Source organism: Micromonospora sp. U21, assembly GCF_018070045.1.
Classification (GTDB): Bacteria; Actinomycetota; Actinomycetes; order Mycobacteriales; family Micromonosporaceae; genus Micromonospora.
This window is the reverse complement of record NZ_JAGPYK010000030.1, coordinates 1-56,572: the sequence shown is the minus strand read 5'-3', so window position 1 is coordinate 56,572 and position 56,572 is coordinate 1. Positions and strand designations below refer to the sequence as shown.

The window sequence follows — 56,572 nt, the reverse complement described above, 5'->3', positions numbered from 1 at the left end:
TGGCGGCCCAGGTCGCCGGAGTCCGACGGGTAGAGCCTCGGGGCTACCCGACCGTCAGTCGAGGCCGCCGTACGAATGCAGGCCGGTGAAGAAGATGTTCACGCCGAACAGGTTCATCAGCATGGTGAGGAAGCCGAGCACCGCGAGCCAGGTGGCCACGTTGCGCTTGACGCTGGGCGTGGCCCGGGCGTGCAGGTAGCCCGCGTACACCACCCAGGAGATGAACGCCCAGGTCTCCTTCGGGTCCCAGCCCCACGGCCGCCCCCAGGCCGCCTCGGCCCAGATCGCGCCGGCGATCACCGCGAAGGTGAAGATCGGGAAGGCGAAGGCGTGCAACGCGAAGGTCAGCCGCTCGAGACCGGCCGCGCCGGGCAGCCGCTTGGCCAGGGTGTACGGGAAACTCCGCTTGCCCTGCTCGTACCCGGCGCGCATCAGGTAGCCGACCGCCGGCACCACGCCGAGCAGGAAGATGCCGGACGCGAAGACGATGGTCGAGACGTGGATGACGAACCAGTACGAGTTCAGCGCCGGCACCAGCGGCACGATCGGCACGTACAGCACCAGCTCGGCGGTGGCGACCAGCAGCACCATCACCAGGGTGAGGAACAGCCCGAGCTTGCGCAGCGACGGCCGCCTCCAGAGCACCACCAGCCAGGCCGCGACCCCGACGAACGTCACCGTGAGCACGAACTCGTACATGTTGCCCCAGGGCATCCGGTCGGCCGCGATGCCGTGCGTGACCAGCGCCCCGAGGTGCAGCGCGGCCGCGAGCGCGGTGGCCCCCACCGCGACCAGGCCGGCGATCCGGGCACGCCGCGCCGAACGGCCGGGCACGGCCGACGGTGAGACCGGTGCGGGCGACGCGGGTACGCCGCCGCCCCCGACGCCGGCGCCCACCAGCTCGCGGGTGGGAACCGCGGCAGCGACCCGGGCGCGAGTGTTGCCCAGCGCGTACTCCACGGCATGGCTGATCATCGCGACCAGGTACGCCAGGATCGCGAAGGTCACCAGATTGTCGGAGAGTGCGGACATCACTCGGTCCCTTCTCGCACGCCGGTCCGGTCGCTTCCGTCGCGATCCGTGCCGGCCCGCTCGGTCGCCCGTTCGTCACCGCTGATCGCGGCGACGAGTTGGGCGAACTCGTCGGCGAACCCTGGATAGTCGGTGCGCGGCAACCCACCGGCCTCCATCAAGCTACTACCGGCCGTCGGAGATCCATCCGCGGGGTCAGCCGGCATCACCCGGAAGAACACCCGGCGGCGGCGCCCGAACAGCGACCCCATCAGCCCGACCAGCAGGAAACCGCAGCTGATCAGCAGCATCGTCGAGCCGGGGTCGTGCCGGACGGAAAGGGTCACGTACCGCTCGGTGCCCAGGAACTCGACCTTGGTGCCGTCGTCGAGCGTCCAGCTCTCGCCCTTGCGGAGCAGCTTGGTGCCGACCTCCTTGACCTTGCCGGCCCGCACCTGCCGCTGGTCGAGCTGGTAGACCGAGCCGGGGATGCCCGCGTCCAGCCCGAGGTTGCCCCGGTAGGCGACCAGGTTCAACGCCGGGTTGCGCTCGGTCGGGTACTCGGAGCGGGCGAACGGGGCCTGCTGCGGCGCCGTGGGCAGGTAGATGCCGGTGAAGGCCATCTGCTCATCCGGTGCGCGCCGCCCGGTACGCGGGTCGACGTTCGCATCCGGGAAGGCCGCCAGCCCCTCGCTGGTCAGGCCGCTGTCCCCGGTGGTCAGGAACGGCTCGTCGCTGACCTGGCTGCGGCCGAACCGGTCGGTGTAGCGGATCACCGGGGCGTACCCGTGGCCGAGCAGGTAGACGCTCGCGCCGCCCAGCCGAAGGGGCGAGTTCACCGAGAAGTTTCCGCTGCGGGTGGGCTCGTCGGGGCCGTCGACGGTCACCCTGGCATTGAAGAACTCCGGCTGGCCGGACGCCAGGAACCGGGCCTCGAAATCGTCCAGCCGGAGGCAGAAGCGGGGCAGATCCTCGCTGTCCACGCGGGGGCCGAGCTTCGCCTCGGCGTACTGCTGCCGGGTGTTGCAGAAGGCGTTGTCCGCACCCGCCACCAGCAGCCGGTTGCCGCTCCAGCCGTACCACGAGCCGAGCGCGACGCCGATCAGCACGGCGATCAGCGAGGTGTGGAACAGCAGGTTGCCGGTCTCCTTGAGGTAGCCCTTCTCGGCGGACACCTCGTCGCCGCGGACCTCCACCCGCCAGCGCCGGCGGCGCAGCACCTCGGCGATCGCCGCCGCGCCACCCGCCGGGGCGGGCAGCACCGCGTGCTGCGGCAACCGCTGGAGCCGCTTCGGCGCGGCCGGCGGCCGGGACCGCAGGGCCCGGACGTGATCGCGCAGGCGGGGCGTGATGCAGCCGATCAGCGAGGTGAACAGCAGCAGGTAGATCGCGGAGAACCAGACCGAACCGAAGACCTCGAACGCGCCGATCCGGTCCAGCCGAGGGGCCAGGTCCGGGTGATCGGTGAAGTACTCGTTGACCTTCTCCGGGCTGATCCCCCGCTGCGGCAGCACCGAGCCGGGAATGGCGGCGACCGCGAGCAGGAAGAGCAGGATCAGCGCGGTACGCATGCTGGTCAGCTGCCGCCACGAGTTGCGCAGCAGGGCCAGCAGCCGGTTGGGTCGACGCCGCGGCGCCGGGGCCGCGGTCTCCGGCCGGTCGTCCACGACCGTCATCAGATGCTCACCTCGCCCACCCCGACGGTGGTCTGCAACCAGATCACGAAGCTCTGCCATCCGCCGGTGACCAGCGCAAGGCCGATCAGGATGAGCAGGGCGCCGCCGACCCTGGTGACCCAGCGGCTGTTGCGCCGGACGGCGCGGAAGACCCCGAGCAGGCGCTGGAAGCCCAGCCCGAAGACGACGAACGGTATCCCCAGCCCGAGGCAGTACGCCACAGCGAGCACCACGGCGCGGTCGCTCTGGCCGCTCGCGGTGGCCATGCCCATCACCGCGCCGAGCGTGGGGCCGGTGCAGGGCACCCAGCTGAGCGCGAAGACGGCGCCGAAGACCGGGGCACCGAGCAGCCCTGCGGAGGGCAGCCGGGAGATCCGGAACTCTCGTTGCAGGGCCGGGATGAGCCCGAGGTAGCCCAGACCGAGCACGATGATCAGCGCGCCGATCACGATCTCGAGCTGCCGCTCGTAGTCGAAGAAGACCCGGCCGATGCTGGCGAACAGGATCGCGGTGGCGACGAAGACGACGGTGAAGCCGGCGATGAAGAGCAGCGTCCCGGCGAGCACCCGGCCCTTGACCGCGCCCACGCGCGCGACCCGCTCCCGTACCGCGACACCGGTGCCGCCGTCGCGCTCACGCTCGGCGGCGGTGTCAAGAGGGGGCCCCTGCTCCACCGCAGGCGTTAACAAGGTGCCCTTCCTTGCACGGCCGTCCAGGTCGGCGCCGGCGAGGCCGGTGACGTACGAGAGGTAGCCGGGGACCAGCGGAAGCACGCACGGGGAGAGGAAGCTGACCAGGCCGGCGAGCGCCGCCGCACCGATGGCGAGCAGCAGCGGGCCGCTCAGGGCCAGCTCCCGGAAGGTCCCGCCCATCAGCGGGAACCGTTGGCCGGCTGCTCGGCGGCGATCCGCTCGACGATCGGTTGCAGGCCCTCCTGCTTGACCGCGGCGCGGATCACCGAGGCGATCCGGCCCTCCCGGTCGAGCACCACGGTCGCCGGGACGGTGTTCGGCGGGATGTCCAGGGCGAGCGCCAGCTTGCTCGGCGGGTCGAACAGGCTCGGATAGGTGACCCGGCCCTCCTCGAACGCCTTGGCCTTGTCCCGCTGGTCCTGCACGTTGATGCCGAGGAAGGTCACTCCGGAGCCCTTGGTGGCCTGGTAGGTGGCTTCCAGGTCGTCCGCCTCGGCCCGGCACGGCGCGCACCAGGAGCCCCAGAAGTTGACCACGACCACCTGGCCGCGGGCCTGGCTGACGTCGTAGCTGCCGCCGGTGAGCAGCTCACCGGCGAGCGTCGGGGGCGCCGAGCGCTGGTCCGGAGCGCACTCGATGATCCCGTCGGAGGTGGTCGTGCAGGTCTTCTCCCGGCCCTGCGACGTGCAGCCGACCAACGCCACCGCGGCGACGGTGGCGAGCAGGCCGGCGGTCCACCTCCGGGCGTTCATCAGGCCCCCTTGGCCGTCCGGGCGGTCGCGGAGAGAGCGATCAGGTGCGCGGCCGGCTCGCTGTAACCGATGCCGACCACCTTCGCGCCGTCGAAGTGGAACGACGTGAGGCTGGCCAGCCCACACTGCCGCTTGCGCGGGTCGTGCCAGAGCCGCTTGCGCTCGACGTACCGGCGCAGCGTCCAGATCGGGAGCTGGTGCGAGACCAGCACCGCCTCGCGCCCCTCGGCGGCGACCCGGGCGGCCTGCACGGCGGCGAACATCCGCTCCGCGATGACCCGGTACGCCTCGCCCCAGGACGGGGTCATCGGGTCGCGCAGCACCCACCAGTTGCGCGGGTCGCGGAACGACCCGTCGCCCGGCGACACCTTCTTGCCCTCGAACCAGTTGGCGCTCTCGATCAGCCGCTCGTCCACCCCGACCGGCAAGCCGAACTGGGCGGCGATCGGCTCGGCGGTCTGTTGGGCGCGCTCCAGCGGGCTCGCCACCACGTGCACGATCTCCCGCTCGGCCAGCCCCTGCGCGGCGGCCTTGGCCATCTGCACACCCAGCTCGGAGAGGCGGAAACCGGGCAGCCGACCGTAGAGGATCTGGTCGGGGTTGTACACCTCGCCGTGCCGGAGCACGTGGACCACCGTCTTGCTCACGACTGCGCCCCCTTCGTTCGCGACTGCGGGGCTCGCAAAACCGGCTCACTCCTCGCGCTCACGCCACCCCCCGAGACCCGCCGCTGCCGCCGCGTTCGCCGCCGTCGGCAGCGCGGCGGCGATCTGCTCCAGAGCGGCATCGTCGATCGCCGCCGACACGAACCACGACTCGAACGCGCTCGGCGGCAGGTAGACGCCGGCGGCGAGCATCGCGTGGAAGAACGCCTTGAACGCCGGCGCCTGCTGGGTGCGGGCGCTGTCGTAGTCGACCACGTCGGCGTCGGTGAAGAAGATGGAGAACATGCTGCCCGCGTACGACAGTCGGTGCGGGACCCCGGCGGCGGCCAGCGCGTCGGCGGCGAGCTTGCCCACGACGGCGGCGGTCTCGTCGAGGCGGCGGTACAGCTCGTCGTCGGCCAGCCGCAGGGTGGCCAGGCCGGCGGCGCAGGCCAGCGGGTTACCGGAGAGCGTGCCGGCCTGGTAGACCGGGCCGGCCGGGGCGAGCCGCGCCATGATCTCGGCGCGCCCGCCGAACGCGGCGGCGGGCAGCCCACCGCCCATGACCTTGCCGTACGTCCACAGGTCGGCGTCCGACGGGTCGAGGCCGTGCCAGCCGGCTCGGGAGACCCGGAACCCGGTCATCACCTCGTCCACCACGAGCAACGCACCGTGCGCGTGCGCGATTCGGGCGAGCTGCTGGTTGAAGCCGTCGCGGGGGGCGACCACGCCCATGTTGCCGGCGGCAGCCTCGGTGATCACCGCTGCGATGTGCGGACCCTCGGCGGCGAAGGCCTCCTCGACCGCCCTGATGTCGTTGTACGGCAGCACGATCGTCTCGCTGGCCGCGGCTCCGGTGACACCGGGCGAGTCGGGCAGGCCCAGGGTGGCCACGCCGGACCCGGCCGACGCGAGCAGCGCGTCGACGTGCCCGTGGTAGCAGCCGGCGAACTTGATGATCTTGGAGCGCCCGGTGAAGCCACGGGCCAGCCGGATCGCCGACATGGTCGCCTCGGTGCCGGAGTTGACCAGGCGCACCTGCTCCACCGGGGTCCGATCGACGATCTCGGCGGCCAGCTCCACCTCAGCGGGCGTGGGGGTGCCGAAGCTGGTGCCCCGGGCGGCGGCGGCCTGCACGGCGTCCACCACCTGCGGGTGGGCGTGCCCGAGGATCAGCGGACCCCAGGAGCAGACCAGGTCCACGTAGCGGCGGCCATCGGCGTCGTGCAGCCACGGGCCCTCGCCTCGGACCATGAAGCGGGGGGTGCCGCCGACCGCCTGGAAGGCGCGCACGGGGGAGTTCACCCCGCCCGGCACGATGGCGCGGGCGCGGTGGAACAGGGCCTCGGAGGCCGGAGCCTCGGCCGGGTAGCGGCCGGATTCGGCGGAGAAGGTGTCGGTCACGATGCCGCCATTGTGTCAGCGCCGGACGGTCAGTCAGCAGCCACCCCGGGCTGGGGTTACCGGGCTCACCCGCCCCCGGCACCCACCGGCGGCGCCGACACCGCGCCCGGCGGCGGCTGTCAGCCTCGGCAGGCCGGGTCGTCCGGATCGCGCTAGGCTGACCGGGTGGATCGTGCCGAACTGTCCATCACGCTACACCGGACGGGCGACGAAGCAGTGCTGCGCCTGGCTGGTGAGATCGACATGCTCACCGCCGCGCAGCTCTCCACCGTGGTCAACGAGGTGCTGGCCGACCCGCCCCCGCGGATCGTGCTCGACATGGGTGGCGTCACTTTCTGCGACTCGCAGGGCCTGGGCACCCTGGTCGTGCTCAGCCGCAAGGCCAGCCACGCGCAGAGCCTGCTGATGCTGACCCACGTGGGCGACTTCCTGATCCGCGTTCTGGACATCACCGGCCTCCGCAGCGCCCTGATGATCCGCAACGACCAACCCACCGGCTGACCCCGGCTCCCCTCCGCCCGCCCCCCAGGTCGCGTCGATCTAGGGGAAATCGTGGTGAGTTGATCTCCACGGACAGCGACCTGCCCTAGATCGACGGGGCGATAGATGCTGATCCGCGAGCCGGTTCCCCGGTCCCGCCGGGATCGCTACCGGATGCCGGACAACCCCTGGTACGAGGCGACCATCACCAAGACCGGGCTCTACTTCGTGCAAGAGGAGATCGACTCGCTCGGCGAGCGATGGCGGACCCGTCGGGCCGCCACCGGCCACGTCCGGCCCGGCGAGGTCTGAGCACCCCCGTCAGGAGGTGTTGCCCCAGCGGGCCTGCTCGAGCAGCCGCACCGCCCGGTCCAGGCCCTCCGGCTCGTCGGAACGGAGCAGGGTGGTCGCCTCGTCGACCGCGTCGGTGAGCCGCCGCCACTGCGTGTCGCGCTCCCGCACCAGGTCCGACTGGGCGGCCAACTGCCGGGTCTTCACCCACAGCTCGACGAAGACCGACACCTTGGCGCGCAGCACCCACGGGTCGAACGGCTTGGTCAGGTAGTCGACCGCGCCCACCTGGTACCCGCGCAGGGCGAGCTGGGCGTCCCGGTCAGCGGCGGTGAGGAAGATGATCGGCACGTGCCGGGTCCGCTCCCGGCGCTTGATGTGGCTGGCCGTCTCGAAGCCGTCCATGTCCGGCATCTGCGCGTCCAGCAGGATCACCGCGAAGTCGTCCACCAGCAACTGCTTGAGCGCCGCTTCGCCGCTCTCCACCGCCACCGACTGGACCGGCAGCCCCTGGAGGATCGCCTCCAGGGCCATCAGATTCTCCCGCCGGTCGTCCACGAGCAGCGCCTTGGCCATCTGGGTCACGAAATCTCCTCGGTCCGGCTGCCGCTGATCCAGGACGACATCAGCTCGATCAGGTCGTCCAGGTCGACCGGCTTGGTGATGTAGTCGCTGCCCCCGGCCGCGAGCGCCGACTCGCGGTCGCCCGGCATCGCCTTCGCGGTCAGGAAGACGACCGGCAGGTCGGCGAAACGGTGGTTGCGTCGGATCTGGCGGGTGGTCTCGTACCCGTCCTGGTCCGGCATCATGGCGTCCATCAGCACGATGTCCACCTCCGGATGCTCGGCCAGCAGGCGGACACCGTCCGCCCCGTTGTCCGAGTACAACACGGTCATCCCGTGCAGCTCCAACGCGCTGGTCAGGGCGAAGACGTTGCGCACGTCGTCGTCCACTATCAACACGGTCGCGCCGTCCAGCTGGCGGGTGGCCGGCGCCTCCGGCCGCTGAGGCAGCAGCTCCAGCGGCGGCATCAGCAGCGACGACGGCAGGCCGGCGCGCTGCGGGGACGGCGGCTGAGGTGCGACCACCGCATCCGGGGCCAACACGTGCGGTACGAACAGGGTGAAGGTCGACCCCTGCCCCGGCGCGGACGACACGGTGATCGTGCCGCCGATCAACCGAGCCAGATCACGGCTGATCGACAGGCCCAGGCCGGTGCCACCGTAACGGCGGCTGGTGGTGCCGTCCGCCTGTTGGAACGCCTCGAAGATGATCGACAGCTTGTCGTCGGAGATGCCGATCCCGGTGTCGATCACGGTGAACGCGATCACCTGCTGGGCGTTGGTCAACGCCGGCACGTCGAACACCGCGTTCTCCGCCGCCGGGGCGATCCGCAACGTCACCGCGCCGTTGTCGGTGAACTTCACCGCGTTGGAGAGCAGGTTGCGCAGGATCTGCTGCAACCGCTGCGCGTCGGTGACCAGCGCCGGCGGCAGGTCCTTGCTCACCCGCACCTGGAAGTCCAGGCCCTTCTCCTCGGCCTGCGGCGCGAACGCCTGCTCCACGTAGCCGCGGATCTCCGCGAACCGGATCTCGGTCGGCTCGACGTCCATCCGACCCGCCTCGATCTTGGACAGGTCCAGGATGTCGTCGATCAGCCTGAGCAGGTCCGAACCGGCGCTGTGGATCGTCCGGGCGAACTCGATCTGCTTCGGGTTGAGGTTCTGCTCCGAGTTCTCCGCCAGCAGCCGGGCCAGCAGCAGCAAGGAGTTCAGCGGCGTCCGCAGCTCGTGGCTCATGTTGGCCAGGAACTCCGACTTGTACGCCGAGGCCCGGGTGAGCTGCTGCGCCTTCTCCTCCAGGCCGAGCCGGGCCAGCTCGATCTCCCGGTTCTTCGTCTCGATGTTGCCCTTCTGCTCGGAGAGCAGGGTCGCCTTCTCCTCCAGCTCGGCGTTGGTGCGCTGCAACTCCGCGGACTGCTCCTGGAGCTCGTGCGCAAGCCGCTGCGACTGGGCCAGCAACTCCTCCGTACGCCGGTTGGCCTGGATGGTGTTGACCGCAATGCCGATGGTCAGCACCAGCCGCTCCAGGAACGACAGGTGCAGCTCGGAGAAGGCGGCCACGCTGGCGAACTCGATCACCCCGAGCAGCTCCCCCTCGAACAGCACGGGGAGCACCACCAGGTCGGACGGGGGTGTATCGGCCAGGCCGGAACGCAGCGTGAGTCGGCTGTTCGGAGAGGCACTGACCCGGATCGTCCGGCGGGAGAGCGCGGTCTGCCCGACCAGCCCCTCACCCGGCCCGAAGGTGACGTCGTGCCCCCGTGCCACGTACCCGTAGGAGGAGGTCAACCGCAGCCGCATGCTCCCGTCGGTGTCGTCGGCCAGGAAGAAGGCGCCGAGCTGGGCGTCGACCAGCGGGGTCACCTCGGTCATGATCATGCGGCAGACCTCACCGAGATCCCGCTGGCCCTGCAACAGGCCGCCGATCCGGGCCAGGTTCGAGTCCAGCCAGCCCTGCTCGGCGTTCTTCTTGGTCGTCTCCCGAAGGGTGACGATCATCTGGTTGATGTTGTCCTTCAGCTCGGCGACCTCGCCCTGCGCCTTGACCGCGATCCGCTGGGTAAGGTCGCCGCGCGTCACCGACGTGGACACCTGGGCGATGGCCCGCAGCTGGGTGGTCAGCGTCGAGGCGAGCTGGTTGACGTTCTCGGTGAGGTCCCGCCAGGTGCCGGAGACGCCCTTCACCTGCGCCTGACCGCCCAGCTTGCCCTCAATGCCCACCTCACGGGCCACCCGGGTCACCTCGTCGGCGAACGACGACAGCTGGTCCACCATCGTGTTGACGGTTGACTTCAGCTCCAGGATCTCGCCCTGCGCGTCCACCGTGATCTTCTGGCTCAGGTCGCCCTTGGCCACGGCCGTGGTCACCGAGGCGATGTTGCGGACCTGGCTGGTGAGGTTCGACGCCATCGAGTTGACGTTGTCGGTCAGGTCACGCCAGGTGCCGGAGACACCCTTCACCTGTGCCTGGCCACCGAGCTTGCCCTCGGTCCCCACCTCGCGGGCCACCCGGGTCACCTCGTCGGCGAACGACGACAGCTGGTCCACCATCGTGTTCACCGTGGACTTCAACTCCAGGATCTCGCCCCGAGCGTCCACCGTGATCTTCTGCGACAGGTCACCCTTCGCCACGGCGGTGGAGACCTGGGCGATGTTGCGCACCTGGGCCGTCAGGTTCGACGCCATCGAGTTGACGTTGTCGGTCAGGTCACGCCAGGTGCCGGCGACCCCGCGTACCTGTGCCTGGCCACCGAGCTTGCCCTCGGTGCCCACCTCGCGGGCCACCCGGGTCACCTCGTCGGCGAACGACGACAGCTGGTCCACCATCGTGTTCACCGTGGACTTCAACTCCAGGATCTCGCCCCGAGCATCCACCGTGATCTTCTGCGACAGGTCACCCTTGGCCACCGCCGTGGTCACCGACGCGATGTTGCGCACCTGGCTGGTCAGGTTCGACGCCATCGAGTTGACGTTGTCGGTCAGGTCACGCCAGGTGCCGGAGACACCCTTCACCTGCGCCTGACCGCCCAGGTTGCCCTCGGTGCCCACCTCGCGCGCGACCCGGGTCACCTCGTCGGCGAACGACGACAGCTGGTCCACCATCGTGTTGACGGTGTTCTTCAGCTCCAGGATCTCGCCCTGCGCGTCCACCGTGATCTTCTGCGACAGGTCACCCTTGGCGACCGCCGTGGAGACCTGCGAGATGTTGCGGACCTGGCTGGTCAGGTTGCCCGCCAGCTGGTTGACGTTCTCGGTGAGGTCGCGCCAGGTGCCGGAGACCCCGCGTACCTGGGCCTGGCCGCCCAGCTTGCCCTCGATGCCCACCTCACGGGCCACCCGGGTCACCTCGTCGGCGAACGACGACAGCTGGTCCACCATCGTGTTGACGGTGTCCTTCAGCTCCAGGATCTCGCCCTGCGCCGCCACCGTGATCTTCTGCGACAGGTCGCCCCGTGCCACCGCCGTGGACACCTGGGCGATGTTGCGGACCTGCGCGGTCAGGTTCGACGCCATCGAGTTGACGCTGTCGGTGAGGTCCTTCCAGGTGCCGGCCACGTTCGGCACATCGGCCTGACCGCCCAGCTTGCCCTCGGTGCCCACCTCACGGGCCACCCGGGTCACCTGCTCGGCGAAGAGCCGCAGCGTGTCGGTGAGGTAGTTCATCGTGGCGGCCAGCTCGGCGACCTCACCGCGCGCGCTGACCGTGATCTTCTGCGACAGGTCGCCCTTGGCCACCGCCGTCGCCACCTGCGAGATCGACCGCACCTGGCCAGTCAGGTTCGACGCCATGGTGTTGACCGAGTCGGTGAGGTCCTTCCAGGTGCCGGCGACACCCCGGACGTCGGCCTGGCCGCCCAGCTTGCCCTCGGTGCCCACCTCGCGGGCCACCCGGGTCACCTCGTTCGAGAACGACGAGAGCTGGTCGACCATCGTGTTCACGGTGCGCCCGATGCGCAGGTACTCACCACGGAGCGGCCGGCCGTCGATCTCCAGCGCCATGTGCTGGGACAGGTCGCCGTCCGCGACCGCCACGATCACCCGCGCTATCTCGGTGGTCGGTCTGCCCAGGTCGTCGATCAGCGAGTTGATCGCCCGCTGGCCCTCCGCCCAGGAGCCGTCCAGCCCCTCGTCGTCGAGCCGCTCGGTGAGCCGGCCGTCCCGACCCACGATCCGGCTGATCCGCCGCAGGTCCAGGTACTGCCGCTCCTGGAGCGAGACCACCTCGTTGAAGGCGTCCGCCACCTCGCCACCCTTACCGGCGCGGCGGGGTAGCCGGACCTTCAGGTCGCCGCGACGGACCCGCCGCAGCGCCTCGGTCAACTCATCGAGGAGCGCCTCGTGGTCGGATGCGGACGGATCCGCCACCGACTGCTTCGCCGTGGTCATCATTCCTCGCTCAACTCGGGGGCGCCGGCCCGTGCGGACACGCCGGCATCCCATATTGTGCCCGCGCGCGCCCCAGTGCCAGGGTTCGCGACCCGCCAATCGACCCGGGCGGCCCGCAGATCCGCTCGATGCGGCCGATCCTGTAACCCCCGGTCGCACACCTCGCCCGGGTGCTGAAACCCGCCGCACCGACCCGATCGACCCACCCGGTCGAGGAGCGTCACGTTAAGAAGGGGCCCCTGCTCTAACAGCGGCCCTTCCTTTGCGGGAGCTGGCGGCGCGGCTCGCGCGATGGGCGATCGGGTTGGCACCCGGCAGGGGGACGGTGGAGGATACGGGGGTGTCAGCCGAGGCGGGGCCCGCGACGGCCGGGGCCCGGAACGGGGCGGTCCGGCGTGTCCGCCTGCCCGCTGACCGGCGTACGCCGGCGGCCGCTCGCGCGGTGGTCCGCTCGGTCCTGGCCGAGGCGCACCTGGACGAGCTGGCCAACGAGGCGCTGCTGCTCACCACGGAATTGACCACCAACGCAGTCGAGCACGCCCGCACCGAACTGGACATTGAGGTCGTCGCGGACGAGGTCGGGCTGTCGGTGACCGTCTCCGACTTCGCGCCCGGTTCGGGCGACGAGCTGACTGTCGGCACCCGCAACGACGCCACCGAGATCAACGAGGTCTCCGAGCGGGGCCGGGGGCTGTTGCTGGTCGACCACTTCGCCAGCCGCTGGGGCACCACGTACCTGCCCACCGGCAAGGGCGTCTGGTTCCGGCTGGATCGCCCCGGCGCCGACCCGCCGGCCGGGGCCACCGCCGGTGGCGAGTCGATGCCGGCCAGCGCCGGCCCGGGGGCCGCCGCCGACAACTCCGCGCCGAGCGCCAGCGCGATGAGCGAACTCATGCAGACCGCCCCCGACGTGTACGCGGACGATCCGCTGCCCGACTTCGCCGCCAACCTGCTCAGCCGGGTGGCCGAAATGGTGGGCGCGGCCGGCGGCACGATCCGCCTGGACCGGGGCGACGGGCAGGGCCGTCAGGTGCTGGCCCGCTTCGGCCGGCAGCCCCGCGCCGACACGGAGCTGCTCCGGGTGCCTCTGTCGGTGCACCGCCCGTACGCGGGCGAGCTGGAGCTGGACGCCGCACCGTCGACGTACGCCCAGCCGCTGGCGGTGCTCACCGCGGAGCGGCTGTCGCTGCACCTGGAGAACGACCGGCTGCGCCGGGCCGACGTCCGCCGGCAGACGTGGCTGACGTTCCTGGCCGAGGCGAGCGAGTTGTTGGCCCAGTCGCTGGACGTCGAGCTGACCATGGCGCTGATTCCGCAGCTGGTGGTGCCGCGGCTCGGCCAGTGGTGTGCGGTGCACACCACCGACGAGTGGGGTCGGCTGCGGCTGGCGGCGGCCAGCCACGCGGACGAGTCGGTGCTGCCGCAGCTGCACAAGGTGCTGGCGGAGACAGGCCCGGACTCGATCCAGGCCCGGCTGCGCGAGGCGTCCCGCAGCGCGGCGCAGATTCCGCTCGGCGGGCCGATGGAGGGTTTCGCGGTCCCGTTGATCGCACGTGGGCAGCGGCTCGGCACCCTGGCGGTGGGGCGGCACCAGCGGCACCGGCACGACCCGGACGAGGTGTCGGTGCTGGAGGACGTGGCCCGGCGCTCCGCCCTGGCGATCGAGAACGCGCGGATCCACGCCGAGCGCCGCCGGGTCGCGCAGACGCTCCAGCAGTCCCTGCTGCCGCCGGTGCTGCCCGTGGTGGACGGGATCGGCTTCGCCGCCGAGTACGTCCCGACCGGCTACGACGCCGAGGTGGGCGGCGACTTCTACGACGTGGTGCCGCTGCTCGACGGCCGCTGGCTGGTGGTGATCGGGGACGTCTCGGGCAAGGGCGTCCAGGCGGCCGCGGTCACCGGGCTGGTCCGGGATGTGATCCGGGTGCTGGTCGGCGACGGCAAACCGTTGCCGGAGGCGCTGGCCCGGCTCAACGAGACGCTGGTCGAGCGGGGCGGCGGCCGATACTGCACGTTGGCCCTGGCGGCGGTCGGGCCGGGCGACGGGGATCGGCTGGACGTGTCGCTGCACCTGGCCGGGCACGACCGGCCGGTGCTGCTGGCCGCTGGTGGGCGCGCCGGGTTCGTCGGAGCCGGGGGCACGGCGTTGGGCCTGCTCGACACGATCACCTCGCCGACGGCGGAGATCACGCTCGCCCCGGGCGACGCCCTGATCTTCTACACCGACGGGGTCACCGAGCGGCGGCGCGGCCGGGAGCTGTACGGCACCGACCGGCTGCGTGACGCGGCCGCCCCACTGGCCGGTTACTCGGCCGACGTGGTGGCCGCCCGGCTGCGCGCCGCCGCGATCAACTTTTCGGTCGAGCCACCCCGGGACGACATCGCCATCCTGGTGCTGCGCAACGACGCGGTCTGACCGCCCGCCAGCGGCCCACCCGGCGGCGGTGGGCTAGGTAGATTGACGGCCATGTCGAGTGTCGCGCGGGCCGTGCCGTACTCCCGGCCGACGGTCCGGGTGCTGGTCGTCGGGCAGTTGGCGACCGTCGGCGCGTTCCTCGCCGTGCTGCTGCTGTATCTGGGCCGGATGGCGGGCGCCGGGGTCGGCCCGGCCGAGATGCTGACCGGCGCGTACGACCCCAAGGACCTGATCCCCTTCGGGATGCACGGGGCGAACGTCTTCTACTGGCTCTACGCGGTGGTGTCGGTGCTCTACCTGGTGGGCGCGCTGCTCGGGCCACCGCTGGCGCTCGTCGCGGTGGCGGTGGTCGCCCGGGAGCGGGACGCGCTGCCCCGGACGGCCCGGGCACTGCTGCTGGTCGGTGCGGCGGGCACGGTGCTGGTGCTGGTGGCCCGGTTCACCCCGCCGCTGCTCGACATGCACCGGTGGTGGATGGACTGACGACGGTCGACAGCGGGCGCGGCCGCATCACAGGCCGCCGGGAAGGCGACCAGGGGCGAGCCGGTGCTGCGGGTCGAGATGCTCCTTGGCGGCCCGCAGCCGGGCCAGGCCGGCCAGCTCGCCCCAGAGGTCGACGGCCTGCCGCACCGGGGCGGGGGCGGACACCACCACGCAGCGACCCTGCCGGGCCAGCAGCACACCCCGGACAGCGGCCAGGATGGACGCCACCCGGTCGGGGGCCAGCGCGCCGGGCAGCGCCGCGTGCACCACGCCCAGCCCGGCGGAGCCTCGCACCGGCACCGGGGCGCCGGCCGCGTCGCGCAGCGCGTAGACAGCGGCGTGCAGGTCGCTGATCGGCACTTCCAGGAGCAGCGCCGTGTCGCCGGGTGCGAACGGGTAGCGGCGCCACCAGGGCGGCGCGGAGTGCGCGACCGTCGCCTCCCCGTGCAGCAGGCCGACCAGGCGCTCGGCGCGCTCCGTGACATCGGCCCGGCCGCCCTCGAGCAGCACCACCAGGCTGCCCGCCCGGGACGGGGCACCCGACCGGCCGGACATCGACGGGTGGCGCTCCCGGACGGTGGCGGCCGGGTGGCCGGGCGGGTACGGCGAGCGCGGCCGGGGCGCCCCGCCGGGCAGGTCCAGCTCGATGGCCGCCGGCTCCAGCCGGGCGGCGAGGATCGCCCGGACCAGGTCGTGCACCTCCAGGGGCGTCCACACGGGCCGGGAGACCCAGAGCCGGCTGGCCGGCACCGGCTGCACCCGCAGGCTCGCCGAGACCAGCACGCCGAGCGCGCCCTGTGAGCCGCAGAGCAGCCGGGCCAGGTCGAGCCCGGGCGCGCCACCGCCGGCGCTGACCAGCTCGCCGTCGGCACCCAGGTAGCGGACGCCGAGGAGCTGGTCGCACGGGCTGCCGTGGCGGTGTCGCAGCGGGCCTGCCTCACCGGCGGCGAGCACCCCGCCGAGCGTCGCCCCGGGCGACGGGGCGTCCATCGCCAGCCGCTGCCCGGTGCGCTCCAGAGTGGCCTGCACCGCCCGCAGCGGGGTGCCGGCGCCGACCTCGGCGACCGGCTCGTGACCGATGCCGGCCAGCCGGCCGGTGTCGAGCATGATGTCGACCTGCACCGGCGTGGCACCCCAGTCGATCTTCGTGCCGGCGCCCCGTGGCACCACCGCCAGGTCATGCGTGCCGGCCAGCCGCAGCACCTCCGCGGCGGCGTGCGGGCCGCCGGGCACCGCCACCCACCGCGCCGGCCGCCCGGCCACCTCGTCGGCCGGACCACCGAGCCGGGCGAACGGCGGACCGCAGATCGCCGTCAACCGTCGGGTGATCTCGAGGGCTCCGGACCGGCCGAGGGAACTCGCTGCTGCAGCCATGCCGGTCATCGTACATGTGTTCGAATGCCGTGGTGGCGACTATCGGGATGCCGCTGGTCCGGCGTGTGGAGCGGGACGGCCGGTAACGTGGCCGCCGTGACCACCGAGACTGCCCCGCCCACGGCGAAGCGGGTGCCCGCCGAGCGCACCCACCACGGCGACACCGTCATTGACGAGTACGCCTGGCTCGCCGCCAAGGACGACCCGGAGACGATCGCCTACCTGACCGCCGAGAACGCGTACACCGAGGAGCGCACCGCGCACCTGGCCGCGTTGCGCGCGGACCTGTTCGAGGAGATCCGGCAGCGCACCCGTGAGACCGACCTGACCGTGCCGACCCGCAAGGGCGGGCACTGGTACTACACCCGGACGGTGGAGGGGCAGCAGTACGGGGTGCACTGCCGGCGCGCGGTCCGCGACTCCGAGACCGACCCACCGGTCAGTGCGGACGGTGCGCCGCTGGATGGCGAGGAGGTGCTGCTCGACGGCAACCTGCTGGCCGAGGGGCACGACTTCTTCTCGCTGGGCGCCTTCGACGTCAGCCCGGACGGGCGCTGGCTGGCCTACTCCACCGACTTCTCGGGCGACGAGCGGTTTACCCTGCGGGTGAAGGACCTGACCACCGGCGAGCTTCTCGCGGACGAGATTCCGGGCACCTTCTACGGCACGGCCTGGTCGACGGACGCCTCGGTGCTGTTCTACGTGACGGTGGACGACGCCTGGCGACCGAACCGGGTCTGGCGGCACACCGTCGGCTCGGCTGCCGCCGACGACGTGGTGGTCCACCAGGAGGACGACGAGCGGTTCTGGGTGGGCGTGGAGCTGACCCGGTCGGAGAAGTTCATCCTGATCGACATCCACAGCAAGATCACCAGCGAGGTGTTGGTGATCCCGGCCGCCAACCCGACCGGCGCGCCGGCCGTGATCGCACCGCGGCGGCAGGGCATCGAGTACACGGTGGAGCACCACGGCCACCGCTTCCTGATCCTGCACAACGACGGCGCCGAGGACTTCGCGCTGGCGTTCACCTCGGCGGACGTGCCGGGCGACTGGGTGCCGCTCATCGAGCACAGCCCCGGCACCCGACTGGAGGCGGTGGACGCCTTCGCGAACCACCTGGTGGTGTCACTGCGTGCCGACGGGCTCACCGGGCTGCGGGTGCTGCCGGTCGGCAGCGGCGACGAGTACGACATCGACTTCCCCGAGCCGCTGTACAGCGTCGGGCTGGACGCCAACCCGGAGTACCGCACCGGGCAGGTCCGGCTCCGCTACTCCTCGCTGGTCACCCCGGACTCCGTGTACGACTACGACCTGGTCACCCGGCAGATGGTGCTGCGCAGGCAGAAGCCGGTGCTGCCCGGGCCGGACGGGCGGCCGTACGACCCGGCCGAGTACGAGCAGCACCGCGACTGGGCGCTGGCCGACGACGGCACCCGGGTGCCGATCTCGCTGGTCTGCCGGGTCGGCACTCCCCGAGACGGCTCGGCCCCCTGCGAGCTGTACGGCTACGGCTCGTACGAGGCCAGCATGGACCCGTGGTTCTCGGTGGCCCGGCTGTCACTGCTGGACCGGGGTGTGGTCTTCGCGGTGGCGCACACCCGCGGTGGTGGCGAGCTGGGCCGGCGCTGGTACGACCAGGGCAAGCTGCTTGCCAAGAAGAACACCTTCACCGACTTCGTCGCCTGCGCCCGACACCTGGTCAAGGCCGGCTGGACGGCCAGCGACCGGCTGGTCGCCCGGGGCGCCTCGGCCGGTGGCCTGCTGATGGGCGCGGTGGCCAACCTCGCCCCGGACGCGTTCACCGGCATCGTCGCGCAGGTGCCGTTCGTGGACGCGCTCACCTCGATCCTCGACCCGTCGCTGCCGCTGACCGTCACCGAGTGGGAGGAGTGGGGCAACCCGCTGGAGGATCCCGAGGTGTACGCGTACATGAAGTCCTACACCCCGTACGAGAACGTGGCACCGGTGGGCTACCCGGCGATCCTCGCGGTGACCAGCCTCAACGACACCCGGGTGCTCTACTCGGAGCCGGCGAAGTGGATCGCCCGTTTGCGGGCGGTCGCCCCAGGCGGCGACTACCTGCTCAAGACCGAGATGGGCGCGGGGCACGGTGGCCCGAGCGGCCGCTACGACGCCTGGCGCGAGGAGGCGTTCATCAACGCCTGGATCCTGGACCGCCTCGGCCGCGCCTGAGGGTGATCGGGGGGCGGCCATGACCGGCGAGGACGGGGACGGAGTGGGGACCGGCGCGCTGCAGAGTGCGGGCCGGCGCGCGTCCGCCTGGATGATCCTCGCGGTGGTGGCCGCCGCCCTGCTCGTGTGCTGCTGCTCCGCCGCCGTGGGCCTGCTGATCTCCTGGTCCGCCGGCCTCTTCCATACCCCGACCTGACCGCCCGCCGCGCGCTCCGCGGCCGGTCAGGTCGGGGGCCAGCCGTGCCGGCCGGTCAGTGGCGACCGGCGCCGACCAGCGCGGCGGCTTCGCCGGTACGCACCATCCGCTGCCAGCGCAGCCTGTTGCCGATCAGCGCGGTGACCACCGACTGCACCACCACCAGGTACATCAGCTGCCGGTAGACCAACTGCTGGAACGGCAGCGCCCACAGTGGCCCGTACCGTTCCCGATCCAGGTGCAGCGCGTAGCCGGCGGTGGCCGCCTGGAGCAACAGCAGCCCGGCCCAGGCCAGGGCGAGGGTCGACCAGGGCAGGAAGAGCAGGCCGTAGACGGCGAACACGTCGACCGCCGGCGCGGTCAGCGGCAGCACGATCTGGAAGACCATGAGGTACGGCAGCCCACGCCGGCCGAGTTTGCCGCCGGCACCCGACTCGCGCAGCGCGTGCCGGTGCTTCCACATCGCCTGCATCGTGCCGTAGCACCAGCGGTAGCGCTGCCGCCACAACTGGCGCAGCGACGAGGGGGCCTCGGTCCAGGCGATGGCCGACTCCTCGTAGATCACCCGCCACCCGGCCCTGAGCACCTGCATGGTCAGGTCGGTGTCCTCGGCCAGCGTGTCCGCCGGCACTCCGCCTACCCGCAGCAGCACCTCCCGGCGGAACGCACCGATCGCGCCGGGGATGGTCGGCATGCACTCCAGCACGTCGTACATCCGCCGGTCGAGGTTGAAGCCGATCACGTACTCGAGGTGCTGCCACCGGCCGAGCAGCCGGCGCCGGTTGGCGACCTTGGTGTTGCCGCTGATCGCGCCGACCGACGGGTCGGCGAAGCCCTGCACCAGCCGGTGCACGGTGTCCGGCTGGAACACGGTGTCCCCGTCCACCAGCACCAGCAGGTTCGCCCGGGCGGCCCGGACGCCGGTGTTCAGCGCCGCCGGCTTGCCGGCGTTGGCCTGCCGGATCACGCGTACCCCGCGCAGCCGCATCCGCTCGACGATGTCGGCGGTGCCGTCGTCCGATCCGTCGTCCACCACGATCACCTCCAGTGCCGGGTACGCGCTGGCGACCAGGGAACGGACCGTGGCGGCGATGTTCGCCGCCTCGTTGTACGCGGGAACGATCACCGACACCGGGGCGCGTACCTCTGGCCGGCCCTGCCGGTGCCGGCGGACCCGGCGCACGTGGCGTTGGGCGCAGAACACCTGCACCGCCAGACGCGCCACGCCGAGCACCAGGGCGACGGCGAGCAGCAGGTTCATCACTCCGGCCGACCAGCGTGCGCCGGTCTGGGTCCAGCGCAGCACGGTGCCACTCAACCGGGTGCCACCGCCTGCCGGAACCATTGACGGAGACGCATCGATGCCGGTGGAGACGGTGGTGAACCGATAGCCCTGGTCGGTCAGAGCGGGCAGCAGTCGGTCCAGCGCGGCCACCGTCTGCGCCCGATCACCACCGCCGTCGTGCATCAACACCACGGCGCCCCGGCCCCGCGCGGGGGTGGTTGCGCGGACGATCTGGTCGATACCGGGGCGCTGCCAATCCCTGGTGTCCCGGTCGGCGAGCACCGCGACGTGCCCGGTCCCAGCGGCGGCGCGCAGCGCGGCGTACTCGGGCCCGGTCAGCGCCGTCGGCACCGAGGAGAACGGTGGCCGGAGCAGGGTGGCCTCCTGGCCGGTCGCCGCGGCGATCGCCTTGCGGGTCAGCGACAGTTCCAGGTCACGCCGCCACGCCGGCACGGCGGCGAGGTTGGCGTGGGTGAAGGTGTGCGACCCGATCTCGTGGCCCTCGGCGAGGATCCGCCGGACCAGCTCCGGATGCTCGTTGACACGGGCCCCCACCACGAAGAAGGTCGCGTGTGCGCCGTGCCGGCGCAGCACGTCGAGCACCTGCGGGGTCCAGCGCGGGTCCGGTCCGTCGTCGAAGGTCAGCGCGATTGTCCGGTCCGGCAGGGCTCGGCTGACCGGCTCCGTCCGATCCAGCCGCAACACCGGGCCGCCCGAGCCGACCTGGGCCGGTACGCCCGCCGCGGCGGAACCATCGGTGGTGGCACCCGAGCCGCCTGCGATCCCGGTCACCAGGCCGTTGGCGGTTAGCGCCGCGAGCAACAGAAGCAGCCCGAGCAGGAGCAGGAGCCAGTGTGCCCGGGGATCGCGCCGGGCCACGTGTCGTGCCATCGTCACTGGGGCTTACCGGGCGGCCTGCTCGGCCTCGCGGTGTTGCGATGCTGGTCGCCCCGGCCCGGCTGGTCGCTGGCGGATGGGGCCACATTGGCCGCGGTAGGTGGGCCGGAGCGCCGGGCGCCGGCGGTCGGTGTGGGGCTCGGCCGAGGCGCCGACGTGCCGGTCACGGAAGAGGAGGACGGCGACTGGGTCACCCGCGGCTGGTTGATCCCGTCCACGCCGGCCTCCACCGGTCGCGGCGCCCGAGGGTCGTCGGACCAGCCGGGCAGCGGCACCGAGGTGTCCAGGAAGAGCCCGGCGGCGATCAGCCCGAGGCTGGTGAGCAGGCCGAGAGCCATCGCGGTCCCGGCGATGACGGTCAACCGGCGACGCCGGCCGGTCCCATCGACGAACACCGGCGGAGCGCCGCCCGGTTGATTGTGCATCTGCCGAACTCCCACCGTTACCGCGCCGCGAACCGTCCGGTCCGGCGCCGGATACCCGATGGTCCGGGTCTCCGGTGCAGACAGCGGCTCCGCCACCGGTGGCGTTACATCCGCTCAGGCCGTACGCAGCTCCTCAACGGCCGTGCTGACCCGCAGGAAGAGCAGGCCGACGCCGACCGTCACCAGCACCGCCGCCAACGCGCCACCGCCCAGCCAGGCCAACTGCTCCAGCGGTACGTCCGGAACCCGCTCGGCGCCGGCGGTCTCCACGAACCGGACGTACTGCTGCCGGGTCGCCGGATCGTCACAGAGTGCCGCCGTGGCGTCGCAGATCTCGGACGACGACGTGCCCGTCGTCGCCTTCGGGAAGAGACCGCGGCCAAGCAGCGTGCCGACGCCGAGGGCGAGCACGATCGCCGGCACGGCGGGGGCCAGCGCCTGCCAGGCGACGGAGCGGCTCAGGGTGGACCGCGGTACGCCGGTGGCGACCAGGGCGGCGTAGGCCCTGCGGCGGGACACGATCCCCTCCACCAGCGCGACGATCAGCCCTCCGGCGGCGATCAGCACGGCCAGCGCGACCGCCGAGTCGACCAGGTCCATGGTCGACAGGTAGAACGAGTCCGGGCCCGTTTCGCTGCCGTCGCGCAGGCTCTGCTCGCGGTCGAGTGCGTCCTGCGCCACGAAGTAGGCACGCAGCGCGGCCGCGCCGGCACCGAAGATCAGAGCGGCCAGCAGCGCGGCGAACGTACGGCTGCCCGCCCACGGGTCGGACATCAGCCGGCCGGCCGCGAGCAGCGCCGGCGGACGGCGGGCGTGCTGGCGCAGCAGCCGCCCGCAGGTGTACGAGATCCAGCCGGTGCCGATGACCACCCCGATCATCGCCGCGAGGCCACCCGTCAGGAACAGCAGCGGCACCAGCCAGCGCAGCACCTCATCGTTGTCGTCGAAGCGGTACAGCACCGGCCGGACCGCGGCGAAGGAGGCCAGCCCCAGCCCGATCAGCAGCCCCGCCCAGGGGCGTGGCCCGCGCTCCCTCGCGGCCTTGCGGGTCACCCCGAGCGGGCTGGTGGTGACCCTGCGCAGCATCAGGACGGTGGCCAGCGCCGCGACCACCGGCAGGCCGAGCACGACCGCGGCCAGCGCGCCGGGCGACGGCAGCACGTCGGTGGGCAGGGCGAGTCGACCCTGCTCGTCCGGCCGGTGCAGCAGCTCCCGACCGGCCAGGTGGACGCCCAGCCCGACGACGGTGCCGAGCAGGCTCGCCAGGCCGGTCTCCAGCACCGCGAGCCGGGTGACCTGGCCGGGGGTGGCGCCGGCCAGACGGAGCGCGGCGAGCCGCCGGTCCCGGCTCGGCGCGCCGAGCCGGGCGCACTGGCCGGCCAGCGCCAGCACCGGGACGGTCAGCAGCAGCAACGCGAACGCCGTGCCGCCGCGCAGCCCCGGCTCGGCGAACAGCGCGTTGTGATACTGCTCCGACCAGCGGTTGGCGTTGTCATCCGTCGCCGCCGGCGTCGGAATGGCCAGCACGGTGAGCGCAGCCAGCCCGGCCAGGGTCGCCAGCAGGGCGCTGAGCGCGGTGAGGACCACCCGGGCGGTGTCGGTGCGGGTGCCGGCCAGCGCGAGCCGGACCAGCGTCGCCGGCCTCACCGGGAGCCGCCGGCCAGCGGCGCGTCGAGCCCCAGGCCGGTGTGGTCCACCAGGCCGTCGCGCAACACGATCTCCCGATCGGCGTACGCGGCGATCCGCGGCTCGTGGGTGACCAGCACGACGGCGGTGCGCTGCTCGCGGGCGAGCCGGACCAGCTGGGTGAGCACCTGCTCGCCGGTGAGCGTGTCCAGCGAGCCGGTCGGCTCGTCAGCGAAGAGCACCCGGGGCTCGGTGACGAGGGCCCGCGCGGTGGCGCAGCGCTGCTGCTGCCCGCCGGACATCTCGCCGGGTCGAAGGTCGGCCAGCTCGGCCACCCCGAACCGCTCCAACCAGGTGAGCGCCGCCGTCCGTGCCTCTCGCCGCCCCGTGCCGGCGAGGAGCAGGGGCAGGGCGACGTTCTCCGCCGCAGTCAGTTCGGCCACCAGCTGGCCGAACTGGAACAGCACGCCGAACTCGGTGCGCCGCAGCCGGGACCGGGCCGCCTCCGACCACGTGTCGATCCGGTGGCCGCGCCAGGTGACCTCGCCGGCGTCCGGGCGGAGGATCCCGGCCAGACAGTGCAGCAGGGTCGACTTGCCACAGCCGCTCGGGCCGGTGACGGCGACGATCTCGCCCTCGGTCACGTCGAGCGTCACGCCGCGCAGCGCGGGCGTCGGGCCGTACGCCCGAACCACGCCGCGAGCCTGGAGTTGCGTCACGGGTGCACCTCCCGGTGCCAGTCGGCGACCCGGTCCAGCGTGGTGTGCAGCCACCGCAGGTCCGCATCGAGGTGGGCGATCGCGAAGTCGGCCGCCACCACGTCGCTGAGGGTGGCGGCCGGGTCGGCCTTGGCCGCGGTCAGCTCGCGCAGCCGCGCGGTGTGCGCGGCGCGCTGGGCGATCAGGTAGGACCGTGCCCGGTCGGCGTCGGCGACCAGCAGCGCCACCACGACCTTGGCGAAGAGCGTGCTGGCCACGTATGGCATCGGTGGCTCCACCGCGGACAGCCACCGGTCGAGCGTGGCCCGGCCCTCGCCGGTCAGCGCGTATGCCGTGCGGTCGGGGCCGGCCGCCCGATCCTGGCCGGCGGCGGCCACCAGGCCGTCGCGTTGCAGTCGGCCGAGAGTGGCGTAGACCTGCCCGAAGGCCAGCGGCCGAGCCCGGGGCAGCCGCTCGTCGTGCGCACGCTTGAGCTCATAGCCGTGCCGGCTGCCACCGGCGAGCAACCCGAGCAGAACATGCGGCGTGGACACGCCTCAACTATTCACTCAGCGAATACCCGTGTCAACAACCCTCCCCCGCCCCCTACCCACCCGCCCACCGCCGGTGATCATGAAGTTATTGCCACGACACGCCGCGCCGACCAGCAACAACTTCATGATCACCGGGGAAAGGGGGCGGGGCGGGGACAGGCGGCGGGGGCGAGGGCGAGGGGCCGTCAGGGGGTGGGCCAGGTGGGGGCGCGGCCGGTCTGGGCCAGGAGGTGGTCGAGGTTGGGCAGGTCGGGGGTGGTGGGGCTGAGCGCCGGCGCCGGGTCGGCGAAGACGCCCATCTTGCGGGCGGTCGGGCCCAACTGCTCGACCAGGCCGTGCAGCTCGGCCACCGCCTCGGGGGCCGGCTCGTACGCCTGACCGGTGGCGACGGCGAGGTCCCAGCCGTGCACGGTCAGATCCAGCAGCGCCATGCCGCCGATGACGGTCTGCGGCATGCCCATGCCGGGCGAGACACCCTCCAGGGCGGACGGGTCCGACCAGGCGGCGATCAGCCGGCCGGTCTCCGTCTCGAACCGGTCCCGCCAGCCGTCGGCGAGGTGGTCGGGCTTCTCGGACCATTCCACCGGCCGCTTCCCGGCGAGCTGCTGGAAGTTCACCACCACCTCATACAGATGGTTGAGCAGGTCGCGGACCACGTAGTCGCGGCACGGCGTGGGCAGGTCGAGCTGGTCGTCGGCGACGCCGCGCACCACATCGACGGTTCGCGGCGCGGCAGCCGCCAGCAGATCGCTAGTCTGAGTGGCCATAGGGCCAGCGTATGAGGGTGGTCTTGAAAAAATGCGACAGCGACCGCGTGGCGACAGCCGGGGCATCCTGGACCCGGGCCGGTTGCTGCGCGAGGTTCACTTCCGCCGGCACCTGCCGGCGGAGTCGCTACGCCCGTGGGTCGAGCACTACTGGCTGATCGACTGGGCGTTGAGCGCACCGTTCGAGCAGCGGCTCGTGCCGCACCCGGCAGTGAACGTGGTGTTCCGGCGCGACGGCGCCGGGCCGGAGGCCGGCGAGGTGGCCGGGGTGGGCCGCAACCTGTTCCGAATCACCCTCACCGGAACCGGCCGGGTCTGCGGGGTCCAGTTCCGGCCCGGTGGCTTCCATCCGTTCTGGCGTCGGTCGGTCGCCGAGCTGACCGGCCGCCGGCTGCCGCTGCCCGCCGGCCGGCTGGCCCGGCCCGACGGTCCGGTGTGCGCGGGCACAGACGGCGAGCGCCACCGCGCACTGGACGCCCTGCTCACCGCCTGGGCGCCCGAGCCGGACCCAACGGCCGAGGAGGCCGTCCGGCTGGCCGAGGCGATCCGGACGGACCGGACGGTGCTGCGGGTCGACCACTTCGCCGCACGCCACGACCTCCCGGTCCGCCGGCTGCAACGGCTGTTCACGGAGTACGTGGGGGTCGGCCCGAAGTGGGTGATCCGCCGTTACCGCCTCCAGGAGGCCGTCGAGCAGGCCGCCGGCGGCCCGCTGAACTGGGCGGGCCTCGCCGCCGACCTCGGCTACAGCGACCAGGCCCACCTGGTCCGTGACTTCACGGCCGTCGCGGGCGTGTCACCCGCCGCGTACGCCCGATCGGTCCACTGAGTGCTCGGCGGGACCGGACCGACATCGGTTCAGTTGCGACGCAGCACGATCACGGCAACGTCGTCCTGGATCTCCGGTGGGGCCAGCTCCACCAACAGTCGGGTGCAGAACCGCTCCAGGTCGGCGTCCACCGTCCTGGACAGCGCGGCGAGCGCGGCCAGCCCCTCGTCGATGGTGGCGTCCCGACGCTCGATCAGCCCGTCGGTGTAGAACACCAGCGTGGCCCCGGCCGGCAGCACGAACTCCAGGTCGGCCGGACGGGGCGCGCGGACGCCGAGCAGCGGCGCCGAGTGCTGCACGAACTCGACCTTGCCGTCCAGGCTGAGCACGGGCGGCAGGTGACCGGCGCTGGCCAGCCGGACCCGCCCGCTCGGCGGGTGCAGCAGAAGCACGCAGAGAGTGGCCACCTCGTTCGGCAGCAGGGTGCGCATCAGCTCGTTGACCCGGTGCAGGATATCGCCGGGCTGGTGCCCCTCGACCGCGTACGCCCGCACCGCGTGCCGCAGCTCGGCCATGACGGTCGCCGCGTGCAGCGAGTGGCCGGCCACGTCGCCGATCGCCAGCAGCAGGTGCCCGTCGAGCATCACCAGCTCGTAGAAGTCACCGCCCACCTCGGTCTGGGCGCTGGCCGGCTCGTAGCGCACCGCGAGGTCCAGCCCGACCACGTCGGGCAGCCGGCGTGGGAGCAGGCTGCGCTGAAGGGTCACCGCGATCCGGTGCTCCTCGTCGAACGAGCGCTGGGCCTCCACCGCCGCCGCGACGGCCTGGGCGAGCTGCACCAGCACCGGGGTCCGGGCGGTCTGGGTGGCGGTCGGGACCACCACGTACAGCGGAGCCCGGTCCTCGCGCAGCCGGGCGGCGGCCACGGTCACCGAGTCGTCCGCCGGCCAGTCGAGCAGCCCCCAACTCGCCGGCGCCTCCACCCGGACCGTCGAGCCGGTGGGCACCCCGGTGTCGTCGACGACCCAGGGCACCACGGTGGCCTCGGCGCCGGGCCGGGCGCAGATTCCAGCGAGGCAGTCACCGTCGAACGTCTCGGCGATCACCGCCGCCGGGCTCTTGAAGATCTGCGCGGCGCCCGCCGCGGCGGCCTCCAGCAGCCGCGTGAAGGTCGGCGCGGCGTGCACCGCCACCGTCGTGTCGGCCAGCCCGAGCAGCCGCTCGGCGAGCAGTTCGGCGCGCTGCCGGGCCTGGTAGTAGCGCAGCACCGCCCGGGTGGTGGCGATCAGCTCCTCGGGCTCGATCGGCTCGGTCAGGTAGGCGTCGGCACCCCGGGTCAGGCCCTGGGCACGGTCGGCGACGTCCACGGCGTGCGCCGACACGTGGATCACCGGCATCGCCGGGTGCGTCGCCTTGATCCGTTCGCAGACCTCGTAGCCGCTCAGGTCGGGCAGCCGGACGTCGAGCACCACCAGGTCGATCCGGTCCACCTCGACCCGCGCCAGCGCCTCGGCGCCGTTCTCCGCCTCCAGCACGGTGAAGCCGGCGCGGGTCAGCCAGCTGACCAGCAGGTAACGCTTTGTACGACTGTCATCGACCACCAGAACGGTCGCCGGCCCGCCGTCCACCGTCACGCTCCGCCCACGGGCAGGGAGACCGTGAATGTGCTGCCCCGGCCCGGCTCGCTGGTCAACTCCAGCGTCCCGCCGAGCAGTGTCACCAGGCGCCGGGCGTACGGCAGGCCGAGGCCGGTGCCGCCGACCCGGGTCGCACCCGGCACCTGGTAGAACTCCTCGAAGATCCGTTCGTGCAGCTCGGGGGCGATGCCCGGGCCGGTGTCGCTGACCGTGAAGGTCCATCGGTCGTCACGCTGCCTGGCTCGCAGCCGCACCTCGCCCCGTGCGGTGAACTTCAACCCGTTGTGCAGCAGGTTGCGCAGCACCTGGCCGAGCAGCACCTCGTCGGTGCGCAGCACGGCCGGCGCGGGCGGCTCCTCCACCACCAGCTCCACCTCCGGCCGGGTGGCCAACGCGCGCAGCGTCCCGCGCAGCTGGCCGAAGACCGGGCGCAGGTCCACCTCGGCCCAGTCCGGCTCGATCCGGCCGGACTCCGCCTTGGCCAGGTCCAGCAGCTCGTTGACCAGCCCGAGCAGGTCCGCCGCGGAGGAGCGGATCAGATCGACCTGGCGAGCCTGCTCGGCGGTGAGCGGGTCGGAGGCGGAGTCGGAGAGCAGCCGCCCCAACCCGATGATCGCGGTGACCGGGGCCCGCAACTCATGGCTCACGTTGGCCAGGAACCGGCTCTTCGACTCGCTCGCCGCGCGCAGCTGGGCCGACTTCTCGTCCAGCTCGGCGTAGAGGGCGACCACGCCCCGGTTGGTCTCCTCCAGCTCCTCGGTGAGCTGGTTGTAGAGCGCCAGCACGCCACGGTTGGTCTCGGCCAGCTCCTCGTTCAGCACCGCGAGCTCGTCGCGCTGGCTACGCACCTCGTCGAGCGCCGCGATGAGCTGCCCGTTCTGCACGGTCAGCTCGTCCAGGGCGCTGGCCGGCGCGCTACGGCCGAGTTCAGCGCGGAACTCGGCGAGCCGCTCCGGGGTTGGCGTCGGCGCGTTGGCCGGGACTCGTCGGGACATCCTCACGACCGTAACCCCCTCGACGGTCGACACGCTCAGCGTGTCGACCAGCCGGGACACCGCGCCGGACTGCGGCTCGTACCGGCCGTCCGGCAGCGGGGCCACCGGAGCCAGGTCCGCGCGGAGGTGGAACCGACCGTCGGCGCCCGCGTCGACGTGGAAGGAGACGTCCGCTCCCCCGACCGCGCGGAGCAGGTCCCGGGCCACCTCGCTGAGAGCGGTGGCGATCCGGATCTGGTCCTGGTGTTCCAGGCCGACCACCGTGGCCACCTCGCGGCCCCGCTGGCGGATCACGAAGATGTCCTGCTCGACCCGGAGCACCATCTGCAGCAGTGGCAGCGTGGTCGGCTCCCCGGTCATGCCCAGGACCTCGCGACCAGCACGCAGGCGTCGTCGCGCCGCACCCCGGCGTCGCGCAGCAGGGTCGCGGCCATCACCAGCGGAGACCGCTCGGCCAGGCCCGGATAGTCGGTCAACCGCCAGCGGTCGACCACTCCGTCGCTGTGCATCACCAGCCGGGCGCCGGGGCCGAAGGAGTAGTCGTACCCCCGGACCGTCGGTCGCTGGTGCCCGGCGATGCCGGGCAGCGACACCAGGCCCCGGCGCTGGCCGTCGCCCTCGATCACCACGGCGGCGATGTTGCCCAACCCGGCGTAGTGCAGCACCCCGGCCTCCGGCGCCAGCTCGGCGACTGCCAGCGCCGCGCCGCGGGTGTACGACATGGCCCGGTGCAGATGGCTGACGACCGCCTGTGGGGGGCCCGCCGGCGCGTCGCGGAACGCGGTCACCGCCGCCTCGGTGGCGGCGGCGGCCAGCGGACCATGTCCCAGGCCGTCGCTGACCAGCACCTGGTGCCTGCCGTCGGCCACCCGGACGGCGTACCCGTCGCCGCTGACCGTCTCGCCGGTCAGCGGCCGGGTGAGAGCGCCCGCCCAGGAGGGTTGAGCCGGCTCGGCCGGCCAGACCTGCACGGCGAGGACGGTGCCCCGGTCGGGCAGGGAGTACCCGTCGAACCAGCTCGCCTGCCGGACGATGGCGCCCAGACCGATGCCGAGCGTGCCGGCGGTGGAGTGCCCGTCCTGGGACGAGAGGGTCAGGTCGGCCATGCCGGGCCCGGAGTCGATGGCCACCAGCTCCACGCCGGCCTGCCCGGCGCGTCGTACCGGCCGGAGCAGCAGGACACCTTCGTTGGCGTGCTTGACCAGGTTGCTGGTCAGCTCCGCGGCGACGATGGCCAGGTCGGCGATGCGCGGCTGGCCCAGCTGCACCTGCTCGCCGAGGCGCTCGGCGGCGCGCCGGACGGCGCTGGCCGTGCTGCCGGCCTCCACCCGGAACCAGATGCCGCTGTCGGTGACCGGGTCCCCGTTCACCGGGACCACTTGGTGACCGTGATGCGGGTGCCGGTCTCCGCCGACGTCTCGATCTGGAACTCGTCGACGAGTCGCCGGGCGCCGCTGAGACCGAGACCGAGCCCACCGCCGGTGGTGTAGCCGTCGGTGAAGGCCAGGTCGAGGTCGGCGATGCCGGGCCCGGAGTCGACGAAGACGATCTGGACGCCGCGGCGCCGTCCGTTGTCCACGGTCGTCACCTCCACCGTGCCGCCGCCGCCGTACACCAGGGTGTTACGGGCCAGCTCACTCGCCGCGGTGACCACCTTGGTCTGGTCGACCAGGGAGAGCTTGACGGCCACCGCCACGGCGCGGACCAGCTGCCGGACGCGCACCACGTCCTCGTCGCTCCGGATCGCCTGCGCCTGCGGGTGGCCCAGGTCGATGCCCGCGGTCACGGCGTGGCCGTCTCGGCGTCCGGATCGTCGTCGAGCTGGTAGTCGAGCTCGTCGGCGCGGGCCGCCGCGATCAGCTCCATGCCGCGCTCGACGTTCAGCGCGGTACGGATGCCGTTCAGCGACAGCCCGAGTTCGACCAGGGTGATGGCGACGGCGGGGCGCATCCCGACCACCACCGTCTCCGCGTCGAGCACCTTGGAGATCGACGCGATGGTGGAGAGCATCCGCCCGACGAAGGAGTCGACGATGTCCAGCGCGGTGATGTCGATGATGACGCCGTGGCAGCCGGTGGCCACGATCCGCTCGGCGAGGTCCTCCTGGAGCGCGACCGCGGTCTGGTCGGACATGTCGAGCTGGATGGAGACGAGCAGGATGTCACCGATCTTGAGGATCGGCACCCGCTCCATCAGACGTCCCGGCGTGGCTGCCGGCGGGCGGTCTCCACCCCGTTGAGCCGCAGCACGTGGCGCAGCGCGTCGGCGAGGGTCGCCTTGGTGGCGATGTCACCGAACTCGATGCCGAGCGCGACGATGGTCTGCGCGATCTGCGGGCGGATGCCGGAGATGATGCAGTCGGCGCCCATCAGGCGGGCGGCCACCACGGTCTTCAGGATGTGCTGGGCGACCTGGGTGTCGACCGCCGGGACGCCGGTGATGTCGATGATCGCGTACGGGGAGCCGGTGTCGACCAGGGTCTGCAGCAGCCGCTCCATGACCACCTGGGCCCGGGCCGAGTCCAGGGTGCCGACCAGCGGGACGGCGACCACGCCCTCCCAGAGCTTGACCACCGGCGTGGAGAGTTCGAGCAGCTGCTCGGCCTGATCGGCGATCAGGCTCTCCCGGGTGCGGACGAAGCTCTCGAAGGTGAACAGGCCCAGCTCGTCGACCAGATTGGAGAAGGCGACGTAGTCGCGCAGCGCGGTGGCGCCGCCGGCCTCCTCCGCGAGCCCGGCCAGCACCTCCTTGAGCGCGAAGATGCTGATCGCGGTCTCGGTGGCGGAGAAGCCCTGCCGGGCCCGGCCACGGGACAGCTCGGAGAGCGCGGCGCGCAGTTCGGCGGCGTTCTCCGCGGACAGGTCGATGACGCCCTGCTTGCTGGTGGTGACGATGGCGCTGTGCAGATCCTGGACCTGCCGGCGCAGCTCGGCCTGGCTCAACCGGCCACGCAGCGAACCGGCGACGATCTCGGTCCACCGCTGCGTGACCTGCTCGGCGTGCCCCCCGAGCAGCGCGGCGAGTCGACCACTTTCCTCGGCGCTCAACGCCATTGCGAAACCCCCCTCGACCTGGACCGGGCGGACTCTATCACCGGGGGCTGCTGAACTACTTGCCCCATGGCAACGGAATGATGATGGCCACCGGATCACGGCTCCCGATCTGCGTGCGACCCCCATCGTGGGATACCGTTCCCCCGATAACAGGAGGTCTGGCGAATGTCCTTGACGGTGCACACGGAACAGCGCGGCGACGTGGTCGTCGTGTCGGTCGCGGGCGAGCTGGACATGGCCACCGCACCCCAGTTGCAGGACCAGATCACCGACCTGCTCGACAAGGGCCGCAACCGGCTGGTGTTCGATCTGGCGGACGTCTCGTTCTGCGACTCGACCGGCCTGTCGGTCTTCGTCCGCGCCAAGAACAGCTGCGACGAGGCCGGCGGCGTGGTGCGGCTGGCCGCCCCGCAGCGGGGGGTGCTGCGCATCCTCGAGGTGAGCGGCCTGGTCGAGGTGCTGCACACCTACCCGACGGTGGATCAGGCCGTCGCCGGCGAACCGACGCCGGCCTCCTCCTGACCGCTGCCGCTCCTCACTCGTCCTCGACGTAGCGGGGACGGGCGATCGCCATGCCCGCCGCCGTCTGCACGGCGAGCGCTACCAGCAGGAACCCGATCGGTGCGGTCCAGCCGCCGGTGACCTCGTAGAGGATGCCGACCAGCAGCGGGCCGAGGGCGGCGATCACGTACCCGGTGCTCTGCGCGAACGCGGACAGCGCGACGGTCCCCTCGGCGGTCCGCGCGCGCAGGCCGATGGTGGTCAGGATCATCGGGAACGCGCCCTGGCCGATCGCCAGCAGGATCACCCAGAGCAGGGCAGCGCCGTGGGGGGCCAGCGCCAGCCCGAGGTAGGCCAGCGTCGACGCGGTGGTCAGGCCGAGCACCAGGGGGCGCAGCGTCGCCAGGCGGCCGGCGAGGGTGGGCATCAGCAGCGCGATCGGCACGCCGAGCGCGGTCACCCCGGCGAGCAGCAGCCCCGCCGACTCGGGCTGGTAGCCGGCGTCCCGGAACAGCTGGGCCAGCCAGCCCATGATCGCGTACCCGCTCAGCGACTGGGCGCCGAAGTAGACGGCCATCGCCCAGCCCAGGCGGGTCCGCTCCGGCCGGACCCGCGCCGCCGGGGCGACGGCCGCCGTCGGGGTCGCCCGCCGCGCGGCCGCCCGGGTTCGCAGTGCCAGCGGCACCCACGGGAGTACGGCCACCGCGGCCATCGCGGCCCAGATACCGAGCCCGGCCCGCCAGGATCCGAAGGCGTGCGCGATCGGCACCGCGGAGGCCGCGGCCACCGTCGTGCCCGCGGTCAGCGCCATCGTGTACGCGCCGGTGATCAGGCCGGTGCGGTGCGGGAAGTGCTGCTTGACCAGCATCGGCAGCAGGATGTTCGCGACCGCGATGCCGGCCAGCGCCAGCGCGCTGGTGAGCAGGAAGACCCAGGTCGAGTCGGTGGCGACCCGGAGCACCTGACCGGCGACGAGGGCGAGCATGGCGACCACCAGGATCCGGGCCGGCGCCACCCGGCGGACCAGCCACGGGGTGAGCGCGCCGAGGCCGGCGAACGCGATGGTCGGCAGGGTGGTAACCAGACCGGCGGTGGTTCCGGAGAGCCCCAGCCCGTCCCGGACCTCGTCGAGCAGGGCTCCGAGGCTGGTCACCACGGCGCGCAGGTTCAGCGCGACCAGCAGCATCCCGACCAGCACGAGCGCGCCGCCGGTCGCCGGGTGGGTCCGGCGGCCCGCACCGGGGTCGCGCGCCGGGCCGGGCTCGACGAGGGCGGGAGGCGCCGGAGCGGCGGTCGGTGGCGGGGTCATGACCTCTAACCTACAATCATGGGATGAATTTGGGACCGGTGATGTAACCAGTGCCACCGTCGGTCGATTCCCTGTCCGCGCCGCCGGTGCCGCCCCGCGGCCACCGGGTCCGGCAGACCATCGAGCAGCTCCGGGCCCGGATCCTGGGCGGCGAGTGGCCCATCGGCGGGCGCATCCCCACCGAGCCACAGCTGGTCGCCGCGCTGGGCGTCGGGCGCAACACCGTCCGCGAGGCGGTCCGCGCCCTGGTGCACGCCGGCGTGCTGGAGTGCCGGCAGGGCTCCGGCACGTACGTGGTGTCCACCGACGAGCTGGCGCCGGTGGTGGCCCGCCGGCTCGGCGACGACCGGATGACCGAGGTGATCGAGGTGCGGCGCGCCTTCGAGGTGGAGGCCGCCCGGCTCGCCGCGCTGCGGCGTACCCCGGAGGACATGGCGGCGCTCGACGGCGCGCTCGCCGAGCGCGAGGCGGCCTGGCTCGGCGGCCGGGTGGACGCCTTCGTCGAGGCGGACGCGGCGCTGCACACCGCGGTGGTCGCCGCCGCGCACAACGCCATGCTCGCCGAGCTGTACGCCTCGGTCGGCGCCGCCCTGCGCAGCACGGTCGCCCAGGCGATGGGGGACGCGCTCACGCCCGAGCGCTACGTCGACCACGCCCGGCTGGTCGAGGCGATCCGGGCCGGCGATCCGGGCCGGGCAGCGATCGAAGCCGGCGCTTTTCTGGAGCCCGCCGGAGGGGCATAGGTTGTGCCGGACGGAAAACCGGACACCTCGGGAGTACGGATGCTCAAGGGCTTCAAAGACTTCATCATGCGCGGCAACGTCATCGACCTGGCGGTCGGTGTCGTCATCGGCGCCGCGTTCACGGGCGTGGTCACCGCTCTCACGACCTCGTTCCTCAAGCCGATCATCAAGCTGGTCGGCGGCGGGGAGGATCAGTTCGCCGGCCAGTGGAAGATCAGCGAGGGCAACTACATGGACTGGGCGGGGTTCATCAACGCCCTGATCACCTTCCTGCTCACCGCGGCGGTGCTCTACTTCTTCGTGGTGTTCCCGATGAACAAGCTGGCCGAGCGGCGCCAGCGGGGCGAGGAGCCGCCGCCCTCGGCGCCGAGCGAGGAGATCAAGCTGCTCACCGAGATCCGGGACGCGCTGCTCTCCGCCGGCCACACCACCCCTGGCCAGCAGCGCGGGGCGCTGGACGACGTGCTGGGCCGTCGCACGGAGCCGCCGGCGCCGCGCTGACCGACGGATGCACATCGGCCCCTGTGGGATTCCCGCAGGGGCCGCGCCTTCTCGTACGTGTGTTCGATAGAGTCCGCCCATGGAGCAGCGGAAGCACTGGTGGAACGGGAAATGGGGGCGGCTGGCCCGACGGGACGTCTTCCTCCGGGTCGACGCCGACCGGTGGCACGTCGAGCAGCGGGCCGGCGGCGCCGAGGGCATCTCCCGGTTCTACGAGTACGGCAGTGCGGACGAGGCCGAGGAGACGGTCCGGGCGCTGCTCGAGGGGCCGGACACCTGGCGCGAGCTGTCCCCGCGCCCGCCGGGCGGCTGGACCCTCCCACATGGCTGAGCGGCTGGGCGGCGGCGTTTAGCGGCGTACCGCCCCGGGAACCGCGGTGGGATGGATCAGCAGGACGAGCAGCAGGCGACCATCTCGCGGATCACCACCGGGATGCCGGTGATCGACCCCGCCGGCACCGAGGTCGGGACCGTGGACCTCGTCCAGCGGGGCGACCCGAACGCGGTGACCGTCCAGACACCGGCCGCCGACCCGGGCAGCAGCCTGGACGAGCTGATCGAGGCCACCGCGGTCGAGGAGCCCGATGTGCCGGCCGATCTGGCGGCGCGGCTGTTGCACAGCGGCTACCTGAAGGTCTCCACCGAGTTGGTCGACGCCGGCGCGGTGTACGTTCCGGCCGACCGGATCGCGGCCGTCGCGGACGGCCGGGTACGCCTCGCGGTCGGCGTGGCCGACCTGCCCGCCGAGGAGTGATCCCCGCCTTACCCTCTGCCGACCCCCGACGCGCCCCCGCGTTTCGCGGACGGGGCAGGCGGGAGTCGGCCACCCCAGCCGGCGCCTTTGGAGCTGATGTCGCAAACGATTCAGCCAGCGGATGTCGTAAGCGACTCAGCCAGCGGATGTCGTAAGCGACTCAGCCCAGCGGATGTCGTAAGCGACTCAGCCCAGCGTGATGTCGTAAGCGACCCAGCCAGCGTGATGTCGTAAGCGACTCAGCTCGAAAGGAAGGCGGACCCGGGCCGGCCGGAAGCCGGCGGCGGGTCGGGCAGCGCCTCGGGTCCCGGCTCTGCCGGGGCAGTCCTGTCGGCGACCGGGCCGGAGCCGACCGCGTACGGTCCGGCGGCCCGGTCGGCTCCGGCCCGGTCGGCCCGGTCGGCCCGGTCGGCCCGGACGGGTCTGTCCGGTGCGGCGGGTGGGCGGCGGTGGAAGAGCAGCAGCATCAGGCAGCCGGCGACCAGACCCCAGAACGCGCCGCCCACACCGATCAGCGTCACCCCGGAGGCGGTCACCACGAAGGTGACCACGGCGGCCTCCCGGGTCGCCGGATCGGCCACCGCCGAGGCGAGCGCGGTGGCCAGGGCGCCCAGCAGCGCCAGCCCGGCGACCGCCTCGATGAGGATCGGCGGGGCGACCGCGACCAGCGCGGTGGCGACGCCGGCGCCCAGCCCGAGCACGGCCAGGCCGACGCCGGCGGTGACCGAGGCGACCCACCGGCGCTCCGGGTCCGGGTGGGCGTCGGGGCCGGCGGCCAGCGCGGCGGTGATCGCCGCGAGGTTCACCGCGTGCCCGCCGGCCGGGGCGGCCAGCAGGCTGGCCAGACCGGTGGCCCGCAGCGCGGCGCCGAACGGTGGGCGGTAGCCGTAGCCGACCAGCACCGCCATGCCGGGCACGTTCTGCGCGGCCATGGTGACCAGGAACAACGGGAGGGCGAGTCCGACCAGCGCGGACGCGTTCCAGGCCGGCGCGGTCAGGGCGACCGACGGGACCAGCGCGGCCCCGGTCAGGCCGGCTGGCGGCGCGGTCAGCGCGATCGCCGCCACCGCCACCAGCAGCGCGCCGGGCACCGCCCAGCGGCGGGCGTACCGGTGCAGCAGCAGCCAGCCGACCACCACCGGGCCGGTCACCGTGGGCAGCTCGACCAGCGCGCGGACCGGCGCGGTGCACAGCGGCAGCAGCACCCCGGCGAGCATCGCGCCGGCCACCGGCTTGGGGATGGCGGCCACCGCCCGACCGAGTGGCGGGAACAGCCCGGCCGCCACGATCAGCAGGCCGGAGACGAGGAAGGCGCCCACGGCGACCGGCCACCCCCCGGGCGGCGGCCCGGTCGCCACCAGCAGTGCCGCGCCCGGCGTCGACCAGGCGACGCTCATCGGCATCCGGTGCCGCCAGCCGAGCCAGGCGGCGGCCAGCCCGGACGCCACGCAGAGGGCGAGTAGGCCGGAGGCCGCCTGCGCATCCGACGCGCCGGCCGCCCGGAGTCCGGCCAGCACGACAGTGAACGAGCTGGCGAAGCCGACCAGGGCGGTCACCACCCCGGCCAGCACCGGTTGCGCCCGTCCGACCATCCCGCCCTCCCACTGTTCCGTTTACGGAACGACAGCGTGTAGCACGATAGCCGGGTGCCGCACCGACCACCAGCCCACCGTCCGGGCCTCGACGTGGATCCCGCCGTCGTCGGCCGCCGGGTCCGCGCCCTGCGCGAGGAGCGGGGGATCTCGCTGTCCACACTCGCCCGACTCGCCGGCGTCGGAAAGGCCACCCTCTCCGGCCTGGAGCACGGCACCCGCAACCCGACCCTGGAAACGCTCTGGGCGGTCACCGCGCAGCTCGGCGTACCGCTGACCGCCGTGCTGGCCGAGCCGGCCGCCGCGCCCACCGTGCACGGCACCGCGGTCAGCGCCACCCTGCTTGAGGTGTTCACCGACGCCGACGCGACCTACGAGCTGTACCGGATGCGGGTCGCGCCCGGACCGGGCCAGCTCTCCCCCGCCCACCAGCCGGGGGTCACCGAGCACGTCACCGTCTTCGCCGGAGTGCTGCGCGCCGGCCCGGCCGACGCGCCGCTGATCACCCCGGCCGACGGCCACATCAGCTGGGTCTCCGACGTGCCGCACAGCTACACGGCGGTGGGCGACGAAGAGGTCGCCGCCAGTCTGCTGCTGCGCTATCCACGCCGCTGAACCCCGGCCCGGTGGGCCCGAGCGTGGACATCGTCATCATTTCTCGGCCCTTCCCAGTAGTGCGTAGAGACGAAGGCGGGGTGTTCTTGGCAAGCTTGACCCCATGACGCTGATCCTCCGCTCGGTCATCCTCAACGACATCGGCCTGATCCGGACCAACAACGAGGACTCCGCCCTCGCCGGTGACCGCCTGATCGCAGTCGCCGACGGCATGGGTGGGCTGCCCGCGGGTGAGGTGGCGAGCGAGATCGTGATCCGGATCCTGGACGAGCTGGCCCCGCCCACCGAGCCCGACGGGGCCGCCGACGCCCTGCGCGCCGTGGTCAGCACCGCCAACCAGCGCATCCACGCCGCCATCACCGTCGACCCGACCCGTGAGGGGATGGGCACCACGCTCACCGCGGCCCTACTGGCCGCCGAGACGCTGGTGCTGGCCCAGGTCGGCGACTCCCGCTGCTACCTGCTGCGCGACGGGGAGCTGACCCAGCTCACCAGGGACGACACCTTCGTCCAGTCGCTGGTCGACCAGGGCTCGCTCTCCCCCGAGCAGGCCCGGCACCACCCGCAGCGGTCCCTGGTGACCCGGGCCGTGCAGGGCGCCGACACCCCACCGGCGATCGGCGTGCTCACCGTGCGCCCCGGCGACCGGCTGCTGCTGTGCAGCGACGGGCTCTCCGACTACGTCGAGGACGAGGCCATCGGCGCGGCGCTGGGCATGTACACCGACCGCCAGCAGTGCGGCGAGCAGTTGGTGAAGCTCGCCCACCACGCCGGCGCGCCGGACAACGTCACCGTCGTCGTCTCCGACGTCGTCGCCCGCTAGACCTCGCCCGGCCTGCTCGGAGTTCCGCGGGACCGGCCGTGACGAGTTCCGTCGGTCCGGTAGGTAGTTGTGCCATCTAGGTTGCACCGCTAGTGTCCGGCGGGTGGATTCCGACCGGCGCGGGCAGTGGCTGCGGGGGGTGCTCGACATCTGCGTCCTGGCCCTGCTGGCCAAGCGCGAGTCCTACGGCTACCAGCTCGCCCAGGCGCTCGACGCGGCGGGCATCGGGCCCATCCAGGGCGGCACCCTTTATCCCGTGCTGCTCCGTCTACAGAAGACCGGCCTGGTGACCGCGCAGTGGCGGGAGGGCGCCGGCGGGCCGGCCCGCAAGTACTACCGGCTCACCGTCGACGGGCATGCGGCGCTCCGCGAGGGCGGCAGCGCCTGGCTCACCTTCGTCGGGCCGGTGAACGACATCGTCACGAAGGGGGTCGCCCGGTGAACGCCGACGATTGGCTGCGCACGCTCGCGGCCGAACTGCACCAGCGCCGGGTCGCGGCGGACGCCGCCCGGCACGTGGTCGCTGAGGCCGCCACACACCTGCGCGAGGGCGGCGGCGACCCCTGGGTCGTCTTCGGGCCACCCCAGCAGTACGCGGGCGCGATCGTGGAGAGCATCGGCACCGCGCCAGGACCGCGCCCCGGGCCGGTCCGGCTGCACGCCCGGGGCATCACCAAGCGGTACGGGCGGCGGACGGTGCTGCACGACGCGACGCTGACCGTCCGGGCCGGACAGATCGCCGCCGTCATCGGCGCGAACGGCTGCGGCAAGAGCACGTTCCTGCGGATCTGCGCCGGACTGATCTCACCCGACGCCGGCGACGTGACCGTCTCCGGGCAGCTCGGCTACTGCCCGCAGTCCGGCGGCACCGCGGACTTCCTGCTCGCCGACGAGCACTTCGTGCTGGTCGGGGCCGGCCAGGGCGTGGCCCGGGGGCCAGCCCGCCGCGCCGGCCGGGCGGCAGCCCGACAGCTCGGGTGGGAGGCCGGTGGGGACGTGCAGGCCCGGCACCTGTCCGGCGGCACCCGGCAGAAGCTCAACCTGACCATGTCCACCCTCAGCCAGCCGGACGTGCTGCTGCTCGACGAGCCGTACCAGGGCTTCGACCAGGGCACCTATGTCAACTTCTGGGACCAGCTCGGCCGCCTGCGGGACGCCGGCACGGCGATCGTCGTGGTGACCCACCTGCTCAACCAGCTCGACCGGGTGGACACCGTGCTCGACCTGACCCCCGCACAACAGACCGGGCGCCGCGCGCCCGCCGTCCAGGGAGGCCACCCGTGAACCGGCTCGTCACCGTCGCCGAGATGACCCTGCGGGAGCTGCTGCGGCGTCGGGGCGTACTCCTGCTGTTGTTGTTGATGCCGTTGACCTTCTACCTGATCCGGCGGGACGCCTACCTCGGGCAGTCGGTCCGCTCGCTGCTGCTCGGCGTGGGCTGGGCGGTGAGCACCGCGGCGCTCTTCGCCACCACCGCGGCCCGCGAGCTTGAGCCGAGGCTGCGGCTGGCCGGCTACCGCCCGCACCACCTCTACCTCGGTCGGATGCTCGGCCTCTGGATGGTGGGGCTCGTCATCTCCGTACCGTTCTTCCTGCTCCCCATGGTCGACGGCGCGGACCTGCGGTACGGCGGCCTGGCCGCTGCGCTGCTCTGTTCGGTCGGGGTGGCGGCGCCGTTCGGGATGCTGATCGGTGCGCTGCTGCCGCGCGAGCTGGAAGGGACGCTGCTGCTGCTCACCGTGGTGACGGTGCAGATGCTGATCGACCCGGCCGGCTCGGGGGCGAAGTTGACGCCGTTCTGGTCGACCCGGGAGATCGCTACCTGGGCGGTGGACCACACCGACCAGGGCTACCTCGCCCGAGGAGTGCTGCACGGGCTCGCCGTCACCGCCCTGCTGGCCCTCGGCGTGGCCGCCGTGGCCAACGTCCGACTGCGCCGCCGCCGGCACCTGCGGCACCTGCCCGTCGGCTGACCGGCGCCGCCGTGGTGGATCCCGCCAATCCGGTTGCTCCGAGGTGCACGGCAGGTTGAGATGAGCGGATGACCATCCGCCGGGTGACCGCCGACGACCGTCTCACCACCAGCTTCCCGCTGGCCGCGTACGCCTTCGAGTCGTCACCGCTCGGTGCCGCCCGGATCGAGGCGTTCCGCGACTACCTGCACTACCACGAGGGCAACCGGACGCTGATCGCCGAGGAGAACGGCGAGACGCTGGCCGCCGTCACGGCCATCCCGATGCGGCAGAACCTGCGCGGGATGGTGCTGCCGATGGCCGGCGTCGCCGGGGTGGCCACCCATCCGCTGGCCCGCCGCCAGGGGCACGTCCGGACGCTGCTGCACCAACTCCTCGACGAGATGCGCGACGAGGGGCATGCGCTCAGTGCGCTCTACCCGTTCCGGCCCAGCTTCTACGCCCGGTTCGGCTACGTCGGGTTGCCCAAGCCGCGAAGGGCCACCTTCACCCCGGCCAACCTGGGGTCGCTGCTCCGCGTGGACCTGCCGGGCGAGGTGGGCTGGGAGCGCATCGCGACCGGCTATCCGGCGTGGAGCGCGTTCACCGAGCGCTGCCTCCAGGCGCGGCACGGATTCGCGACCTTCCCGGACTACCGGGCGGTCGGGCTGCGCGACCGGGACGAGTACTGGCTGCTCACCGCCCGGGTGGCCGGCGAGGTCACCGGCGCGGTGACCTACCGGATCGACGAGCACGGCGGCACGCTGCACGGCAACGAACTGCTGGTCACCGACCCGCTCGCGCGGGCGCTGCTGTTGCAGTTCTTCTCCCGGCACGTCGACCAGGTCGAGCGGATCACCGTCCAGGTGCCGCCGGACGAGCTGCCGGAGCTGTGGTTGACCGACCTGGACGTACACGTCGAGGCGCGAACGGCCGTGCCGAGTTCGTCCGCCCCGATGGCCCGGGTGCTGTCGCTGGACGCGTTGAGCGGGCTGCCGACCGGGCCCGGCCGGGTACGGATCGAGCTGACCGGGGACCGGTGGTTGGCCGGCACCCACCTGCTGGACGGCACGACCGGGACGCTGGAGGTCGTCGCCGACACCGCCGGGAGCGCGCCGACCGCCACGCTCACGGCCGCCGGGCTCTCCGCCCTGGCGTACGGGGTGCTGGATCCGGCCGAGCTGCCGCTGCGAGGGCTGGGCGAGGTGCCGGCGGACGCCGCCGCGGAGCTGCGGGGCATCTTCCCGCGCCAGGTGCCGTACCTCTTCGCCGACTTCTGAGCGCCCAGCCTTAGCCGCGGGTTAAACCGGCATGGCGGATTCGCTCCGGCGCCGTCGCGGCTCCTAGCATCACGGGGTGCGCATGACGTCGCTTGTCGCCCTGCTCGTCCTCGGTGTCGCCACCGCGACCCTGCCCGCCTGCGCGCCCGACGACCAGGCTCCGGCTGCCTCGCAGCCCACCCCGCCGGCCGAGCCGGAGGCGCTGGCCACCGGCGAGCAGGGCGTCGCCCCTGCTGCCCGGGACGGCCTCGGCGGCCCGGGGGCCAGCAAGAGCCCGAAGCCGGCCGGCAAGGCGCTCGTGGCCGGCAACCCGAACGGCAGTGCCACCGTTCCGGGCGAGGCACGGGCGGTGGACACCTCGAAGCCGACCCGGACCATCGGCACCGGCACCCCGGCGAGCTGCACGTCCGCGGCGGTGGTGAAGGCTGTCGCGGCCGGCGGCATCATCACCTTCAACTGCGGGCCGGCCCCGGTGACGATCAAGATGGCCGCCACCGCGAAGGTCCGCAACGCCAACGGGCCGAAGGTGGTGCTGGACGGCGGCGGCAGGGTGACGCTGAGCGGCCAGGGGCAGCGCCGCATCCTCTACATGAACACCTGCGACGAGGCCCAGGGCTGGACCACCTCGCACTGCCAGAACCAGGACCACCCGCAGCTGACCGTGCAGAACCTGACCTTCGCCGACGGCAACTCGACCGGGGACGAGGTTGAGGGCGGCGGCGGTGGGGCGATCTTCGTGCGCGGCGGGCGGTTCAAGGTGGTCAACTCGCGGTTCGTCCGCAACCGCTGCGACCGGACCGGCCCCGACCTGGGCGGCGCGGCCATCCGGGTGCTGAGCCAGTACGAGAACAAGCCGGTGTACGTGGTGGGCAGCACCTTCGGCGGCTCAGCCGGCCAGGGCGGCTCCTGCTCCAACGGGGGCGCGCTGAGCAGCATCGGCGTTTCCTGGGTGGTGCTGAACAGCGTGCTCAGCCACAACGAGGCGATCGGCCGTGGCGCCAACCCGGCCAAGTCCGGCACGCCCGGCGGTGGCAGCGGTGGCGCGATCTACTGCGACGGCAACGAGTTCACCGTGCGGATCGCCGGCACCGTCATCGAGAACAACAAGGCCAACGAGGGCGGCGGCGCGATCTTCTTCGTCAGCAACAACCGCACCGGCACCATGACGATCGAGAAGTCCACCCTGCGCCGCAATCCGAGCGCCAAGTTCGAGACCCGGGGCTTCCCCGGCATCTTCTTCCTCGGCGCCCGAAACCCCACCGTGAGCGGCTCGAAACTGAGCTGACCAGGGCGTACCTCAGTAGGGGTTGCCCTGGCCGGCGGCGCGGGCGCGGAGCAGACCGCCCGGCCGGCCGGGCAGGTTCGACGCGCCGGACAGCGGCGGGCTGCCGGTGTGGTCACCGCCGGCCATCCCGGCGAAAAGTTCCCTGAGCGCGGTGAGCGAGCTGATCTTGGGCTGCCAGTCCAGCTCGGTCTCCGCCCGCTCGCTGGACATCAGCGGCGCGTTCAGGCCCAGTTCGACCCAGCCCGCGTCCACGGGTTGCAGCCGCGCCCGCCAGGTCAGCGCCGCCGCCACCCGCAGCACCGGCGCGGCGACGGGCACCGTCCAGCCGTGGAAGTGCCGGGCCACCAACTCCGGGGTGAGCACCGGGTCCGCGGCGACGTTGAAGGCGCCGCGCGCGTCACCCAGCACCGCCCGGGCGTACGCGTCGGCCACGTCGTCGGCGTGCACCGCCTGCATCCGCAGCCGGCGGTTGGTGGGCACCAGTGGGATCCGGCCGAAGCGCAGCAGCCGCACCGGAGCCAGCGGGCCCAGGAAGTAGCGGGCGATCTCCACGCCGGCCTCCCGCTGGAAGATCAGCCCAGGTCGCAACCGGACCACCCGGAGCGCCGGGTGGTCCCCCTCGATCCCGTCCAGCAACGCCTCGACCTCGGCCTTGTGCTCGCTGTACGACGAGCCGGGCACCCCGGTCGCCGGCCAGCGCTCGCTCACCGGGTGGTCCTTCGGGCCGGGCGCGTACGTGCCGACCGAGGAGGCGTACACCAGCGCCGGCACGCCCGCCCGGACCAGCGCGTCGAACACCGCCCGGCTGCCGTCGACGTTGGTGCGGCGCAGCACCCGCTGGTCGTGACTGGGCTGAATCTGCCAGGCCAGATGCACCACCGCGTCGGCGCCGGCGAACACCTCGGCCAGCTTCCCGCCCGCCCCCGGAGCGCCGATGTCGCAGGAGTGCCACTCCACCTGGTCGTACGGCTCGCCAGCGTCCGGGCCGGGCAGCCGCCGGGCCACCCCGACCAGCTCCACACCCCGTTCCCGGCGCAGCCGCCGCAGCAGCGCGGTACCGACGTTGCCGCTCGCCCCCACCACCACGATCCGCATGTCCGACCCCGTACCCGCCCAGCCGCTCGTCAACCGCCGCTCCGGCCCGGGCCTGGGCCTGGGGCCTTGATCGACTCGATTTCCTGGAAGTCGGCCCGTCACCGTGGTCCGGACACCCCGACTTCCCGGATGTCGAGTCGATCAAGGGCGGGGCGATTCGCGGACCCAGCCGTGCTTCTCCTTGCCCCGCCGCCCAGCCGTGGCCGCCAGGCAACGCGGGCAGATCCAGCCGACCGGGTCGGCCTCGGTGAGCACGTCGGTGCCCGAGTAGTCGAAGCGCACGTGCGGAAAGCGACGCAGCCGGGTCCGACTGAGCGCCAGGCCGCACACTGTCTGGTTCTGGCCGGGCAGCCAGGCGTGCACCTCCCCGCCCGGCTCGCGTACGCCGTCCGGCCCGATCTCCTCCCCGGACGCCGCCACCGCCGGGGCGCTGCTCAATTTCATGCCCCTCCTGGTTCCCCGCCCGCCCGCACCCATGCACCGCGGCGGCCGGCACATGCCGCTTGATCCACTCGCTATCGCCGATATGGGGTTGGGGTTGTCCAGTCCGCCGGACGCCACCAGGTCGCCGACCTGGTGTTGATCAACCGGGTTGCGCGCCGGTGAGACCAGGCATCGACGGTCGGCCGGAAGCCGAGAATCGTCGGCGGGCACCGTCCGGTAACCTGAGCGCGCGGGCCGCTAGCTCAATGGCAGAGCTGTGGACTTTTAATCCATAGGTTCAGGGTTCGAGTCCCTGGCGGCCCACTCTTTCGCAGGTCAGCGGCCCTTTGCGGGGTCGCCGTCTTCGTGGGCGCGGCTCGTACAGCAGGGGAGTACAGCAGTAGCGCAGCAGTAGCGCAGCAGTAGCGCGTTACCGGTCCAGTGCGCTGCCGAGTCGCTTGAGGGCGTCGCGGGTGGCCGCCGAGGACACCACCGTGTAGATCTCCATGGTGATGGCGAACTGCGCGTGCCGGAGGATCTGCATCGCCACCCGGGGGTGCACGTCCAGGTCGGCCAGGAGCGAGGCGCAGGTACGCCGGGCGTCCCGGACGGTGATCCGCCGGGCCCGGGCCGAGTCGCAGCGCCGGTCCCAGAAGCGGTTGAAGTTGCGCGGCTCAACGGGCCGGCCGTAACGGGTGGTGAAGATGAGGTCCGACGGCTGCCAGGCCGGGCCGACGGCATCCCGGGCGACAGTCTGGGCGGCTCGGCGGCGGTGGAGCGCCACGGTGCAGATGTCTGGCAGGGGCAGGGTGGCGTCCGAGGCGGCCGTCTTCGTCTCCCGGTGCAGCAGCTCAGCACCGACCCGCTGGAGCTGCCGATCGATGGTCAACTCCCCCGCGTCAAGGTCGACGTCAGCCCACGTCAGCCCCAGCATCTCGCCCTTGCGCAGGCCAAGCACCAGGACCAGGACGTACGCGGCGTAGAGCGGATCGTCGTCGGCGCGGGCCGACTCCAGGAAGCGCCGCGCCTCGTCGCTGGTCCACGCCTTCCGCTTGCGCTTTCGTACCGGTGGCAGCTTCACCAGGGACGCGACGTTGCGGGAGATCAGCCCTTCGGTGATCGCCTGGGACAGCAGCGTCCGGAGCACGGTCCGCAGGTGGGTGACGCTCGTTGCCGAGGGCAGATCCTGGCAGCAGCGGCCGAGGGCACAGCAGCGACGCTGGGCGGCCTTCCGCCGCTCGTCCTTGCCCTGGGCGCAGCACTGGCAGGTCCGCCCGACCTCGTTGATCCACGTCTGGACGTCGCTGACCCGCAGCTTGTCGAGCCGCTTCCGGCCCAGCCCCGGCACGAGGTAGAGCCGGACCACCACCTCGTAAGTGACGTAGCTGCCCGGGGCCAGGTTCGGCTTGACAATCTCCCGCAGCCAGTAGCTGGCGTACTCCCCCACCGTCGGGGAGCGCGTTGCCACCGGACCGGCCTTCGCTTGCCCATGCAGCTTGATCCACTTGTCGTGGACCTCCTCGCGGGTCTTGCCGTAGACCCACTTCCGGCCCCGCTTCCCGTCGGGCTTCTCGACCCAGACGTAGGCGGCGAACCCGTTGCGGTAGGGGAAGATCGAGCCTTCGCCGTTGGCACGTGCGCGTGCGGGCATCAGGCGGCCTCCTGGCGTTCGACCTGCTCGCGGATGTAGTCGTCGACCCATTCGGGGAGGATGCGGCGGTACTTGCCGTCCTTGATGGAGCGCAGTTCGCCGGTGGCGATCTTCATCTTGACCTTGGATGCCGAAGCCGAGCAGGACGGCGACCTCGGCGGGTGAGTACCAGCGCGGGGTGAGGTCTCGGTTCATGCGGCGGCCTCGAGGAGCCAGGCTTCGTGGGCGAGTTCTTCCCGGCCGACGCGTCGGCTCTCTCGTCGCTGTCTGGCGGCGGTGTTGGCGAGCAGGGCGTCGCCTTCGGTGAGCCAGCCGGACCCGATGTAGGTGAGGGTGCCGACGGTGATGGCATCGGTGGTGTCGTCGTCATCGGTGCGGCGGTAGGTGGCTCGGGTGCCTCGGAGCAGGCCGAAGGTGACCGAGTAGCGGCGGGCCTTGGTGAGGAAGTGACCGCCGAAGCCGAGCATGTGTGCCCAGCGGCGCAGCCCGGCGTAGAAGTTTGGTTTGGTGTCAAGGCTGCCTTGACCGTCGCCGGCTGCTGCGGCGCCGCTGGTGGTGTCGGTGCCGGTGGGTCGTCCGAGGTGCCAGCAGGCGTCGATGAGGCGGGCGAGGTGGTCGCCTTCCGGGTCGGCGTAGTCGTCGATGGTGGCCGGGGTGAGCCGGGTGAAGGAGCGCCCGGTGGATTCGGTGGCCTTGGTGGCGTACTTGGCCAGGTAGGCGGCCACCTTGCCGTCGGTTAGCTCGCCGCCAGCGCTGTTGATTCGGCGGACGTCGACCTGCTCGCCCCAGGCCACAAGCCAGCCTTGCGGCCGGTCGGGGTGTGCGGGTGTGGTGAGGGTGATCCGGGAGGCTGCGACGCGGACGGCTTCCTCCAGGTCGTCGGCGGCGATGCCGGCCGGTGGCGGCACGAGAGCGTCCGGGTCGTCGGGGGCGACGCCGTCAAGGCGCAGCAGGACGTGGAAGTGCACGGCTGCCCGGCACTGCATCTCGGCGACCTTGCCGTGCGACACCCGCACGGGCGGCACCCGTCGCACCTTGCCGGAGTCGGTGACGCCCTGAAGGAAGGGGATGCCGCGTCGGCGGCAGAGAGCGGCGAGGTGCCGTTCGATGGCCTGTTTCGTGCGCCTCCACAGCTCGCCCGAGAAGTAGTTCCAGACGGCCTGGTGGCCATGGTCGTAGCAGTCCAGGCACAACGGCTGACCAAGCCGCGGATCGTCGGTGTCGTGACGGGCGAAGCACGCCGCGGGCTGCCCGTGCTGGCAGGTGCCGGCGGCACTTCGGGCGCGGCAGGGAGCCGGGCGGCAGTCGCAGCGCTGCCGGGTAGCGCAGGTGTGGCGCGGAACGTGGCGGTGGTGAACCGCACCAAAAGATGGGGCGGTGAAGGTGGCGAACACGACCGGGTGCCGGCCGACCGAGGCGGGGACACCCTTGCCGCCGGTCAGGCCGCAGCGGACGACTTGGTAGGCGTCGCCTTGGTAGACCCAGGCGCAGTCCGGGCACTGCGATTGGCGGCGGTTGCCGCACGCCTTGTACAGCGCCCGGTCAGGCAATTCGTCGGTGTGCTGGTCGATCAGAACCCGGCCGGTGTCTCGCTCTACGGCAGCGATGGTGCCGGATAGGCGGATCGGACGAGAGCAACCGCCGGCGGAAGCGGTGTGCTCCAACCAGCCGGAGAACTCCGGCGTGGCGGCGCGGTGCAGGGCTTGGGCGTCACGGCCGCTGGCGACGCCGGGACGGTACAGGGTGAGCGGGGTGGACACGATCTTCTCCTCTGGGGGTGGCAGGGACGGGAGACGAAGCACCACCAGCTGTGGACGTTGGTCCGCTGGTGGTGTTCGTCGTGTCTCCTGGCACCGCCGGGAGGGCGGCTGACGCCGGAGGGCGGGTTCGTGGTGATGCCACGTACCGCCGATGGGGCATGTCCTTTCGCACTGCTCATGGAATCGGTGATCGGGGCCGGCACGGGTGGGGAGCCTGGGATATATCGGCATCCGGCGGGGTGCCGCGGGCTGCCCCACCCGTGGACTGTGCGAATCCGGGCCATCGTGGACGGCAGGGCAGGCCGTCCTGGACCGCTCAGCGGATTCGGGAGACCGGCGCAGCGGCCGGTGCGATCGAGAGCCGGCGGGACGTGGCCCGCATCAGCGGCAGGAAGGCCGCTCGGAACCTCTAACGTCGAGTCCAGCAATCCGGCAGGATGGCCGCGCTGACGTGCTCGACGAGGGCCAGAGTAGCAGCGGGTACCGACACGTCCACCCGTCGTGATCCCTTGGCCCTGGGTGGGACGGCCGAATGCCCGTCGTGCAGGGCTCCAATTGATCGTTACCGATCAGCGTCGGATGATCCATGACATGTCCGTCTGAGTGATCATCACGCGTCTTACCAGTCCGGCTCGTGGATGTCCTCTTCGAGGGCTTTGATCGTGCTGTAGAAGGTGGTGTAAGGCCAAGGTGGTCTCTCGGCCGCGCGTTTCCAGGTGAGGTGGACGAGGGCCCAGCCCCCAGAGGCCAGTTCCACAACGATGTCGTCTGAGGCCCCGGACCTGCCGATGACCTCGACGGGTTGGTTGTGTAGGGGGGGGGACTGCCCCGGGTTTGGTTGACTCGCGGGGTTGAGTGGTTCAGGCCGCGTGTGCGGGCTGGTTGATTGTCTCAAACTCGATGGGCGTGAGCCGGCCGAGGCGGCGTTGCCGTCGCCGGCGGTGGTAGGTCCGTTCGATCCAGGTCACGATCGCCAGGCGTAGGTCGTGGCGTGTTTGCCAGCGTTGCCGGTCCAGGACATTGCGCTGCAGCAGGGCGAAGAACGACTCCATGGCGGCGTTGTCCCCGCAGGCGCCGACGCGGCCCATCGAGCCGGTCAACCCGTTGCGGTGCAACGCTTTCACGAATTTCCTGGACCGAAATTGGCTGCCCCTGTCGGAGTGCACGATCGTCGCGGCCGGGTTCCGCAGCCGGGTGGCGTTCGACAGCGCAGCGACGGCCAACGAGGCTTTCATGCGGGTGTCGATGGAGTAGCCGACGATCCGGCCGGAGTACACGTCCTTGATCGCGCACAGGTAGAGCTTGCCCTCGGCGGTGGGGTGTTCGGTGATGTCGGTCAGCCACAGCTGGTCGGGGGCGTCGGCGGTGAAGCGGCGCTGCACCAGGTCGTCGTGCACCGGGGGTCCGGCCCGCCTGGTCAGCCCCTTGCGCTTGGCGAAGACCGACCAGATGCGCTGCTGTGAACACAGCCGCGCGACCCGGTTGGCGCCGGCGGTGATGCCGTGGGCGGGTAGTTCGTCGGCGATGAACCGGTAGCCGAACGCCGGGTCGTCGGCGTGGATGTCGAGGGCGGCGTTGATCAGGTGAGCGTCGTCGAGGTGTCGCTGCGAGACCGGCTCGGCGCGCCACGCGTAGTAGGCCTGCTTACTGAACCCCAGCACCCGGCAGGTCACCGCGACGGGGATCCCGTCCGCGGCCAGGTCACCGACCAGCGGGTACATCATTTTGGGGAGATCTCCTTGGCGAAGTACGCCGCGGCCCGCCGCAGGATCTCGTTCTCCTGTTCCAGCACCTTGTTCCTGCGGCGCAGCTCCCGCAGCTCCGCCGACTCGCTGCTGGTGGTCCCGGGACGGATGCCGTCCTCGACGTCGGCGAGCTTGAGCCAGCGGTGCAAACAGGCCTCGGAGATCCCGAAGTCCTTCGCGATCTGGGCGATGGGGGCCTCGCCCTTACGGGCGACCGCGACGACGTCACGGCGGAACTCCAGGGGGAACGCTTTCGGCAGGACAGACATCCTTCCAGCGAGGAACGCATCCTCACAGGTCAGGAGTCAACCGAACCGGGGGCAGTCCCGGGTGCCCGGCTGCCACCTCGGTCAGAAGTTGGGCGTGCAGTGCTTCACGTTGTTGGTGTTCGGTTGGGCCACCTCGGCGTAGGTCCCGCCATGGGTCGGTAAAGACGGGCTGTTCGTCCACCGGGTCATCGTCGCGTAGCTCGCGCAGGTTCGGACTCGCGGGCTCGAACCATCGCTTGGCGGAGCGTCACGCATCATCTGAAGCCACCATCTAACAGATCGAGCGGAGTACGACAGCCAGCTACCGGCTGATGTGGGAGGACTTTCTGTACGTCTATCAAGGCGGCCCTGAACGGGCCGCACGCGCCGCCGCCTGGGCGCGCGTCCGTCGCTCCGCTGGCGCTCCGACTCCGGCCACGCAACACGCCCGGCGGCTGGCGCGGAAGCGGGGAGCCCAAGGGGCCGCCGCAGCACGACAGGCCGTTGATGAGCTGAGGTGGTGGGCCGGCAGCCGGCCGGGCCGCACGGCCACGAGCCCGCGCGGCGTAGGGGAGGGCACGCCGGCCGCGTCGGCGAGCTGGCGGCGGTCGCGGAGTTGCGGTTACTGCGCCTCCGGCGGGGGCGCTCGGGCTCCGAGATGGTTGAAGACCCGTCGGCGGGTTGCGGTCCGTGGGTGGTTGCGCGGGCCATCCCGCCCGCCGTCGACCCGGGCAAGCCGAGCAGACCACCGCCCGACCCGCCAGCGTCCGTACGAGCCGTCAAGGTCCGCTTGACGTGGCGGGCCGGGCGGCGGCCCGCTCCCCTGAGGGCGGGTCGACGGCAGACAGTGGATGGCGTTACGCCGTCGGTCTGGCGTTACTGCTCTAACGCCTTGACCTCTTGGTGGCCTCCTTGCGCACCGACGGAAGCAGAGCGGCAGTGGCGACCATGATGGCCGCGACCTCAGCGCCGGTCAGCTTCATGAAGGTGGTGGCCACCCAAGTGAGGACCAGGACTACGACGACGGCTGCGACGGGGGCGGTGACTTCGCTGTGCGGGATGACTATGCACCCGCTGATGGGCTTCCTGTTCACCGAGGCCGAACCTCTTTCTCAACGCGTGGACTGGGCAAGTGCCCTGGCCAGATTCGCAGTCCGACCGGAGCGAGACTCAGTATGCGATAGCTACCGCCAACTCCAAGCCGGTCGGGGGTCACTAAGACGCCTGTCCATACCACACGCGTAGGACAGCACCGCCACTCGGCATTCAGCGGCCCTGAGCTGCAAAAATGGCACTTGAGCGTCGGAGTGGATCTGTGACTAAGGTCACAGCCCGTGCCCCCTGTTGCGGTCTATTTTTTCGTCGTGTATCGCCTGTCTCGGGCCTAGTGAGCATGCTTGTAGCGTTGACTCATTACACCCCCGAACCCATACTCGGGTCGACGGACCGCTTGCTTGGCTCAACGCGTGGACTGGGTAAGGGCCGCATGGGGGGCTCTGGGTCGCAGCTCGGAGCCCCCAAAGCCATCCTTTGTGGGCTCCTCTGACGGTCAGCGGTCCTGATGAGGTCGTGAAGCTCATCCGCCGGTGATCGTTTGCCGTGGAATGAGGGCGTCAGCGTCACCGGCAGTGCCGTAGCGGCCTCCCCGGTTGGCGGTAATCCGCTCAGCCAGGGCGAGCGCCGCTACGACCTGACCTTGCGCGCCAGCTACACCGTCTACCGTCGAGATCCGTGCATGGAGCGCTTCGTCGCCGCGGACTATCCCGATAGAGCTGCCGTCACCGGAAATCGTGCCCGCCAAGACGGTCGGACCGATCATGGCGATCTGTGCGACCATGGTCACGATCGCGGCGTTCCGCTCGGCTGAGTTTCGCTCCACGTACGGTGCCGCGGTCACCAGGACCGCCCCATCTGAGGGGCCATCGAGCTGCTTGGGTGCGGCGAGGTATCCGGCGTTCGCGAAGGCAGGCATCACCGTTGGATGGTGGGCGCTGGCCGGTCCGAGCAGAGTCGTGGCCAGGAGGGCGCTGGCGGTTTCGACTCCGTTGCTGTTGCCCGGCAGAGTGATCGGCGGAGGGCTGCTACGGCGGGTCAGCCCAAGCAGGTCCAGACTGTTCTTCGGGTCGAAGAATGCTTCCTGGATGTGAATGGGCCCGGATACGGCGGCGCCGGCCAGTTCAAGCTTTTCGATCACGCCCTCGGCGCGGTCGCGTCCGGATGGCGTCGTCAGCACCACGATCCGACGGTTGGCCAGCGTCCCGCGCAGTACTGCGGGCGCCGTGTCGTTGATGTAGTCGTCCTTACGGCTCGCCTCCTCTTGGAGGTCATCGGTCGTCTGACGAAGCTGATCGTTAGTCTTGTGCGCTGCATCGATGGAGCCCCGGAGCACGTCGGTGGCGTAACCGTTCGCTGCGGCGGTACCGAATACCGCACCGACCGCCAGGGCGACAAACACCGCAGCAAGCGAGATGACGTGGTAGCGAAAATTGATCATCGGCACACCTTAATGACGAGGTCCGTACGAGTCACTGGGACAACCCGCGCGGTGCGAGCCCGCCCGCCGCCAGCAGGAGAGCGGCGGTTAACTGGGTGATCATTCGGCGGCTGACGACAGGCGACTCTAAACGGCAAATTCGCCGTGGTCAGCGGCATCCAGCGCCCATCATCCGCCACTGCGAGGCAGTCCCGGCGATGCGGCAACGGTAGCTGTTGACAGCAACGATGACAGCAACCGCGCCGGACGCGAGGGTCCGGCGGCAGCCGAATAAGGATCTTCGTTCGAGGCCACGGACGCTGCCGGACGCTGGCGGACGATGTGCACAGAGCTTGTAAGCAAGCTGTCGTCAGGAGCCAACTTGCCACAGACTGAAGCGCCTCACGCGGGCAGCGCGCCTACCGACGCCGGTACCGACGAGTTCGTCTGCCGTCACCCGCGGCAATAGTGGCGCCCGCGGCATACATCAGGCCGAGAAGGCAGCCGATGGTGGCACCGATTTTTACGGACCAGTTAGGGTCGCCCCACGCAGCACAGGTACACATGACCAGAGGCACGGCCGTCACGATGAAGACGAACCACGCCCCAGCAGGTGATAGCGGTGGATCAGACCTGCGTCCCATATGGGAGTCCTTCCAGTGGCCACACTCTCCGAAAGGGTCCACCCTGGGTGCCTACCTTTGCTAGCGCAACCCTGCTGGCGTAGAGCGTGCAGCGGGAGGCAGCAAGGAGGCAGCAGCCCCCTCGGTCCACGCCACATAGGTTCCAGGGTTCAAGTCCCGCTTCGCCGCCTGGGTGACCAACTGGGTGACGACGGACGTGAGCAAGGCTGGGACGTCTGCTGCTCGCGCAGCTCATTGGCCGCTGACCGGTTCTTCCGGACGCAGCTGCCGCATCAGGCCAAGTCACCCAGTGCCAGATACATCGACGGCCGAGCGACTCAGAGCTCAGGGGCGCGGCCGTAGACTGCCTCCGCACAATCCGCCAACCGGAGGCTCCGAGCGTGACATCGCAATCTGACGAAGGCCGGGCTGGGCACGGCCATGTGCGAGCAGTTGGCCATCCGCGCTGGTGGTTGTGGGCGGGTGTCAGCGGAGCCGTCGTACTGGTGATCGGCCTCGTCGCGTTCCTCCGGGCACAGGGACTTGAACGCGCCGACAGGTACAGCAGCATCATCGCGGCGTTTCTCGCAGTCGCTACGCTCATCGTTGGCGCGCTCGGCTGGCTGCGGCGGCGGCAACGTCCGGCCCATGCCCATCACTCGCCGTGGGGAACAGAGGAAGCCGAGATTGTCAACAAGGTTTCCGCCCCGTCTGAGTCGCCAGCTTGGCCGGAACACTTCGACGGATACAGACTCCTACGCGAGGAAAGCGGCAGCGTCCGAGTGTTCGGCGGGCAAGGTTTGGCGACAGTTATGGGCTTTCCGGCGACGATGAATGGTTGTGCTCACCAGCGGTTTTTCATCCGCTGGCGCACTCTCGGCGGGCAATCTGTCGCCGCATCGCTGGTATCCGTGCCGGATCTGATAACCGTCGAACCCGCCGCCTACGGCTCCAGCGGCTGGATGTCGTCAGACGGATGCGGGCAGCCCGCCTGGGAACTAATCCACGACGACAACTCCTTAGTAGACGTCCAGCTAGCCTGGCAGGTTTGGATCCCCACAGCATGACGTTGCGCCCAATACTGATACAGATCGCCATAGGCCGACTGACGCCCCTTGCTGGCGATCTCGCCACAGATCCAGCACGCGCAAGGCAAGATCCGGCACATGCGCGGAATCATCAAACGGATCGCTGGAGAGCCTTTGTGCGTTCATCCTGGTAGGACGAGGGGTGCTCCGGTAGGCGCTACACCCTTCCTAAACCGTGTGCGCCGACGCCGCCTCGGAGACGATAGGAGGCGCGGCAGACCCGTTCGGGGCACAGATGGGGCACAAGACACCGTCGAACGTCGTCAACCAGCCAGTAACGATGGCAACCCGCGATGCCCTGTGAGCAGGCGTCACCGGCCGTTCACGCTGGTGGGGGGACAGCGGCTTTATGTTCCGCTTCAACGTCTGACACTTGGGCCGGGTGACCAGCTGGATGACGACGGATGCGGGCAACGCCGGATGTTTGTGGACGTCGGCAGACCGTTCGGACAGCTCAGCCCTGCTGCTCGCGCAGCTCGTATGCGGCTGGTGGTTCCCGCGGGAGGAAGAAATCAAACTCTGTCGCCGAGACTCCTTCGGAGCTTGGCATCTACAGGAGCCTCGGGATGGACGCCATCTAAGCGCTCGCCGGTTCGAAACTCTTGAAGTCGTCGATACCTTTGGGGAGTCCTACTCGCATAAAGTAGCGAGCAAAGCTCTGGGAGAGGTGCTCGCGGTAGGGTGAGCGCAGCCGAAGCCGATTCCCAGACCGAGCGGCGTGAGCTGACACATAGGTCAACGGTAGCGAGTGAACTCTCCGGAAGTCGACGAGAGACCAGGCGAGCGAGAGTTCGCCCGAGTAAGGTCTCAAAACAAAGTAGGCGGGATATCTGCCGGCGATGCATTTCGCACGAAAGTCTTTTCCGTAACCCGGGTTCGGCGCCAAGGTGCGGTAATCGTAAAGCTCCGCCAGTAGGACGTCATCGACCTTCCCCTGGTTCTCCAGATCGCATGACTGGGTAAGCACCACCAAGTCAACCTCATGTGCTAATGCCGGTACACGAGCTGCCCCTGGTTCCGCTGAGATGTCCGGGACGAATACTTCGCAGCCTCGTAGAATGTCGCCTTGCCGCAACCCGTCGCCCGAGCATATCTCGTACCAGATGTCGCTACTCATCGAACTCCGATCCGGGTTCGACGAGATCCTCGTCTGGGAGTGTCAGCAGGGGAAGCCTCCTAGAGCGTGCCGTCACATGCAGCATCACCGGCCGACCGGAGTCTCTCGGAATCGATGGAGTGATCGAGTCATCAAGCAGTTCGTCGGGTGCATCGTCCTGGCCGTGGCCTGTTCGCGGGGCCAGTCGCGCCGATGCTTCCATCAAGAGAGAGACGACGCTCTCTACCAATTCGGAGTCCTGTGCCAGCCCCACGCTTGAACCACGTAGGCTACTAATAACTGTTGCTGGCCTCGCATGGAGTCCGGAGATGTCGACGGAGCGCGCTCGCGGATGAAACGGCATGACGTAGCCAGAAGATTTTACCGACCGCAATTTCGGGCTTCGCTGAGAGGTGCTAGGCGATTTGGTCGGCATCGAAAATCTCCCTTAGTTTGTTGGTAATGAGAGATTCGAAGGCTGCGCGTTCCCGCCCTCGTAGGTCCGCCAGATTGGAGTCCGCATTTTCGAAGGGTGTCTTATCTCGCCAACGCAAGTCAAGGTCGAGCAAGAAGACGGCCGCTTCGGGATCGTCTGAGTTGACCGATGCCCAGGTGAAGGCGATTCTCGCCGGAATCTCCTCATAGTAAAGTTCCATACGATCGAAGAATGCCCCGAGGTTGGGCGGGAAGCCCGTGGCCGGCAAAGCCTGTGCCACCGTGAAGTATTCTTCGAATGCGACAGTTGGCCCAGGAAGCTTAATCCTATTTACGTAGCGCAGCCCTATCGAGGAAATACACTCCGGGCGCGCAACTTCGCAATATTTTTCTAAGGCGTCCGTTGCTCGCGCGTGGAGCGATTCCCAGCCTTCGTAAGGTGCCAAACTGTGCACACTGAGAACCGCAGGCCCAACCATTAATAGCTTGTTGTCGGAAGAGAATACGACTCGCTCGGACTTCTTCGAAACGGTCAGCGCCAAGCCCTGGTTGGGTGGATCCACGCCGTCCGCGCCCTCAGTGCCCCAATTCGCTTCCACAATCTCACGCTGCTGAGGCTCGCCAGGATAGGAGTCCCGGACGCGCTCGTAAAGCCGACCGGGAATTGTCAGGTTCCAGTCCTCACCGCCACCAAAGGTGAACTCAACGATCGCCTCAATGATCGGCGGGTGCTTGTACACCCGGCGCGCATCAAGATCGATGATGCTGCTGGACGTCACGTGGTTTCCTCCCGGCTGGACCTGCACCCATCATCGCGAATCATGCCAGCCCTGTCTGCCCCCCGTACGGTCCACTCGCCAGTAGACAGGGAGGTTTGGGCAGAACCTCTGCCATCCGCCTGTCCGGCAGACGGGCAACGCTGCTTGCCGGACAGCCTCGACGGAGACCAGTTCGTCGCGGGCTGGTTCGGACCGCTTTGCACGGGCCAGCGGCAGCTAGTACGGCAGCCGCCGTTTGAGATGTTGCTGGTGGGGGCCGGTTAGACGAGGTGCGGCCACCGCGTGATCGTCTGTATGTTGTGGACAAACTTTCAGATTTGGCGGTGGCCGCGTGCCACAGCGTAAACCCTGCCCGGTGGGGGCAGGTCCTGGCCGGGGTGTGCGATGCGTTCGCGGGTCGGTTCGGGCGGGTCGAGCCGCGTCGGGCGGCGGTGGCGTTCGTGACCGGTCTGTTGGCCGAGATCGAGGTCAAGACGTGTTGGCAGTTGGCGGAGCAGGCCGGGCATGCCCGCCCGGATGCGATGCAGCGGTTGT

The 56,572-nt window shown here is 71.2% G+C and carries 52 protein-coding genes, 1 tRNA gene and 1 pseudogene (1 of these 54 cut by a window edge); 22 read left to right on the top strand and 32 right to left on the bottom strand.

Annotated elements, in window-relative coordinates; all coding sequences use genetic code 11:
• Positions 1-33: the 3' portion of a hypothetical protein gene (locus KBX63_RS28230; protein WP_210916479.1), read on the top strand. 183 nt of this gene lie to the left of the window's left edge; only the last 33 of its 216 coding nucleotides appear in the window; the start codon falls outside the window, past its left edge; its stop codon occupies positions 31-33.
• Positions 34-54: 21 nt separating this feature from the next.
• Here the strand turns inward: KBX63_RS28230 and ccsB are convergent, their stop codons facing one another.
• Genes ccsB through hemL form a run of 6 tightly spaced genes read right to left on the bottom strand, consistent with a single transcriptional unit; the run spans position 55 to position 6,179 of the window.
• A complete protein-coding gene (gene ccsB, locus KBX63_RS28225; protein ID WP_210916478.1) occupies positions 55-1,032 on the bottom strand; it encodes a c-type cytochrome biogenesis protein CcsB in 978 nt (325 codons plus the stop codon).
• Positions 1,032-2,687 (bottom strand): cytochrome c biogenesis protein ResB, encoded by a 1,656-nt coding sequence (locus KBX63_RS28220; RefSeq protein WP_210916476.1) that lies wholly within the window; start codon positions 2,685-2,687, stop codon positions 1,032-1,034. Before KBX63_RS28220 ends, ccsB begins: the two co-directional genes overlap by 1 nt.
• On the bottom strand, positions 2,687-3,559 hold the full coding sequence (locus KBX63_RS28215; RefSeq protein ID WP_210916473.1) for a cytochrome c biogenesis CcdA family protein: 873 nt from the start codon (positions 3,557-3,559) through the stop codon (positions 2,687-2,689). Before KBX63_RS28215 ends, KBX63_RS28220 begins: the two co-directional genes overlap by 1 nt.
• Positions 3,559-4,131 carry a TlpA disulfide reductase family protein gene (locus KBX63_RS28210; RefSeq protein ID WP_210916471.1) on the bottom strand — a complete coding sequence of 191 codons (573 nt, stop codon included), beginning with the start codon at positions 4,129-4,131 and terminating at the stop codon, positions 3,559-3,561. The genes KBX63_RS28215 and KBX63_RS28210 overlap by 1 nt, the downstream gene beginning before the upstream one ends.
• On the bottom strand, positions 4,131-4,778 hold the full coding sequence (locus tag KBX63_RS28205; RefSeq protein ID WP_210916468.1) for a histidine phosphatase family protein: 648 nt from the start codon (positions 4,776-4,778) through the stop codon (positions 4,131-4,133). Before KBX63_RS28205 ends, KBX63_RS28210 begins: the two co-directional genes overlap by 1 nt.
• A gap of 45 nt (positions 4,779-4,823) precedes the next feature.
• Entirely contained in the window at positions 4,824-6,179 is a 1,356-nt protein-coding gene (gene hemL / locus KBX63_RS28200; RefSeq protein ID WP_210916466.1) for a glutamate-1-semialdehyde 2,1-aminomutase, read from the bottom strand.
• 165 nt (positions 6,180-6,344) lie between these two features.
• Here hemL and KBX63_RS28195 point away from each other — a divergent pair, with 165 nt between their 5' ends.
• The gene (locus KBX63_RS28195) at positions 6,345-6,680 is read left to right on the top strand and encodes an STAS domain-containing protein (RefSeq protein WP_210916464.1); all 336 of its coding nucleotides are present in this window, start codon (positions 6,345-6,347) and stop codon (positions 6,678-6,680) included.
• A 105-nt stretch (positions 6,681-6,785) separates the two neighbouring features.
• Positions 6,786-6,971, top strand: coding sequence for a hypothetical protein (locus tag KBX63_RS28190; RefSeq protein ID WP_247663456.1), 186 nt, complete (start codon positions 6,786-6,788; stop codon positions 6,969-6,971).
• Positions 6,972-6,980: 9 nt separating this feature from the next.
• Here KBX63_RS28190 and KBX63_RS28185 read toward each other — a convergent pair whose 3' ends face one another.
• A complete protein-coding gene (locus tag KBX63_RS28185) occupies positions 6,981-7,535 on the bottom strand; it encodes a two-component system response regulator (RefSeq protein ID WP_210916462.1) in 555 nt (184 codons plus the stop codon).
• Complete coding sequence (locus KBX63_RS28180; RefSeq protein WP_210916461.1) at positions 7,532-11,899, bottom strand: HAMP domain-containing protein; 4,368 nt, start codon at positions 11,897-11,899, stop codon at positions 7,532-7,534. Before KBX63_RS28180 ends, KBX63_RS28185 begins: the two co-directional genes overlap by 4 nt.
• A 340-nt stretch (positions 11,900-12,239) precedes the next feature.
• Here KBX63_RS28180 and KBX63_RS28175 point away from each other — a divergent pair, with 340 nt between their 5' ends.
• The gene (locus tag KBX63_RS28175; protein ID WP_210916460.1) at positions 12,240-14,315 is read left to right on the top strand and encodes a SpoIIE family protein phosphatase; all 2,076 of its coding nucleotides are present in this window, start codon (positions 12,240-12,242) and stop codon (positions 14,313-14,315) included.
• 51 nt (positions 14,316-14,366) lie between these two features.
• A complete protein-coding gene (locus KBX63_RS28170) occupies positions 14,367-14,798 on the top strand; it encodes a hypothetical protein (protein ID WP_210916459.1) in 432 nt (143 codons plus the stop codon).
• Positions 14,799-14,825: 27 nt separating this feature from the next.
• Here KBX63_RS28170 and KBX63_RS28165 read toward each other — a convergent pair whose 3' ends face one another.
• Positions 14,826-16,172 (bottom strand): FAD-binding oxidoreductase, encoded by a 1,347-nt coding sequence (locus tag KBX63_RS28165; protein WP_210916457.1) that lies wholly within the window; start codon positions 16,170-16,172, stop codon positions 14,826-14,828.
• Between the two features lie 96 nt (positions 16,173-16,268).
• Between KBX63_RS28165 and KBX63_RS28160 the strand changes: the two genes are divergently transcribed.
• Both KBX63_RS28160 and KBX63_RS28155 read left to right on the top strand, forming a co-directional pair.
• The gene (locus tag KBX63_RS28160; RefSeq protein WP_210916455.1) at positions 16,269-18,365 is read left to right on the top strand and encodes a S9 family peptidase; all 2,097 of its coding nucleotides are present in this window, start codon (positions 16,269-16,271) and stop codon (positions 18,363-18,365) included.
• A 19-nt stretch (positions 18,366-18,384) separates the two neighbouring features.
• Positions 18,385-18,561, top strand: a complete 177-nt coding sequence (locus KBX63_RS28155; protein ID WP_210916509.1) for a hypothetical protein — start codon at positions 18,385-18,387, stop codon at positions 18,559-18,561.
• Positions 18,562-18,616: 55 nt separating this feature from the next.
• On the opposite strand, the gene KBX63_RS28150 is transcribed toward KBX63_RS28155, so the two are convergent.
• The 6 genes from KBX63_RS28150 to KBX63_RS28125 all read right to left on the bottom strand — a co-directional run bounded on the left by KBX63_RS28150 (position 18,617) and on the right by KBX63_RS28125 (position 24,813).
• Entirely contained in the window at positions 18,617-20,737 is a 2,121-nt protein-coding gene (locus KBX63_RS28150; RefSeq protein ID WP_210916502.1) for a bifunctional polysaccharide deacetylase/glycosyltransferase family 2 protein, read from the bottom strand.
• A 2-nt stretch (positions 20,738-20,739) separates the two neighbouring features.
• Positions 20,740-21,168, bottom strand: coding sequence for a hypothetical protein (locus KBX63_RS28145; protein WP_210916452.1), 429 nt, complete (start codon positions 21,166-21,168; stop codon positions 20,740-20,742).
• Between the two features lie 114 nt (positions 21,169-21,282).
• Positions 21,283-22,815: an FtsX-like permease family protein gene (locus KBX63_RS28140; RefSeq protein ID WP_210916451.1), complete on the bottom strand. Its 1,533-nt coding sequence runs from the start codon at positions 22,813-22,815 to the stop codon at positions 21,283-21,285.
• Positions 22,812-23,513: an ABC transporter ATP-binding protein gene (locus tag KBX63_RS28135; protein ID WP_121654308.1), complete on the bottom strand. Its 702-nt coding sequence runs from the start codon at positions 23,511-23,513 to the stop codon at positions 22,812-22,814. Before KBX63_RS28135 ends, KBX63_RS28140 begins: the two co-directional genes overlap by 4 nt.
• A complete protein-coding gene (locus KBX63_RS28130; protein WP_210916450.1) occupies positions 23,510-24,046 on the bottom strand; it encodes a PadR family transcriptional regulator in 537 nt (178 codons plus the stop codon). Before KBX63_RS28130 ends, KBX63_RS28135 begins: the two co-directional genes overlap by 4 nt.
• Positions 24,047-24,231: 185 nt before the next feature.
• Positions 24,232-24,813: a TIGR03086 family metal-binding protein gene (locus KBX63_RS28125; protein WP_210916449.1), complete on the bottom strand. Its 582-nt coding sequence runs from the start codon at positions 24,811-24,813 to the stop codon at positions 24,232-24,234.
• Between the two features lie 31 nt (positions 24,814-24,844).
• On the opposite strand from KBX63_RS28125, the gene KBX63_RS28120 reads away from it, so the two are divergent.
• Positions 24,845-25,642 (top strand): AraC family transcriptional regulator, encoded by a 798-nt coding sequence (locus tag KBX63_RS28120; protein WP_210916448.1) that lies wholly within the window; start codon positions 24,845-24,847, stop codon positions 25,640-25,642.
• Between the two features lie 29 nt (positions 25,643-25,671).
• Here the strand turns inward: KBX63_RS28120 and KBX63_RS28115 are convergent, their stop codons facing one another.
• The 6 genes from KBX63_RS28115 to KBX63_RS28090 are packed head-to-tail and all read right to left on the bottom strand — an operon-like array spanning position 25,672 to position 31,267.
• Complete coding sequence (locus tag KBX63_RS28115; RefSeq protein ID WP_210916446.1) at positions 25,672-27,210, bottom strand: SpoIIE family protein phosphatase; 1,539 nt, start codon at positions 27,208-27,210, stop codon at positions 25,672-25,674.
• 2 nt (positions 27,211-27,212) lie between these two features.
• On the bottom strand, positions 27,213-28,574 hold the full coding sequence (locus KBX63_RS28110; RefSeq protein WP_210916442.1) for a sensor histidine kinase: 1,362 nt from the start codon (positions 28,572-28,574) through the stop codon (positions 27,213-27,215).
• On the bottom strand, positions 28,571-29,584 hold the full coding sequence (locus tag KBX63_RS28105; RefSeq protein ID WP_210916441.1) for a SpoIIE family protein phosphatase: 1,014 nt from the start codon (positions 29,582-29,584) through the stop codon (positions 28,571-28,573). Before KBX63_RS28105 ends, KBX63_RS28110 begins: the two co-directional genes overlap by 4 nt.
• The gene (locus KBX63_RS28100) at positions 29,581-30,000 is read right to left on the bottom strand and encodes an ATP-binding protein (RefSeq protein ID WP_210916440.1); all 420 of its coding nucleotides are present in this window, start codon (positions 29,998-30,000) and stop codon (positions 29,581-29,583) included. Before KBX63_RS28100 ends, KBX63_RS28105 begins: the two co-directional genes overlap by 4 nt.
• Entirely contained in the window at positions 29,997-30,407 is a 411-nt protein-coding gene (locus KBX63_RS28095) for an STAS domain-containing protein (protein ID WP_121657234.1), read from the bottom strand. Before KBX63_RS28095 ends, KBX63_RS28100 begins: the two co-directional genes overlap by 4 nt.
• Positions 30,407-31,267 (bottom strand): STAS domain-containing protein, encoded by an 861-nt coding sequence (locus tag KBX63_RS28090; RefSeq protein ID WP_210916439.1) that lies wholly within the window; start codon positions 31,265-31,267, stop codon positions 30,407-30,409. Before KBX63_RS28090 ends, KBX63_RS28095 begins: the two co-directional genes overlap by 1 nt.
• A 165-nt stretch (positions 31,268-31,432) precedes the next feature.
• Here KBX63_RS28090 and KBX63_RS28085 point away from each other — a divergent pair, with 165 nt between their 5' ends.
• Complete coding sequence (locus KBX63_RS28085) at positions 31,433-31,789, top strand: STAS domain-containing protein (protein WP_210916436.1); 357 nt, start codon at positions 31,433-31,435, stop codon at positions 31,787-31,789.
• 13 nt (positions 31,790-31,802) lie between these two features.
• Here the strand turns inward: KBX63_RS28085 and KBX63_RS28080 are convergent, their stop codons facing one another.
• Complete coding sequence (locus tag KBX63_RS28080; protein ID WP_374102278.1) at positions 31,803-33,077, bottom strand: MFS transporter; 1,275 nt, start codon at positions 33,075-33,077, stop codon at positions 31,803-31,805.
• Between the two features lie 50 nt (positions 33,078-33,127).
• Here KBX63_RS28080 and KBX63_RS28075 point away from each other — a divergent pair, with 50 nt between their 5' ends.
• The 4 genes from KBX63_RS28075 to KBX63_RS28060 all read left to right on the top strand — a co-directional run bounded on the left by KBX63_RS28075 (position 33,128) and on the right by KBX63_RS28060 (position 35,075).
• Complete coding sequence (locus KBX63_RS28075) at positions 33,128-33,820, top strand: FadR/GntR family transcriptional regulator (RefSeq protein WP_210916435.1); 693 nt, start codon at positions 33,128-33,130, stop codon at positions 33,818-33,820.
• Positions 33,821-33,859: 39 nt separating this feature from the next.
• Positions 33,860-34,321, top strand: coding sequence for a large conductance mechanosensitive channel protein MscL (mscL, locus tag KBX63_RS28070; protein WP_210916434.1), 462 nt, complete (start codon positions 33,860-33,862; stop codon positions 34,319-34,321).
• 79 nt (positions 34,322-34,400) lie between these two features.
• Entirely contained in the window at positions 34,401-34,652 is a 252-nt protein-coding gene (locus KBX63_RS28065; protein ID WP_210916433.1) for a hypothetical protein, read from the top strand.
• Positions 34,653-34,703: 51 nt separating this feature from the next.
• On the top strand, positions 34,704-35,075 hold the full coding sequence (locus tag KBX63_RS28060; RefSeq protein WP_210916432.1) for a hypothetical protein: 372 nt from the start codon (positions 34,704-34,706) through the stop codon (positions 35,073-35,075).
• A 239-nt stretch (positions 35,076-35,314) separates the two neighbouring features.
• Here the strand turns inward: KBX63_RS28060 and KBX63_RS28055 are convergent, their stop codons facing one another.
• Complete coding sequence (locus tag KBX63_RS28055; RefSeq protein WP_247663453.1) at positions 35,315-36,667, bottom strand: benzoate/H(+) symporter BenE family transporter; 1,353 nt, start codon at positions 36,665-36,667, stop codon at positions 35,315-35,317.
• 54 nt (positions 36,668-36,721) lie between these two features.
• On the opposite strand from KBX63_RS28055, the gene KBX63_RS28050 reads away from it, so the two are divergent.
• The 7 genes from KBX63_RS28050 to KBX63_RS28020 all read left to right on the top strand — a co-directional run bounded on the left by KBX63_RS28050 (position 36,722) and on the right by KBX63_RS28020 (position 42,622).
• On the top strand, positions 36,722-37,282 hold the full coding sequence (locus tag KBX63_RS28050; protein ID WP_307871869.1) for a helix-turn-helix transcriptional regulator: 561 nt from the start codon (positions 36,722-36,724) through the stop codon (positions 37,280-37,282).
• Between the two features lie 103 nt (positions 37,283-37,385).
• A complete protein-coding gene (locus KBX63_RS28045) occupies positions 37,386-38,105 on the top strand; it encodes a PP2C family serine/threonine-protein phosphatase (RefSeq protein WP_210916430.1) in 720 nt (239 codons plus the stop codon).
• A gap of 103 nt (positions 38,106-38,208) precedes the next feature.
• Positions 38,209-38,547: a PadR family transcriptional regulator gene (locus tag KBX63_RS28040; RefSeq protein ID WP_210916428.1), complete on the top strand. Its 339-nt coding sequence runs from the start codon at positions 38,209-38,211 to the stop codon at positions 38,545-38,547.
• Complete coding sequence (locus KBX63_RS28035; protein ID WP_210916427.1) at positions 38,544-39,389, top strand: ATP-binding cassette domain-containing protein; 846 nt, start codon at positions 38,544-38,546, stop codon at positions 39,387-39,389. The genes KBX63_RS28040 and KBX63_RS28035 overlap by 4 nt, the downstream gene beginning before the upstream one ends.
• Entirely contained in the window at positions 39,386-40,078 is a 693-nt protein-coding gene (locus tag KBX63_RS28030; RefSeq protein WP_210916426.1) for a hypothetical protein, read from the top strand. Before KBX63_RS28035 ends, KBX63_RS28030 begins: the two co-directional genes overlap by 4 nt.
• A gap of 68 nt (positions 40,079-40,146) precedes the next feature.
• Entirely contained in the window at positions 40,147-41,337 is a 1,191-nt protein-coding gene (eis, locus tag KBX63_RS28025; protein ID WP_210916425.1) for an enhanced intracellular survival protein Eis, read from the top strand.
• 82 nt (positions 41,338-41,419) lie between these two features.
• Entirely contained in the window at positions 41,420-42,622 is a 1,203-nt protein-coding gene (locus KBX63_RS28020; protein WP_210916497.1) for a hypothetical protein, read from the top strand.
• A gap of 12 nt (positions 42,623-42,634) precedes the next feature.
• On the opposite strand, the gene KBX63_RS28015 is transcribed toward KBX63_RS28020, so the two are convergent.
• Together KBX63_RS28015 and KBX63_RS28010 are read right to left on the bottom strand one after the other, a co-directional pair.
• Positions 42,635-43,717 carry an NAD-dependent epimerase/dehydratase family protein gene (locus KBX63_RS28015; protein WP_210916424.1) on the bottom strand — a complete coding sequence of 361 codons (1,083 nt, stop codon included), beginning with the start codon at positions 43,715-43,717 and terminating at the stop codon, positions 42,635-42,637.
• Between the two features lie 141 nt (positions 43,718-43,858).
• Positions 43,859-44,161, bottom strand: a complete 303-nt coding sequence (locus tag KBX63_RS28010) for a hypothetical protein (RefSeq protein WP_210916422.1) — start codon at positions 44,159-44,161, stop codon at positions 43,859-43,861.
• Positions 44,162-44,392: 231 nt separating this feature from the next.
• Here KBX63_RS28010 and KBX63_RS28005 point away from each other — a divergent pair.
• Positions 44,393-44,464 (top strand) — tRNA-Lys (locus KBX63_RS28005).
• 106 nt (positions 44,465-44,570) lie between these two features.
• Here KBX63_RS28005 and KBX63_RS28000 read toward each other — a convergent pair.
• From KBX63_RS28000 to KBX63_RS27975, 6 genes and pseudogenes are all read right to left on the bottom strand, one after another.
• Positions 44,571-45,791 carry a tyrosine-type recombinase/integrase gene (locus KBX63_RS28000; protein ID WP_210916420.1) on the bottom strand — a complete coding sequence of 407 codons (1,221 nt, stop codon included), beginning with the start codon at positions 45,789-45,791 and terminating at the stop codon, positions 44,571-44,573.
• Positions 45,791-45,986: pseudogene (locus KBX63_RS27995) on the bottom strand (excisionase family DNA-binding protein). The gene KBX63_RS28000 and the pseudogene KBX63_RS27995 overlap by 1 nt, the downstream one beginning before the upstream one ends.
• A complete protein-coding gene (locus KBX63_RS27990; RefSeq protein ID WP_210916416.1) occupies positions 45,983-47,551 on the bottom strand; it encodes a replication initiator in 1,569 nt (522 codons plus the stop codon). Before KBX63_RS27990 ends, KBX63_RS27995 begins: the two are co-directional and overlap by 4 nt.
• An 860-nt stretch (positions 47,552-48,411) precedes the next feature.
• A protein-coding gene (locus tag KBX63_RS27985; RefSeq protein ID WP_210916496.1) for an IS3 family transposase occupies positions 48,412-49,556 on the bottom strand; the annotation gives its coding sequence in 2 pieces (ribosomal slippage) (positions 48,412-49,283 and positions 49,283-49,556; 1,146 coding nt in all).
• Positions 49,557-50,428: 872 nt separating this feature from the next.
• Complete coding sequence (locus tag KBX63_RS27980; protein WP_210916414.1) at positions 50,429-50,638, bottom strand: hypothetical protein; 210 nt, start codon at positions 50,636-50,638, stop codon at positions 50,429-50,431.
• Between the two features lie 482 nt (positions 50,639-51,120).
• Positions 51,121-52,038, bottom strand: a complete 918-nt coding sequence (locus tag KBX63_RS27975) for a copper transporter (RefSeq protein ID WP_210916411.1) — start codon at positions 52,036-52,038, stop codon at positions 51,121-51,123.
• 1,108 nt (positions 52,039-53,146) lie between these two features.
• On the opposite strand from KBX63_RS27975, the gene KBX63_RS27970 reads away from it, so the two are divergent.
• Positions 53,147-53,707 carry a hypothetical protein gene (locus KBX63_RS27970; RefSeq protein ID WP_210916409.1) on the top strand — a complete coding sequence of 187 codons (561 nt, stop codon included), beginning with the start codon at positions 53,147-53,149 and terminating at the stop codon, positions 53,705-53,707.
• 1,533 nt (positions 53,708-55,240) lie between these two features.
• Here KBX63_RS27970 and KBX63_RS27965 read toward each other — a convergent pair.
• A complete protein-coding gene (locus tag KBX63_RS27965; RefSeq protein WP_210916407.1) occupies positions 55,241-56,038 on the bottom strand; it encodes a TIGR04255 family protein in 798 nt (265 codons plus the stop codon).
• Positions 56,039-56,572 lie beyond the last annotated feature (534 nt).

Excerpts from the sequence above, each read along its gene's own strand:
- ccsB (WP_210916478.1), bottom strand. The coding sequence starts at position 1,032 with ATGTCCGCACTCTCCGACAATCTGGTGACCTTCGCGATCCTGGCGTAC.
- KBX63_RS28220 (WP_210916476.1), bottom strand. The coding sequence starts at position 2,687 with ATGACGGTCGTGGACGACCGGCCGGAGACCGCGGCCCCGGCGCCGCGG.
- KBX63_RS28215 (WP_210916473.1), bottom strand. The coding sequence starts at position 3,559 with ATGGGCGGGACCTTCCGGGAGCTGGCCCTGAGCGGCCCGCTGCTGCTC.
- KBX63_RS28210 (WP_210916471.1), bottom strand. The coding sequence starts at position 4,131 with ATGAACGCCCGGAGGTGGACCGCCGGCCTGCTCGCCACCGTCGCCGCG.
- KBX63_RS28190 (WP_247663456.1), top strand. The coding sequence starts at position 6,786 with ATGCTGATCCGCGAGCCGGTTCCCCGGTCCCGCCGGGATCGCTACCGG.
- KBX63_RS28180 (WP_210916461.1), bottom strand. The coding sequence starts at position 11,899 with ATGACCACGGCGAAGCAGTCGGTGGCGGATCCGTCCGCATCCGACCAC.
- KBX63_RS28170 (WP_210916459.1), top strand. The coding sequence starts at position 14,367 with ATGTCGAGTGTCGCGCGGGCCGTGCCGTACTCCCGGCCGACGGTCCGG.
- KBX63_RS28165 (WP_210916457.1), bottom strand. The coding sequence starts at position 16,172 with ATGGCTGCAGCAGCGAGTTCCCTCGGCCGGTCCGGAGCCCTCGAGATC.
- KBX63_RS28155 (WP_210916509.1), top strand. The coding sequence starts at position 18,385 with ATGACCGGCGAGGACGGGGACGGAGTGGGGACCGGCGCGCTGCAGAGT.
- KBX63_RS28150 (WP_210916502.1), bottom strand. The coding sequence starts at position 20,737 with ATGGCACGACACGTGGCCCGGCGCGATCCCCGGGCACACTGGCTCCTG.
- KBX63_RS28145 (WP_210916452.1), bottom strand. The coding sequence starts at position 21,168 with ATGCACAATCAACCGGGCGGCGCTCCGCCGGTGTTCGTCGATGGGACC.
- KBX63_RS28125 (WP_210916449.1), bottom strand. The coding sequence starts at position 24,813 with ATGGCCACTCAGACTAGCGATCTGCTGGCGGCTGCCGCGCCGCGAACC.
- KBX63_RS28120 (WP_210916448.1), top strand. The coding sequence starts at position 24,845 with ATGCGACAGCGACCGCGTGGCGACAGCCGGGGCATCCTGGACCCGGGC.
- KBX63_RS28110 (WP_210916442.1), bottom strand. The coding sequence starts at position 28,574 with ATGACCGGGGAGCCGACCACGCTGCCACTGCTGCAGATGGTGCTCCGG.
- KBX63_RS28095 (WP_121657234.1), bottom strand. The coding sequence starts at position 30,407 with ATGGAGCGGGTGCCGATCCTCAAGATCGGTGACATCCTGCTCGTCTCC.
- KBX63_RS28090 (WP_210916439.1), bottom strand. The coding sequence starts at position 31,267 with ATGGCGTTGAGCGCCGAGGAAAGTGGTCGACTCGCCGCGCTGCTCGGG.
- KBX63_RS28085 (WP_210916436.1), top strand. The coding sequence starts at position 31,433 with ATGTCCTTGACGGTGCACACGGAACAGCGCGGCGACGTGGTCGTCGTG.
- KBX63_RS28080 (WP_374102278.1), bottom strand. The coding sequence starts at position 33,077 with ATGACCCCGCCACCGACCGCCGCTCCGGCGCCTCCCGCCCTCGTCGAG.
- mscL (WP_210916434.1), top strand. The coding sequence starts at position 33,860 with ATGCTCAAGGGCTTCAAAGACTTCATCATGCGCGGCAACGTCATCGAC.
- KBX63_RS28065 (WP_210916433.1), top strand. The coding sequence starts at position 34,401 with ATGGAGCAGCGGAAGCACTGGTGGAACGGGAAATGGGGGCGGCTGGCC.
- KBX63_RS28060 (WP_210916432.1), top strand. The coding sequence starts at position 34,704 with ATGGATCAGCAGGACGAGCAGCAGGCGACCATCTCGCGGATCACCACC.
- KBX63_RS28055 (WP_247663453.1), bottom strand. The coding sequence starts at position 36,667 with ATGGTCGGACGGGCGCAACCGGTGCTGGCCGGGGTGGTGACCGCCCTG.
- KBX63_RS28045 (WP_210916430.1), top strand. The coding sequence starts at position 37,386 with ATGACGCTGATCCTCCGCTCGGTCATCCTCAACGACATCGGCCTGATC.
- eis (WP_210916425.1), top strand. The coding sequence starts at position 40,147 with ATGACCATCCGCCGGGTGACCGCCGACGACCGTCTCACCACCAGCTTC.
- KBX63_RS28020 (WP_210916497.1), top strand. The coding sequence starts at position 41,420 with ATGACGTCGCTTGTCGCCCTGCTCGTCCTCGGTGTCGCCACCGCGACC.
- KBX63_RS28015 (WP_210916424.1), bottom strand. The coding sequence starts at position 43,717 with ATGCGGATCGTGGTGGTGGGGGCGAGCGGCAACGTCGGTACCGCGCTG.
- KBX63_RS28010 (WP_210916422.1), bottom strand. The coding sequence starts at position 44,161 with ATGAAATTGAGCAGCGCCCCGGCGGTGGCGGCGTCCGGGGAGGAGATC.
- KBX63_RS28000 (WP_210916420.1), bottom strand. The coding sequence starts at position 45,791 with ATGCCCGCACGCGCACGTGCCAACGGCGAAGGCTCGATCTTCCCCTAC.
- KBX63_RS27975 (WP_210916411.1), bottom strand. The coding sequence starts at position 52,038 with ATGATCAATTTTCGCTACCACGTCATCTCGCTTGCTGCGGTGTTTGTC.